Below are 56,561 nucleotides of genomic sequence, written 5' to 3'. Positions count from 1 at the left end.
GACGAGCTCGAGACCCAGGGTTCCTTGGCCCGTGATGACATCGGGGTGGTCGAACGGGTGGATGAGCACCGCACCGGTGCGTTCGGCGAACTCCGCCGCGAGCCTCAGCGGCGTCTCGACGGTCGCGCCTTCGAGCACGACGTCGGCGCCGTACCCGCGGGTGGCCAGGAGTTTGGGCACGGGCACACCCAACGGCATGAAGATCGTCGCCCGGATGCCGAGCTTCTGCGCCGCGAGCGCGACGCCCTGGGCGTGGTTGCCCGCCGAGGCCGCGACGACGCCGCGGGCGCGCTCCTCCTCGGTGAGGCGCGAGAGGCGGTAGGTCGCGCCGCGGATCTTGAACGACCCGGTGCGCTGCAGGTTCTCGAGCTTCAGATACACCGGCACGCCGAGAAGATCCGAGAGGTGCTCGGAATACTCCATGGGGGTGCGGGTGACGACGCCGTCGAGCACCGCCGCGGCTGCGTCGAGATCGGCCGGAGTGGGTCCGGTCATGCGTTCTTCCTCCGGTCTCGGGGCACGGTGCTCCAGATCATCTCATCGGGCCGCGGCGCGACCCCTGTCTCCCACGATCGTCGCGATATGTAGAGCACGACGACGTTGACGAAGGCGGCAAGGGGTACCGCGAACAACGCACCGGGGATGCCTGCGATCATTGCTCCGCCGGCGACGACGATGACGACGGCGAGCGGGTGGACCTTGACGGCGGAGCCCATGAGCAGTGGCTGCAGGATGTGCCCCTCGAGCTGCTGCACGCCGAGCACGATCACGAGCATCCACAGGGCGATCCAGGGGCCGTTGTAGACGAGTGCCAGGAAGACCGCGAGAGCACCGGTGACGACGGCTCCGACGAAGGGGATGAACGCACCGAGGAAGACCAGCACCGCGATGGGGGCGGCGAGGGGCACCCCCAGGAACAGCGCACCCAGGCCGATGCCGGTCGCGTCGATCGTCGCGACGAGGAGCTGGGTTCGGGCATAGGTCACGACGGTGCGCCAGCCCGTCCGGCCCGCACCGTCGACCGCGGGCCGGGCCTGACGCGGGAACAGACGCACCACCCAGCGCCAAATGCGGCCCCCGTCGGCGAGGATGCACAGCAGGATGAAGAGGACGAGCAGAGCGCCCGTCGCGACATGACCCACGGTCGATCCGATCGCCAGAGCCCCGGACCACAGCAGCGAGGCCTGCTGCTCGACGAACCCCCAGCCCTGCTGGAGCAGGTCATCGATCTGCGCTGATGTGAGGTGGAGCGGGCCGTCGATGAGGTACTGCCGCAGCTGGCCGACGGCGTCGACCGTCCGCCCCTGGACCGACGGCCACTGCCGGCTGATCTGCCAGATGGCGAGCCAGAGCAGGCCCGAGATGACGGCGATCGTCGCGAGCACGCTCAGCACGATCGCCGCCCAGCGCGGCACGCGGTGCTCGAGCATCCAGAGGAGGCCCGGCCAGAGCAGCGCAGCCAGCAGGATCGCGATGAGCAGCGGGATGACCAGGAGTTTCAGCTGGATGATGATCCAGATCGCCACGCCCGCCGCCGCCGCGACCACGAGCAGCCGCCACGAGTATGCCGTGGCCAGGCGCAGGCCGCGCGGAACGCTCGGCGACGTCTCGGTGGCAACGGTCCGGGTGCGCAGGGCGTCGAAGAACGATCGCCCGACCTTGTCGTCGCTCATCCCGTCAGTCTAGGACTCCGACGCGTATCCGCCCGACCGTCGGCGGCGGTCTCAGAGCGGGTGCTCAGAACTGCACGCGCGGCGGCTCGGCGATCGCCGCGCCGTTCTCGACCTCGAAAAACTCGCGCTCGGTGAACCCGAGGCTGCGAGCGAACAGGTTGTTGGGGAACACCTTGATCTTCGTGTTCAGTTCACGCACGCCGCCGTTGTAGAAGCGGCGCGACGCCTGGATCTTGTCTTCGGTGTCGACGAGCGCCTGCTGCAGCTGCAGGAAGTTCTGGCTCGCCTGCAGTTGGGGATATGCCTCCGCCACGGCGAAGAGCGACTTCAGTGCCTGCTGGACGTGTCCCTCGGCCACACCCGCTTCTGCGGGACCGCTCGCAGAGAGGATCTCGGCGCGGGCGCGGGTGACGTTCTCGAAGACCGCCTTCTCGTGTGCGGCATATCCGCGAACCGTGTCGATGAGGTTGGGAAGAAGGTCGGCCCGACGCTTCAGCTGCACCGTGATGTCGCTCCACGCCTCGTCGACGCGGATGTTGAGCGCTACGAGCGAGTTGTACGTCGCCCACAGGTAGATGCCGACGACAGCGAGCAACGCGACGACGACGATGACCGGGATCAGCCACTCCATTGCATGTCCCCTCTCTCCGGGTCCAGTCTAACCAGCACGCGTCCGGCGCCATCGGCCGCGCCCGCGAACTCGCAGGTCTTACCCACCCCCGACGAGCCGGGAGAGCATCTCGGCCAGCTGAGCCTGTTCCCGGGATGAGAGCGGATCGAGCACCGCCCGCTCGGTGTCGAGGTGGTCCGGGAGCACGCGGTCGACGATACGCCGGCCCTCCTCGGTCAGCCGCACGATCTTTCCCCGCCCGTCAGCCGGATCGGGGTGGCGGCTGACGTACCCCAGCGCCTCGAGGCGGTTGAGTCGCTGGGCGACGGCGCTCGAGGTGATCATCGCATCGGCCGCGAGCCCGGCCGGCGTCAGCTCGTAGGGCTCCCCCTGTCGGGTGAGTGTGGCGAGGACGTCGAAGGTGGCCGCGTCGATGCCGTGGCTCGCGAAGGTCGCGGCGAGGCGGGCATCAACGGATGCCGCTGCCCGTCCGAGCCGTCCGATCACAGCCATCGGGGTGACGTCGAGCCCGGGCTTCTCTCTCGCCCACTGCTCCAAGATCCGGTCGACATGGTCCATGCCCGCGATCCTAGTCGCTAAGCGCTGAGCTATTATGCCTAAGTGCTTAGCAATCGGACCGCGCTCCTCGTCATGACCGCCCTCGCGCCCGTCGTCTGGGGCACCACCTACCTCACCACCACGACGTTCCTCCCGCCCGGGCATCCGCTGCTGATCGCGACGGTGCGCGCGCTGCCGGCAGGATTCATCCTGCTCCTCGTGGCACGGCGACTCCCGACCGGATCGTGGTGGTGGCGCTCGTGGGTCCTGGGCGCTCTGAACTTCACGGTGTTCTTCGGCTGCCTCTTCATCGCCGCCGATCGACTCCCGGGCGGGGTCGCCGCGGTGGTCGGCGGCATCCAGCCCCTCATCGTCGCCGTGCTCGGTTGGCGGATCCTGTCCGAGCGGCTCACCGTCGTCACGATCATCGCCGGAACGGCCGGGGTCATCGGGGTCGGACTCATCGTCGCGCCCGGCGACGCCGCGCTCGACCCCGTCGGCGTCGCCGCCGCCCTCAGCGGCGCCGTGTCGATGGCCGTCGGAACGGTGCTGACCAAGCGGTGGGGCGCCGGTCAGCCCCCGCTTGCGGTGACGGCGTGGCAGCTCCTCGCCGGCGGCATCCTTCTCGCCGCGCTCACGGCAGTCGTCGAGCCGCCGCCCGACGCGCTTCCCACGGCGCCGCAACTCGGCGCGTACGCATACCTGACGCTCGTCGGCACAGCGCTCGCGTATGTGCTCTGGTTCCGCGGCGTGCGGTCGCTCCCGACGCGCCTGCCCGCCTTCGTCGGGCTGCTGAGCCCCGTCGTGGCCGTGGCGCTGGGCCTGGTCGTCGCCGGTGAGACGCTGAGCGCTCTTCAAGCCGTCGGGCTGGTGACAGTGCTCGCGTCGGTGACCGCTGCGGTGGCGCAGCCGCGGACGAGAGCGTCGAACGTACCCCCGGTGGGACTCGAACCCACACTGAAGCGATTTTAAGTCGCCTGCCTCTGCCATTGGGCTACGGGGGCCCGGTCCCACGTTACCGGGCTTCCACCGGGCGGCTTGATTGGCAGTAACCGCCCACGCGCGACCCGTGAAGGGGCACAACCTGCCAACCCAACCCGCAGCAGCACCCACGCGACCCACTCACCTGGCAGTACCCGCCCACGCGCGACCCGTGAAGGGGCACAACCTGCCAACCCAACCCGCAGCAGCACCCACGCGACCCACTCACCTGGCAGTACCCGCCCACGCGCGACCCGTGAAGCGGCACAACCTGCCAACCCAACCCGCAGCAGCCCCCACGCGACCCACTCACCTGGCAGTAACCGCCCACGCGCGACCCGTGAAGGGGCGCGACCTGCCAACCCAACCCGCAGCAACACCCACGCAACCCACTCACCTGGCAGTAACCGCCCACGCGCGACCCGCGAAGCGGCGCAACCTGCCCACCCAACCCGCAGCAGCACCCACGCAACCCACTCACCTGGCAGTAACCGCCCACGCGCGACCCGTGAAGGGGCGCGACCTGCCAACCCAACCCGCAGCAGCACCCACGCAACCCACTCACCTGGCAGTAACCGCCCACGCGCGACCCGTGAAGGGGCGCGACCTGCCAACCCAACCCGCAGCAGCACCCACGCGACCCACTCAGCTGGCAGTACCCGCCCCCTCGCGACCCGTGAAGGGGCGCGACCTGCCAACCCAACCCGCAGCAGCACCCACGCGAGACCGGGGAACGACGAGGCCCCCGTCACCGAGCGGTGCGGGGGCCTCGGGGTGCACGAGCCTCAGCTCGCGTTGACCTTGTTGTCCTTCTCGGCGGGGGCGACCGCTGCGGCGCCCTCGTCCTTCGCGACGCTCTTCGGGTCGATCGGCGGCTGCGGGTTCTCCGCGGCGGGCTGCGCGGGACGCGGACGCGCGGCGAACTCCTCGAACGCAGCACGCGGCGTGAGCGTGCCCTGCAGAGCGACGTTGTCGCGGCCGAGCCAGAAGTTCATCCACCAGTCGCCGACGACGCGCCACTTGCGCTCCCACGACGGCATCGCGAGACCGTGGTAGCCGCGGTGCGCGACCCAGGCGAAGAAGCCCTTGATCGCGATCTTGCCGGACTGGAAGACACCGTTGCCGAGGCCGAGGCCGGCGACCGCACCGAGGTTCTTGTGGAAGTACTCGCGCGGCGTCTCGCCCCGGAGCACGGCGACGAGGTTCTTCGCCAGCAGCTTGGCCTGACGCACGGCGTGCTGCGCGTTGGGCACGCAGTAGCCGCCCACGCCGCCGCCGGTCAGGTCGGGAACGGCCGAGATGTCACCGGCAGCCCAGGCGCCCTCGACGATCTCCTCGGGCGTGCCGACACGCAGATCGGCGCGGGTGCGGATGCGGCCGCGCTCCTCGACGGGCAGGTCGCTGCCGCGAACGACCGTCGGGTTCGCCATGACGCCGGCGGTCCAGATGATGACGTCGGTGGGGATGAACTCACCCGTCGACAGTGCAACGTTGCCGCCCTCGGCGCCCTGCACCTGCGTGTCGAGGTGCACGTTGGCACCCTTCTTCGCGAGGTCCTTCAGCACCCACTGGCTCGTCTCGAGCGAGACCTCGGGCATGATGCGTCCCATGGCCTCGATGAGGTGGAAGTGCGTGTCCTCGAAGCGCAGCTGCGGGTAGCTCTTCAGGAGCGACGACGCCATCGCGCGCAGCTCTGCGAACACCTCGATGCCCGCGAAGCCGCCACCGACGACGACGACGGTCAGCAGACGGTCGCGCTCGGGGCCGGCAGGCAGGTTCGCCGCACGGTCGAAGTTGGTGAGGATGCGGTCGCGGATCGCCATCGCCTCTTCGACCGTCTTCAGACCGATCGCGTTGTCGGCGATGCCCGGGATCGGGAAGGTGCGCGAGACGGCACCGGCGGTCACGACGATCTGGTCGTAGCGGTGCTCCCACGGCTCGCCCTGCTCGGGCGTGATCGTCGCGACCTTGTTGGCGTGGTCGATCTTCGTGACCTTCGCGTTGACGACGTTCGTCCGCTTGAGGTGACGGCGAAGACCGACGACGACGTGGCGGCCTTCGATCTCACCGGCCGCGACCTCGGGGAGGAACGGCTGGTAGGTCATGTAGGGCAGCGGGTCGACGATGGTGACCTCGGCCTCACCCTTGCGGAGGTGCTTCTCGAGCTTCCACGCGGTGTAGAAGCCGGCGTAGCCGCCACCGACGACGAGGATCTGGGGCACAGATGTGGACACGTTCGGAAGAACTCCTTGATCGGGGGCTCGGCTAGCGCGACGCGCGGGCCGATCGGATGCGCCGGACAGCAGCAGTGACGCCGAGCGCCACCAGTATAGCGGCCATGGTCACACCCAAGAGCGGGACGGTCCCGTACAGGAGCGTGTTCATGCTCGGCAGAAGCGGCGACCCGGCCTCGGACGGAGGGTCCGCGGCCGGCAGCTCCGGCAGCGCGACGGGCGAGGTCGTGGGCTGAGGCGCGGGCGCCTGCTCCGCCCGGCGGTAGATGCGCACCCATTCCGCGAGATCGCCCATCGGGTTCTCCGACACCGCCGGAACGGCCGCACTCACCGCAGCCGCGGCATCCAGCAGTCCGTAGCCGTAAAGCGGATCGGGCTTCGCCGAGACGCCGGGGACCGCGCGCGCGGTCTTGATGATGCGGTTGATGACGTTGTTCGCGTCGAGCCCGGGATGTGCCGAGCGCACCAGCGCGGCCACGCCCGCGACGATCGGGGCCGCGCCGCTGGTGCCGTCCCACACCACGATGCGGCCGTCGGCCGAGACGCCGAGCAGGCCCTCGCTCGGCGCCGAGATGCCGATCGTGATGCCCTGCGTCGACGCCTCCTGGCTCGCGACTCCCCCACGATCGACGCCGCCGACGGTGAGGACGCCGGGGATCGTGGCCGGCGCGCCGACGCGATCGGTTCCCGTCCCCCGGTTCCCGGCGGCGACGACGACCACCACGTCATGGTCGTAGGCGTACTGGAAGGCCGTGTCCCACGACGGGTCCCACTCGAGGAGATTCGTCGTGAACGACAGGTTGATGACGTCGGCGCCCTGATCGACGGCCCACGTCATCGCGTCGGCGACCTGCGTCGCGAACGGGATGTCGGACGTGCCGCCGAAGCCGATGGACAGCGACAGCAGCCTCGCCTCCGGCGCGACGCCGATCATGCCGGTGTCGGGTCCGGTGCCGCGGGATGCTGCGAGCGAGGCGACCCAGCTGCCGTGATCGCGGTCATCGCCGCCGACGGGCGTACGTCCGTCGGCGCTTCCTGAGCCCGAGAAGTCTGCGCCCGCGCTGACCGCGCCCTCGAACTCGGCCGGACCGCGACCGATGCCCGTGTCGATCACCGCGATCGTCGTACCGGCCCCGCGCGTGGTCTGCCACGCCGTGCGGACCCCGTAGTCATCGAGCCAGTACTCCGCCTGGCGCGCGGGATCGGGCGGGGGCACCACTGCACCGGCCGTCGTCGCGCTGACGACGAGCACGCCGACGACGGCCGCGCGCAGGAGCCGCCCGACGCGCCGCGTCACGCGGCCACCCGCGGGGTGGCGCATGTGCATCGCTCGGGCGACCAGGTCGATCGCTCGAGCGCGAGATCGCCGATGGGGTTGACCCCGGGTCCGGCCGCGAGTGCGTGCGCCGCGACGGCGTGCAGGCACTTCACACGCGTGGGCATGCCTCCGGCCGAGATGCCCGCGATCTCCTCGACCTCTCCGTAGGCTGCCCGGTCGGCGAGGTAGCTCTCGTGGGCGCGCCGATACGCCTCTGCTACCTCGGCGTCCTCAGCCAGGAGGTCGGACAGGTCACGCATGACATGGGTCGCCTCGAGCGCCGACATGGCGGCGGTGGCACCCGGATGCGTGAGGTAATAGAAGGTCGGGAAAGGCGTGCCGTCGGGCAGCCGCGGTTCCGTCGAGACGACCGTCGGGTTGCCGCACACGCAGCGCGCCGCGATACCCACGACTCCCCGCATCGGACGCCCCAGCTGCTCGCGCATGACCTCGAGGTCGGCGTCGGTCGCGGGTGTCAGGGCCGTAGCAGTCACCCAGACAGGCTACCGTCCGCTGCTGGCCGACTCCTGGGGCCCGGGGGCGCGGCGGTCAGGGACCGGTCGCGGCCGTGCGCGCCGATCCGCTCGTCACGACGGATCGCACGAACTGCGACATCCAGTCGGTGCGCGTGCGCTCCACGTCGCTCGAAACAGCAGCCGGGTCGTCGGGCACCGCGGAGGCGGGGAGGTCGTCGTCGATGAGGTAGACGACCTCACCGGGACGGACGTAGTACAGGCGCTCACGCGCCTGGGTCATGATGAAAGCCGGGTCGCGCCACTGCTCGCGTTCGGCAGCGAGGGCGTCGACCTCGTCCTGGCCGACACGGACGGACTCTTCGAGTGCCGCGATCTGCGCGCGCTGGTCGAGATAGGTGCTCACGGAAGGCACGAGCACGCATGCGGCCAGCACGACGAGGCCGAGCATGATGAAGGCGAAGCCCGACACGCGGATGCCCCCCATCCACTCCCGGACGTCGACCCGCCGCCGGGCACGAGAAGAGGGAGCCGTCGTCTTGACCACGGCTCCCCCTCTCGTCACGTTTCAGCGCAGGTCAGCCCTGGAATCGCGGGAACGCAGCACGGCCGATGAACTCCGCGGCGTCACCCAGCTCCTCCTCGATGCGCAGAAGCTGATTGTACTTCGCCACGCGCTCCGAGCGCGCGGGCGCGCCGCTCTTGATCTGGCCGGCGTTGACAGCCACCGCCAGGTCGGCGATGGTCGTGTCCTCGGTCTCACCCGAGCGGTGCGAGAGCATCGTCGTGTATCCGGCGCGGTGTGCGACCGCGATCGCGTCGAGCGTCTCGGACAGCGTGCCGATCTGGTTGACCTTCACCAGCAGCGAGTTCGCGGCCTTGCGGCGGATGCCGTCGGCCAGGCGTGCCGGGTTGGTGACGAACAGGTCGTCGCCGACGAGCTGGACCTTGTCGCCCAGCTTCTCGGTGAGGGCGGTCCAGTTGTCCCAGTCGTCCTCGGCCAGCGCGTCCTCGATCGTGACGATCGGGAAGTCGTTGACGAGCTGCACGTAGTACTCGGTCAGCTGCTCGGCGTTCCAGTCCTTGTTGTCGAGGCGGTAGACGCCGTCCGTGAAGAACTCCGTCGCCGCGACATCGAGACCGAGGGCGATCTCGGAGCCGGGCTTGAAGCCGGCCTTCTCGATCGCCTTGACGAGGAACTCGAGCCCCTCGCGGTTGCTCGGCAGGTCGGGGGCGAAACCGCCCTCGTCGCCCAGTCCGGTCGCGTAGCCCGCGGCCTTCAGCTCGCCCTTGAGGACGTGGTAGACCTCGGTGCCCCAGCGCAGCGACTCACTGAAGCTCTCGGCGCCGATCGGCGCGAGGAAGAACTCCTGCATGTCGATGCCGTTGTCCGCGTGCTCGCCGCCGTTGATGACGTTGAACAGCGGAACGGGCAGGACGTGCGCGTTCGGTCCGCCGAGGTAGCGGAACAGCGGCAGGTCCGCCGAGTCGGCCGCGGCCTTGGCGACGGCGAGCGAGACGCCGAGGATGGCGTTCGCGCCCGTGCGCGACTTGTTCTCGGTGCCATCGGTCTCGATGAGGATCTCGTCGATGATGCGCTGCTCGCTCGCATCGACGCCTTCGATGGCCGGGCCGAGCTCGTCGATGACCGCGGTGACGGCCTTGAGCACGCCCTTGCCGCCGTAACGGCTCTTGTCGCCGTCGCGGAGCTCGTACGCTTCGAACGCGCCGGTGGACGCGCCGGAGGGGACGGCCGCGCGCTGGACGATGCCGTCGTCGAGGAGCACCTCCACTTCAACGGTCGGGTTGCCACGCGAATCCAGAATCTCGCGTGCGCCTACAGCCTCGATCAGTGCCACAGGGGTACTCCTTGCTTGTGGAGGGTGAGTCGTGGAGCGTCGTCGGTCCACTCTTGAGTCTAGTGATGACCGTGGCCGCCGCCACCGGGTCTGCCGGGACTATGACGCGGGATCCACCCGCAGGGCGAGAGCGAGCCCGTCCCAGCCCTTGAGGTCGAGCGTCTGCAGCGCGGTCGCGTCGAAGCGCCGATCACGCGCGAGCATCTCGAGTGCGCGGCGCGTGCCTGCCACCTGCTCGTCCTCCGTCGCGGGATCGCTCACCCGCCCCGCGCGCACGACGTTGTCGACCACGACGATCGCGCCGGGTCGGGTCAGCCTCGCCGCGTGGTCGAGGTAGATCGTGTTCGATTCCTTGTCGGCGTCGATGAAGACGAGGTCGAACTCCTCATCGACATCCGGGAGGACGTCGGCGCCACGACCGACCCGCACCTCGACGCGGTCGTCGACGCCGGCCCGCGCGATGCTGGCGCGTGCGACGTCAGCGTTGCGCGCCTCGGCCTCGATGCTGAGCAGCCGTCCGTCGGCGGGGAGCGCGCGCGCCATCGCGATGGTCGAGAAGCCGCCGAGCGTACCGATCTCGAGAACCCGGCGGACGCCCCCGATCCTGATCAGCAGCTGAAGCAGCTTGGCGCTGAGCGGAGAGACCTCGATCGCGGGCAGCCCCGCCGCACGCTGGTCGGCGAGGGCGGCCTCGAGTGCCGGATCCGGTGTCACGAGAGTCGCCGTGAGATACGCGTCGGTGCGCCTCCAGCTGTCGGGAGTGGGGTCGGTCGTCATGCCTTCAGCCAACCGCACGACGTCGGTGCGCGCCAGCATCCGCGCCGCTCTCGTCTCAGCGAACGCCGCAGACACGGCCGGAAGCAGAGCATCGGCGGTGCGCCGGTAACCCAGTGCGCTCGGGTGGAACCGATCGAGCGCGAACATCTCGTCGGGGTTGTCGACGAACACCGGGCCCACGGCGCGGCGGAGCGAGACGACACGCGCACCTGCGGCACCCGCGGCCCTCCCCTGCGCCTCCGCGAGCGCTCGCGATGCCCGCGAGGCGAAGCTCCGCAACGGCTGCGGGACGGGGCGCAGGGCGCCGAGGTCCGGACAGGTCCCGACCACGACGGCGCATCCGCGCGCTCGCAGCGCATCGACCGCGTCGGCGAGACTGCGTGCGGCCTCGCCGGGAGGAATCCGATGCGTGACATCGTTGCCGCCGACGACGATGACCGCGACGTCCGCAGCCGCGTCGTCTCCGAGCGCGGCGATCTGATCGCCGAGCGTCGACGACTCCGCTCCGACGACGGCGCCGGTCCGCAGCCGCACCGGGCGATGCGTCCGCTTCGCGAGACCGCGTGCGAGCCGCCCGCCGAGCGTGTCCTTGCGGCGGTCGGCCCCGAGCCCCGCCGCCAGCGAGTCGCCGAGCATGACGAGACGCACCGGCTCACCCGCATAGGAGCGCCGCCAGAGGCGATCGGCGTCGAGCGCGAGCTCACCGAGCGGTTTACCGATGCGTTCGCGGGCGAGTGCGGCCTGTCGGGTCAGCACGAGGCGCGAAGCGAGCACGACCGCCCCGGCCGAGATGACCGCGCCGCCGACGGCGGCCCCGATGCGCGCCGCTGGTGTGGTCATGACGCCAGCACAACACCATCGGGTGAACGGCCGCAGAAGACGATCCGACGAACAGCCCAACGGCGTCGGCGTGCGGTCAGTCCGGCTCAGGTGCGAGACCGAGATCGCGCACGAGGTAGATCCACGGGAACGCGCGGCAACCGACCTCCCAACCGTCCTGGAGCTCGCGCTCCAACGAGACCCGCCACAGGATGCGGCGATGCTCCCACTGGGTCTCGGTCCGGCGCATCCGGTGCGCGAGCATCCCCGCCCCGACGGTCCGCCAGCCCTGCCGACCCGCCGCCTCGAGTTCGGGCAGCTCGTCGAACGCGGTGACAGGTCCGAGCCACCGTTCCTCCGTCGATTCCTCCACCGCCGGCGGCTCCGCTCCGAAGCGTTGCTGCGCGGCCTGGCGGGACATCCCCAGCTCCGCGCCGATGCGAGACCAGCTCGCGCCCGCGGCGCGGGCGGCGACGACTGATCGGTGCAGAAGCGAGCGCGCCGCGCGCTCCGCTGCGGCGCTGGCGGCGATGACTCTCACGTGGCCCTCGGCGTCGATGCCGGCCGCTTCCTCGACCTGGGCGGCGTCGAGGACGACGCGACCGATGGCGTCGCCGATGATCTCGAGGGCGACGGGTGCGCCGCCGGTCGTGAGGGCGTCGTCACCCGTGGATCGATGCGTGGTCACACCGATCCGTTCGTCCGGGCGGGGAGCCACGTCGGCGTGTGACCGGCGCGGCTCATGCCCGTGACCAGACCCCAGAGGTATGCAGCGAGGACGATGGCGGCGATGCCCGCGCCGAGCGCGAACCCGCCCCAGAACCCCGACCAGTCGAACCCGATGGCGGCGAGAGAGAGCACGGCTCCGGCGACGGCGGATACGGCTGCCACCCACCGGATCCGGGTGACGTGATGACGCGGGTTTGGCTTGTCCATGCGTCAACCCTAGATTGACACGCGGCCTGTCGTCAACACAAAGTTGACAGCAGAGCGATGATCAGTCGATGGGTCGCGGATCCGCCGAGCGGATGTCCTCTCCTGTGCGCATCGTGACGAAACCGGCGTAGCCGTCGGCCGCGGCGCGCTCCAGAAGCGCCTTGAGGTTCTTCGGGCGCTGTTCGAGACGCACCCGCGCACCGCCGGCGACGAGGTGCGCCTTCGCGGCGAGCAGCTCGGGCAGCGGAACATCGCGATCGTGGACGAGCACGAGACCGTCTCGGTCGTCGCCCGCGCCCGCGCCCAGCAGATCGACGAGACGCTCGAACCCGAGCGAGAAGCCCACGGCGGGCACCTCCGCCCCCAGGAAGCGGCCGATCATGCCGTCGTAGCGACCGCCCCCGCCGAGCGAGTACGACACCGATGGGTGCGCGAGCTCGAAGATCGTGCCCGTGTAGTAGCCCATGCCGCGCACGAGGAACGGATCGAAGACGAGCGGAACGTCGTCCGTTCCACCGCGCGCCGCGCGCACGGCGTCTCCGATGCCCACGAGGTGCGCGATCACGTCGTCGCCCACGCCCTCCGGAAGGCGCGCTCGGATGCCGTCGGCGTCATACCCCGCGGCATCCGTCTGCGGGCGACGGAGGAACGCCTCGAAGGCGTCTGCGGCTGCCGGGGTCGCACCTCGCTCACGCAACTCCGCCACGACGCCGTCGGCACCGAGCTTGTCGAGCTTGTCGATCGTGATGAGCACGCCGGGACGCTCGGACTCGGCAAACCCGAACGTGGCGAGCATCGCGTCGAGCGCCCGCCGGTCGTTGATGCGTATCGCTGCTCCGGCCAGTCCGAGAGCCTCGAGCGCGTCGAGGCTCGCCGTCATCAGCTCGGCCTCCGCACGCGGGCTCGCGTCTCCGATGATGTCGATGTCGCACTGCACGAACTGCCGGTAGCGACCCTTCTGCGGCCGCTCGGCGCGCCATACCGGCGCGATCTGGATCGCGCGGAACACCGTGGGAAGTTCGGCGCGGTGCGAAGCGTAGAACCGGGCGAGCGGCACGGTGAGGTCGTAGCGGAGACCGAGGTCGGTCAGCGACGCGGGGTCGTCGGCTGCGGCGCGGATGCCGTCGGCGTCGAGCCCTCGCGCCAGGACGTTGTAGGCGAGCTTCTCGTTGTCGCCGCCGATGCCGGCGTGCAGGCGGCCGTACTCCTCCATGACGGGCGTTTCGATCTCGTCGAAGCCGTGGGCGCGGTAGCGCTGACGGACGACGGCGAGGACGCGCTCGCGGCGGGCTTTGTCGGCGGGGAGGAAGTCGCGCATGCCGCGCGGCGGATTCACGGTGGGCACCGGCCTATTCTTCCAGGTCGGCGGAGCCGCGACCGGCGCCCTCCGCGTCGCGGATCTCGCCATCGAGCGCGCGCAGTCGTTCGCGCAGAGCCCGCTCGGCGTCCCAGCCCTGGGCGCGGGCGTGCGAGACGAGTGCGAGGAGCGCGTCGCCGAGTTCGGCCTCGTCGGCGGGTGGTTCCGCGCGGAGCAGCGGTGCCGCCGACAGGATGGACGCCGACTTGCCGAGCATCTTCTGGGCCAGAGCGAGTGTCGGCATGTGGACGGACACTCCATCGAGGACGCTCCTGCGCGTGCGCTTCTCGGCCGCCTTCGCCGCGTTCCAGAGCACCAGCACCTGCTCGGGCGTCTCGGCCGTCTCGTCGCCGAAGACATGAGGATGCCGACGCACCATCTTCTCCGTGAGGCCGCGCGCGACGTCGTCGACGTCGAAGGGGTCGGATGCCGAGCGTGATGCGATCTCGGAGTGGAACAGCACCTGCCACAGGAGGTCGCCGAGCTCCTCGCGCAGATCGTCCGCGGTGCCGGCCTCGACGGCATCCACGACCTCCGCCGACTCCTCGATCAGATAGGGCACGAGGTCGCGGTGGGAGATTTGCGCCGTCCACACGCATCGGTCGCGCACAGCGCGCATCGTGTCGGCCGCATCGCGCAACGGATCGGACATCGGACTCCTTCGGACGGGAGTCCCAGGCTAGTCCGCCGTAACACAACGGGGTCGGGCGGCCCGTGTGTGACCTCCGTGTCAATCGCACCTCCCCGGTGCCAGTAATTTGGAGGCATGCGCGAGCTGACCCGAACCGAAGCGATCGATCTCGTCGGCCGATACGAGGCCGAGCAGGAGATTCCCGAGGCGATGCGCTCCGACGTGCGGATGCTCGGTTCGATGCTCGGGCAGGTGCTGCGCGAGAGCGGCTCCCCGGGGCTCTTCGACGACGTAGAGCGGCTGCGGGGCGCGACGATCCAGGCCTACACCGACGACTCCCCCGAGGCGTTCGAGCGAGCAGCTGCGATCGCCGAGTCGTTCAGCGTCTCCCGCGCAGACGAGGTCGCGCGGGCGTTCACCGTGTACTTCCACCTGGTGAACCTCGCCGAGGAACACCAGCGCGTGCGTCTGCTGCGCGAGCGCGCCGGCGTCTCCGACCAGGACAGCGCGGGCGACTCGATCCCCGCCGCGTACGCGCAGCTGTCGTCCGAGGTCGGCGAAGACGAGGCAGCCCGCCGCCTGCGAGAACTGCGCTTCCACCCCGTCTTCACCGCTCACCCGACCGAGGCGCGTCGCCGCGCGGTGTCGCAGAGCATCCGGCGCCTCGTCAGCCTCCTCGAGACGCTCGAGAACTCCGCCGCGGGCGGCGCCGAACACCGCCGCGCCCGCCGGCGCATGCTCGAGGAGATCGACACGCTCTGGCGAACCTCGCCGCTTCGTGCCGAGAAGCCGACGCCGACCGACGAGGTGCGCGCGGTCATGGCTGTGTTCGACGACACCCTCTACACCACCATCCCGCTGGTCTACCGCCGCCTCGACGACGCACTTCAGGGCGACGTCGCGGGAAGCCGTCCCCCCGTGGTGTCGCCGTTCGTGCGCCTGGGCACCTGGGTCGGCGGCGACCGTGACGGCAATCCCTTCGTCACAGCATCGGTCACGAAGAAAGCTGCGGGCATCGCGGCCGAACACGTGCTGCTCGGACTCGAACGGAGCACCGAGCGCGTCGGCCGCGGGCTGACGATGTCGGGCGAGACCACGCCGCCGAGCAGCGCGCTGCGCGCACTCTGGGACCGACTCGCCGCATCCGACGACGACGGCGCCGCCGACGCCGTCAAGCGCGCACCGGGCGAGCACCACAAGCGGGTCATGATGCTGCTCGCGCGCCGCATCCGGGCCACGCGGGCTCGCGACGCGGATCTCGCCTACAGCGACCCGGAGGAGTTCCTCGCAGATCTGCGCGTGGTGCAGAGCTCGCTCGACCAGGCAGGTGCCAAGCGCCAGGCCTTCGGCGCGCTCCAGCAGCTCATCTGGGCCGTCGAGACCTTCGGCTTCCACCTCGCCGAGCTCGAGGTCCGCCAGCACTCCGCCGTTCACGCGAAGGTGCTCGCCGAGTGTGAAGCGGGCGGCGAGCTGAGCGACCTCGCGGTCGAGGTGCTCGAGGTGTTCCGCACCATCTCGCAGGTGCAGAAGCGGTTCGGGCCGCGAGCCGCCGGACGCTACATCGTGTCGTTCACGCAGTCCGCAGACGATCTCGCGAACGTCCACGCGCTCGCCCGGCACGCCGTCGGCCCCGACGGGACCCCGCCGGTACTCGATGTCATCCCGCTGTTCGAGACGTTCGCCGACCTGCAGGCGGCCCCCGGCATCCTGGCGGAGATCGTCGATCACCCGGCATTCGCCGCGCGCCTCGAGGCGACGGGCCGTCGCCTCGAGGTCATGCTCGGCTACTCCGACTCGTCGAAGGACGTCGGACCGGTGGCGGCCAACCTCGCCCTCTACGAGGCACAGGCACGCATCGCCGCGTGGGCACAGGAGCAGCACATCGAGCTGACCCTGTTCCACGGGCGCGGCGGCGCGCTCGGCCGCGGCGGCGGGCCCGCCAACTCCGCGATCCTCGCGCAGCCGCCGCACTCGGTCGACGGCCGGTTCAAGCTCACCGAGCAGGGTGAAGTCATCTTCGCCCGCTACGGCGACCCCGACATCGCCCTCCGGCACATCGATCAGGTCGCGGCCGCAATCCTGCTCGCCTCGGCACCCTCCATCGAAGAGCGCAACAGCCGTGCCGCCGAACGCTACGCCGATGTGGCGGCGACAATGGACACCGCCTCGCGCGAACGCTTCTTCTCGCTCGTGAAGGCGCCCGGGTTCGCACCCTGGTTCGCCGCTGTGACGCCGATGGAGGAGATCGGACTGCTCGCCCTGGGCTCGCGCCCGGCGCGTCGCGGTCTGTCGGTCGAGTCGCTCGAGGACCTGCGCGCGATCCCGTGGGTGTTCGCCTGGACGCAAGCGCGTATCAACCTGGCCGGCTGGTTCGGGCTCGGAACCGCGCTCGAGGCCGTCGGCGACGAAGCGCTGCTGCGCGAGGCATACGAGCAGTGGCCGCTCCTGCGCACGGTCATCGACAACGTGGCGATGAGTCTCGCGAAGGCCGACCCCCGCATGGCGCGTCGCCACCTCGCGCTCGCCGACCGCGACGACCTCGCTCAGCTCGTCGTCGACGAGATGCTGCTCACCCGCGACTGGGTCGTACGCATCGCCGGTGGCGACGGTCTACTCGCCAACAAGCCCGTGCTCCAGCGTGCCGTGAAGATGCGCAGCCCGTACGTCGACGCCCTCTCGCTGCTCCAGCTGCGTGCTCTGCGCGTGCTGCGGTCGACGGAGCACGACGCCCCCACCCCGCCCGAATGGCAGCGGCTGCTGCTGCTCACCGTCAACGGCGTCGCAGCGGGTCTCCAGAACACCGGGTGACCACGCCGGCGGTGATCGCGATCGCCGCCCCGCACCGCCGCATCGTCCGATCGTCACATGGCCGAGGCGGCCCCGGCGCGCCCGCTAGCGTGGTTCGGGTCCCGCCCGCTCGGCCAGAAAGCTCCACCATGACCGAAGACCACGCTCCCCTGCCCTCCTCCGTTCAGCCGGTGTTCGACACCGTCCTCCAGCGCAATCCGCACGAGCCCGAGTTCCAGCAGGCCGTTCACGAGGTGCTCGAGGCGATCGCGCCGGTCGTGGACGCCCAGCCCGAGCTCGCGCGCGACGGCATCCTCGAGCGACTGGTCGAACCCGAGCGGCAGATCATGTTCCGCGTGCCGTGGCTCGACGACGCCGGCACCGTTCGTGTCAATCGCGGCTATCGCGTGCAGTTCTCCTCGGTGCTCGGACCGTACAAGGGCGGACTGCGCTTCCACCCGACCGTGAACCTGTCGATCGTGAAGTTCCTCGGCTTCGAGCAGATCTTCAAGAACGCCCTCACCGGTCAGGGCATCGGCGGCGCCAAGGGCGGGAGCGACTTCGACCCGCACGGCCGATCGGATGCCGAGATCATGCGCTTCTGTCAGTCCTTCATGAACGAGCTCTACCGGCACCTCGGCGAACACACGGACGTCCCCGCCGGCGACATCGGCGTCGGTGCGCGCGAGATCGGCTACCTCTTCGGTCAGTACCGCAAGATCACCAACCGCCACGAGTCGGGCATGTTCACCGGCAAGGGCGTGCAGTGGGGCGGCGCGGAGGTCCGCACGGAGGCGACCGGCTACGGCGCCGTCTTCTTCGCGCAGGAGATGCTCGCCGTCGAGGGCGACTCCCTCGACGGCAAGCGCGTCGCCGTCTCGGGCTCGGGCAACGTCGCGACCTATGCGATCGAGAAGGCGTACCAGCTCGGCGCAACCCCGATCACGGCGTCCGACTCCTCGGGCACGATCGTCGACGAGGACGGGATCGACCTCGCCGTGCTCAAGCAGGTCAAGGAGATCGACCGCCGGCGCATCTCGGCGTATCTGGATCACCGCCCCGGCGCGACCTTCGTCGACGGGGGCCGCCCGTGGGGCACCGCGGTCGATGTCGCGATCCCCTCCGCGACCCAGAACGAGCTCGACGGCCACGATGCGCGCTCGCTCATCGACGGGGGCGTCCGTGTCGTGGTCGAGGGCGCCAACATGCCCTCGACGCCCGAAGCGGTCGATGCGTTCCGTGCGGCCGGCGTGCTGTTCGGTCCCGGTAAGGCGGCGAACGCGGGCGGCGTGGCGACATCAGCCCTCGAGATGAGCCAGAACGCATCACGTCAGCGCTGGGGCTTCGCCGACAGCGAGAACAAGCTGCGCGAGATCATGAAGAACGTTCACGACGCCGCGTTCGCCGCTGCCGAGCGGTACGGCCACCCGGGCGATTACGTCGTCGGGGCGAACGCCGCCGGTTTCGAGCGCGTCGCACGTGCGATGCTCGCTCAGGGAGTCATCTGACGCCGCCGGGGGCCCGCGCGGCGTGCGAGCGGGGTTAGGCTTTCACCCCGTGCCTGCCGATCCCTCCTCCCCCACGGACCCCGCGCTCACGCGTACCGGAGCGCGCCCGGCAACCGTGTCGATGCTCACCCTGTCGACCTTCGTCATCGGCTCGATGGTGGGAGCGGGGGTGTTCTCGCTCCCCGCCGGGTTCGCGGCCGAGACCGGAGTCGCCGGGACGCTCGTCGCATGGGCGGTCGCGGGCGGGGGCATGCTCGCGCTCGCCTTCGCGTTCCAGCTGCTCGCCAATCGCAGGCCGGATCTCGACGCAGGCGTCTACAGCTACGCACGAGCAGGCTTCGGCCGTTATCTCGGATACTTCTCGGCCTTCGGATACTGGGCCAGTGCGTGCGCGGGCAACGTCTTCTACTGGGTGTTCATCACCTCGACCCTGGGCGCGGTCTTCCCCGCCCTCGGCGCGGGCGACACGATCGCCGCCGTGGCGGTGTCGTCGGCCGGGCTCTGGCTCTTCTTCATCCTGATCCGCCGGGGCGTCCGCTCCGCTGCCGCCGTGAACCGCGTCGTCAGCATCGCCAAGACGCTCCCGATCGTCGTGTTCGTCGTCCTCTGCGCGACAGTCTTCGATCCCGCGGTGTTCGCCGCGAACTGGGCGGGACCGGCGGGAGCCCCCCTGTGGGACCAGATCCGCGCCACGATGCTCGTCACCGTCTTCGTCTTCATCGGCCTCGAAGGGGCCAGCGTCAACTCTCGCCACGCCCGCTCGCGGCGCGACGTCGGACGCGCCACGCTCCTCGGCTTCCTCAGCGTGCTCGCGGTCTTCGCCTCAGTGACGATCGTCTCGTTCGGGGTGCTGCCGCGTGAGCAGATCGCGGCGCTCGCGGAGCCGTCTCTGGGCGGAGTCCTGGAGACGATCGTGGGACCGGCGGGGGCGGTGTTCATCGGCGCCTCGCTCATCGTCGCTGTGCTCGGCGCCTATCTCTCGTGGACGCTCATGGCGGCCGAGGTCCTCCTGGAGGCCTCGCGGTCCGGCGATCTGCCGGCGTTCCTCTCGCGCACCAACGCCGAGGACACCCCGGTCGGTGCGCTTATGCTGTCGACGACGCTGGTGCAGGTGCTGCTGGTGGTCGTCCTGTTCGCCGAGAACGCCTTCTCGGTGGCACTCGACCTGACGAGCGTGCTCGTGCTGATCCCGTTCGTCCTCTCCGCGGGCTACGCACTGAAGCTCACGCTCACGGGCGAGACGTACCGCCCGGGCGAGCGGGCGCGCGTGCGCGACCTGCTCGTCGCCGTCATCGCGACGGGTTACACGATCTTCCTTCTGATCGCGGCCGGCGCGCACTACCTGTTGCTGTCTCTGCTGATCATCGTGCCCGGGACCGCGTTGTTCGCTGCCGCCCGCCGACGCGCGGGGGCACGCGTGTTCACGCGGGCCGAATGGGTCGTTTTCGCGGCCGCGGTCGCCGGTGCTGTGGCTGCCGTCGTGCTGCTCGCGACGGGCCGGATCAGCATCTGACCCGGCCCGACGGTCAGGATGTCGCGGACGATGCGGCCGGCGCAGCGACGGGGAAAAGCTGCTCGAGCAGCTGCCCCGTCCACGCGATCAGGTCGGCGTCGCTGAGCGCAGCGCCACCCGCGGTCGGCAGCGGAACCACGAGGGCCTCGCCGCCGGCGAGCAGCTTGGCCTTGGGGTACAGGCGCTGCAGCCGGATGCGCATCGATTCGGGCAGGCGCGCCGGCGCGACCCGCAGATTGGGCCCCATCGCGACGACGTCGGTGAGGCCCGATTGGGCAGCCCGTCGGCGCAGACGGGCGACCGCCAGCAGGCCCTCCACTTCCGCGGGCGGACGGCCGTACCGGTCGGTGAGCTCCTCGACGACGAGATCGATCGCGTCGTGCTTGGCGCTGACGGCTGCCGCCGCCGACAGCTTCTGGTAGGCCTCCAGTCGCAGCCGCTCGCTGTCGATGTAGTCCTCGGGGATGCGCGCCGCCACGGGCAGCTCGAGCCGCAGCTCTGCCGGGCCGTCGACCTCCTCGCCGCGGAAGGCCGAGACGGCCTCGCCGATCATGCGCAGGTAGAGGTCGAATCCGACCCCGGCGATGTGCCCCGCCTGCTCGGCCCCCAGGAGGTTTCCGGCGCCGCGGAGCTCGAGGTCCTTCAACGCCACCTGCATACCCGAGCCGAGGTCGTTGTTGACGGCGATCGTCTCGAGACGATCCGCGGCGGTCTCGCTCAGCGGCTTGTTCTCGTCGTACAGGAAGTACGCGTACGCCCGCTCGCGCCCGCGTCCGACGCGGCCGCGCAGCTGGTGCAGCTGACTCAGACCGTACTTGTCGGCGCGGTCGATGATGATCGTGTTGGCGTTGGAGATGTCGAGCCCGGTCTCGACGATCGTCGTCGAGACGAGGACGTCGGCGCGACGCTCCCAGAAATCGTCGACGACTTGTTCGAGCTGGTGCTCGCCCATCTGGCCGTGCGCGACCGCGATACGCGCCTCCGGCACGAGCTCGCCGAGCTGCGCCGCGACGCGCTGAATCGACTGCACGCGGTTGTGCACGAAGAACACCTGGCCTTCGCGCAGGAGCTCGCGTCGGATGGCGGCGGCGATCTGCTTGTCGCTGCGAGGGCCGACATAGGTGAGGATCGGATGCCGCTCCTCCGGCGGTGTCGCGAGGGTCGACATCTCGCGGATGCCGGTGACGGCCATCTCGAGCGTGCGCGGAATCGGCGTCGCGCTCATCGCGAGGATGTCGACGCCCGTCTTCAGCTTCTTCAGCGAGTCCTTGTGCTCGACGCCGAACCGCTGCTCCTCGTCGATGATGAGCAGGCCGAGGTCTTTGAAGGCGACCTTCTCCGTCAGGATGCGGTGCGTGCCGATGACCATGTCGACGGTGCCGTCGGCGAGTCCCTCGACCGTCTCTCGTGCCTGCTTGGGCGTCTGGAACCTCGACAGCGGCCGCACCTTGACGGGGAAGCCCGCGAACCGCTCGGTGAACGTCTCGAGATGCTGCTTCGCGAGGAGCGTGGTCGGGACGAGCATCGCGACCTGCTTGCCCTCCTGGATCGCCTTGAACGCGGCGCGGACGGCGACCTCGGTCTTGCCGAACCCGACATCGCCCGAGAGCAGACGGTCCATCGGGATCGGCTTCTCCATGTCGGCCTTGATCTCGTCGATCGTCTGCAGCTGATCCGGCGTCTCTGCGAACGGGAAAGCCTCTTCGAGCTCGCGCTGCCAGGGCGTGTCGGGTCCGAACGCGTGACCCTTCGACGCCATGCGCGCCGAGTAGAGCTTGACGAGCTCGACGGCGATGTCGCGGACGGCCTTGCGCGCCTTGCCCTTCGCCGCGGCCCAGTCGCTGCCGCCCATCTTCGAGAGCACCGGTGCCTCGCCGCCGACGTAGCGTGAGAGCTGATCAAGCTGGTCGGTGGGCACGAAGAGCTTGTCGCCGGGGTAGCCGCGCTTCGCGGGCGCGTACTCGAGCACGAGGTACTCGCGCTGCGTCTTGACCGGGTTGCGCCCGCCGCTCGACACCTCACGCTGCACGAGCTCGACGAACTTGCCGATGCCGTGGGTGGAATGGACGACGACATCGCCGGGCTTGAGCTGGAGCGGGTCGACGACGTTGCGTCGCCGCGTCGCGAGCTTCTTCACGACGCGGCCGTCGCTGCCGATCGTGCGACCGTAGAACTCGCTCTCGGTCAGGACGGCGAGCTTCGCCTCGTCCGACTCGAAACCGCGCTCGAGCGAGGCCACGACGCAGACCGCGACGGCCTCCTCGTCGAGTTCGGCGACCCCGTCGCTCGTGCGCGCTGCGATACCCCGCTCCGCCAGCACGTCGCGGGCGCGATCGACGAGACCGGGACCGGAGGCGCACACCACGACGCGCCAGCCGCGCGCCAACAGGTCGCCGATGTGGGCGGTGGCGCCGTCGACGTTGCCCTGGAACGACGGCACCGCGCTGCCGACGATGCGCAGGTCGTCGCCGGTGTCGGTCAGCCCTTCGTCAGCGGCATCCGCGGCGCCCGAATCGAACGCGCTGAGCGTCCACCACACACCGGAGCGCTCACGCATCGCCTCACGCAGTGCGGGAAGGGTGAGGAAGTCGCCCGAGCCGAGGTCGACGGGGCTGTCGGCCCCGGCCGTCGCCGCGCTCCACGCGGCCTCGAGGAACTCGCGATTGGTCTCGCCGAGGGTGCGTGCGCGGGTACGCGATCGCTCGGGATCGACGAGAGCGATCGCGGAATCGCGGGGCAGATAGTCGACGATCGGCACGACGCCTTCCGCCAGCGCGGGCAGGAGAGACTCCATGCCCTCGACGGGGATGCCCTGCGACATCTTCTCGAGCATGCCCGTCAGACTCGGGAAGGTCGGCGCCATCGCCGCTGCCCGCTCCCGCACGGCGGGTGTCAGCAGCAGTTCGCGCGCCGGAAGCAGCTCGGCCTTCTCGACCTCGCCCGGAAGCGAGCGTTGATCGGCGATCGAGAAGGCGCGGATCTGATCGACCTCGTCGCCGAAGAAGTCGATGCGCAGCGGGTGATCGGCTTCGGCCGGGAAGACGTCGAGGATGCCGCCGCGCACCGCGAACTCGCCGCGTCGCGAGACCATGTCGACCCGATGATAGGCAAGTTCGACGAGCCGGCGGACGACCTGTTCGAGGTCGCTTCCGCGGGTGCCGACGGACAGCGTCACCGGCTCGGCGTCGGTCAGGCCAGCGGCGAGCGGTTGCAGCGCCGCGCGCACGGATGCCGTGATGATCAGCGGGGTGCGGCCGTCGTGCGCGGCCGCGCGGCGGAGCACGGCCAGGCGGCGGCCGACGGTCTCGGGGCTCGGGCTCAGACGCTCGTGCGGCAGGGTCTCCCACGCGGGGAAGTGGACGATCTCGGCCTCGGGCACGAGGCACTGCAACGCCGCACCGAGCGTCTCGGCCCGGCGGCCCGTGGGCGTGACGGCGAGGACGACGGCGGGACGTCCGTCGCGACGGCGCTGTTCGAGCAGCGCCGCGAGGAGCGGGGCGTCGAGGCCGTCGGCGAGCGAGTAGTCGACGCTGCCGAAGGCGCCTGATGTCACCGCCTCCCGGAAGGAGTCAGCCTGCGAAAGGGCGCGCACGATCCCGGGAACTGTCACCACAGAAGCCTACCGCCGGCCGCCGACACGGGCGCCTCGCCGTCCTCCGACAGCGCGGTCAGCGCGGTGCGTGGAAGCGCTGCTGAGCGGCGAGCAGGCCGTCGCCGACGACCGTCTCGACCGCGTCGGCCGCATCCGACACGAGGATGCCGAGCGTCTTGCGCTCGGTAGCGGAGAACGGGTCGAGGACCCAGTCGGCCGGATCCTGGACACCCGGGGGCCGGCCGATCCCGACGCGGACACGCGCGAACTCGGGGGTGCCGAGGGCCTTGGCGATATCACGCACGCCGTTGTGCCCGCCGTGCCCCCCGCCGGTCTTGAGCTTGATGGTGTCGAAGGGGATGTCGAGCTCGTCGTGGACGACGACGACGTGATCCGGATCGACGCCGTAGAACGACGCCAGGGCCGCCGCGGGGCCACCCGAGACGTTCATGAACGTCTTCGGCTTGGCCAGCACCATCTTGGCCGCGCCGGGACGGAGCCACGACTCCGCAGCCCAAGCGTTGGCCTTGTGCGCGCGCAGCGTCTCGCCCCGCCGGCTCGCGAGTTCGTCGATGACCATCTGACCGATGTTGTGCCGGGTCGCCTCGTAACGCGGCCCCGGGTTGCCGAGACCGATGATGAGCCAGGTGTCCGCCATGGCGCGCCTTTCGAACGACGGAGCCCGTCCTCACGAGGTGAGAACGGGCTCCGCACGGATGAGTCTTACTCGGACTTCGCGTCGCCCTCGGCCTCGTCCGACTGCTCGGTCGCGGTCGCCTCATCGGCGGCCTCGATCGCGTCGGCGGCGGCGTTCGTCGAAGCAGGAACCGACACGGCGACGACGAGCGTCTCGGGGTCGGTGATCAGCGCGGCGCCGCGGGGCAGGTTCAGGTCGGCAGCGGTGATGCGCGCGCCGTCCTCGAGGCCTTCGACGTCCACCTCGACGGTCTGCGGGATGTGAGTCGCCTCGACCTCGAGCGTGATCGACGACGCATCCTGCGTCGCGATGGTGCCCGAGAAGGGCTCGCCCGTGACGACGACAGGAACGTCGACCTGGACCTTCTCGCCCTTGTTCACGACGAGGAGGTCGATGTGCTCGATGATCTGGCGCACGGGGTCGCGCTGGACGTCCTTGACGAGGACCAGCTGCTCCTTGCCGTCGATCGTCAGCTCGATCACCGCGTTGGCGCGGCGGACCAGCAGCAGCATCTGGTGGCCCGGCAGGGCGACGTGCACGGGGTCGGTGCCGTGGCCGTAGATGACGGCGGGGATCTGGCCAGCGGCACGCAGACGGCGGGCGAAGCCCTTGCCGAAGTTGGTGCGCGTCTCTGCAACGACCTTGGTGTCGGTCTCGGTGGACATGCGTTTCTCCTTGTGGGCCCGAGGGCCGGCTCAGCGGTATGCGGGTTCGACGCGAACGCGAGCGCGTGGAGAGGAAACGTCCTGCACACACCCTCGTCGATCACGGATCCCGGTTCCCGCACAGCGGGCACGCGGCATCCCTCGCCGAAGTACACCCCCACTCTACCAGCGCTGGGTAGGGTGGATGAGACGTCGCCTACGCCCGGAGGAAAAATGGATTACGGCTGGTTCTCACACGTGCTTCTGTGGGTCATCGGTGCGATGACGCTCGGCTCGATCGTCTCCGTCAGCCTCGCGCTGTTCTCGATGGGCCGGCAGGGCTACCGCAAGGGATGACCCGTCTGCCCCGCGGGCCAGACCGCGACGACGACCTTCCCGGATGCCTCCGAGTCCTTCGCCGTCGCGAACGCCTCGACGATGTCGTCGGCGTCCACGACGTGGGTGATCACCTGTTCGATCTCGGGGCGCTCATCGAGCAGCCGGACGGCCTCGTCGATCTCATCCTTGAATCGGAATGTGCCGACGTAGACCACTTCCTTGGAGATGAACGGCGCCAAGTTGACCGGTCGCGGTTCGTTGGGAACCATGCCCACCTGCACGACGCGCCCGGCCGGGCGCACCGCGCGCAGCGCCGCGGACACCGACGCCGCGACTCCCGAGCACTCCAGCACGACGTCGTAGGCGTCGGCCGGCGGCTGCTCGCTCGTCACGTCGAACGTCGTCGTCGCACCGAGTCGTCGTGCCCGCTCGAGGGGCCCGGCTAGCACGTCGGTGGCGTGCACCTCCCCCGCGCCGGCGGCGATCGCTGCGGCCACCGCAAGCAGTCCGATCGGACCGGCTCCGGTCACGAGCACACGCGCCCCCGCGACATCGCCCGCTTTGCCGAGCCCGTGCAGAGCCACCGCGAGCGGTTCCGCCAGCACGGCGCGACGGATCGGCAGGGACGTCGGCAGCGGTCGCACCATGGCGCGATCGGCGACGATCAGCTCGGCGAGCGCGCCCTGCGTGTGCGGCGTCGTCGAGGCGCTGCCGAGGTAGGCGCCGCCCGGCCAGAGGTGGGGATCGTCCGCGATCGCCTCGGCCTTTCGGCCGAAGGTGGCGGGGTGAAGTGTCACCGGCGTGCCGGACTCCCACTCACCCGAGGGGTCGAGGTCGATCCGGCCGCTGAGCTCGTGACCCGGGATGAGCGGCTCCCGCACGACGAACGCGCCGTTGGCGCCCTCGTAGTAATAGTGGAGGTCCGACCCGCAGATTCCGATGTAGTCGACACGGATACGAACCTCCCCCGGGCCGGGGACGGGCTCGGCGACATCGGAGATCTCGATGTGCTGCTTGCCGTGGATGTGTGCTGCGCGCATGGTGGTCCTTCCGGTCAGACGACGGCGGTCATGCCGCCGTCGACGAAGATGTTCTGTCCCGACACGAAGCTCGAAGCGTTCGAGCAGAGGAAGAGCAGGGCTCCGTCGAGCTCCCTGAAGTCGCCCCAGCGCTGTGCCGGCGTGCGCTGCGTGAGCCACGCGCTGAAGTCGGCGTCGTCGACGAGCGCGCGATTCATCTCGGTCGCGAAGTAGCCGGGCGACAGCGCGTTGACCTGCACGTTGTGACGGGCGAGGTCGGCCGCCATCCCCTTCGTGAGCTGCGCGACCGCCCCCTTGGTCGCGGAGTACGGTGCGATCGTCTGTCGCGCCAGCGCCGACTGCACCGAGGCGATGTTGACGATCTTGCCCGACCCGCGCTCGACCATCCCCGGCGCCACGAAACGCGCGACGTAGAACACGCCGCTGAGGTTGGCGGCGACGATCTCGTCCCAGTCGGACACAGCGAACTCCGCGAACGGAGCGCGCCGCTGGATCCCGGCGTTGTTCACGAGGATGTCGGGCACCCCGACCTCGGCGACGATCGCCGCGACGCCCGCCTCGACGGCCGCGGCATCCGTGACATCGAAGACCGCTGACACCGGTGCGGGCGATCCCGCCTCGGCGGCTTCGCGCCGCGTGCGCTCGACCGCCTCGGCGTCACGCCCGTGCACGACGACTCGGGCGCCTTCACGGGCCAGGGCGAGCGCGAGGGAACGCCCCAGCCCTCGCGACGAGCCCGTCACGAGGGCGACGCGCCCGGTCACATCGAACAGAGAGGACATCGGAACTCCTTGTCGTCCGGAAGGGAAGCAGTCGTCGGCGAAGTCAGATGAGCGACGCGAGCCCGAACAGACCGAGCACCAGGACGAACGCGGTCACGGATTCGATGGCCTGCTGCACGGTCCACGTCTTCAGGGTGGTCTTCACGTCCATGCCCATGAGGCGACCGACGAGCCAGAAGCCCGAGTCGTTGACGTGCCCGGCGAACACCGAGCCGGCCGCGGTGGCCAGCACGATCGCGGCCACCTGGAGCGGGTTGAAGTCGCCTGCGACGACAGCCGGCGCGGCGAGGCCCGCGGCAGTGACGAGCGCGACGGTGGCGGAGCCCTGCGCGAGACGGATGATGACCGCGATGACGTAGGCCGCGACGATGATCGGCAGGCCCAGGTCGGACAGCGTGTCGGCGAGCGCGTCACCGATTCCGGAGGCACGAAGGACTCCGCCGAACATTCCGCCGGCACCCGTGATGAGGATGACCGAGGCGACGGGGCCGAGGGCCGAGTCGACGACCTTCTCGAGCGCGGTGCCGTTCTCGCCGCGACGCGTGCCCAGGACGAAGGTGGCCACGATCACCGTGATGAGCAGAGCCACGAAGGAGTTGCCGAGGAGCACCAGGACCTGGACCCAGAGGTCGTCGGTCGAGACGATGCCCTCGGTCGCGAGCGTGGTCAGTCCGGTGTTCATGAAGATCAGGAGCATCGGAAGCAGCAGGAGCAGGATCACGGTGAGCGGACGCGGCGGGTTCGCGGGCTGATCGTCGTCCCTCTCTCCGAACAGCGCGGGCACGGGCAGCGGGATCCGAGCGGCGATGAACTTGCCCCAGAGGTAGCCCGAGACGTACCAGACGGGGAAGACGATGACGAGGCCGAGAAGCAGGACGAGACCGAGGTTCGCACCGTAGGCCTCGGTCGCGGTGACCGGTCCGGGGTGCGGCGGCAGGAAGACGTGCATGACCGAGAACGCCGCGGCGGCGGGGATGCCGAACAGCAGGACGTTCGCCTTCGAGACGCGACGCGCGATCGCGAAGATGATCGGGAGCATCATGACGAGCCCCGCGTCGAAGAACATCGGGAAGCCGAGGATGAGCGAGGCGATGCCGAGCGCGAACGGAGCGCGCTTCTCACCGAAGACCTCGACGAACTTGTCGGCGAGCGATTTCGCGCCGCCGGAGTGCTCGATGAGCCGGCCGAGCATGGCGCCGAGGGCGACGAGCAGGGCGACCCCGGCGAGTGTCCCGCCGAAGCCGTCGGTGAGCGTCTTCGCGATCGCCGAGACCGGCACCTGCGCGACGAACGCGGTGAGCAGCGAGACGATGATCAGCGTCAGGAAGGCGTGCACCTTGCAGACGATGATCAGGAACAGGATCAGGGCGATCGCGCCGACTGCGATGAGCAGCAGCGGTCCGGCACCCAGCGTCTGGGTCCAGTCTTCCATCGGTATCTCCGTTGATGTCGGGAAGCGGACGCCCCGGGGCTGAACCCCGCGGATCGTCCCGCGTTAGTATTCGAGCTGCCCCGTGCCACGGCAGCGGAGCAGAGCGATCCTCGCACAATGATCGTATCTTTTACAACCACTGATCGTATTTTTCGGAGGCGTCATGGCGCAGGCATCCCACGGGTCCGTGCTCGACGCGCTCGGCCTCCGCATCGCATCGGGCGAGCTCGCGCCCGGATCGGTGTGCACCCTGGCCGACCTCGAGGCCGAGTTCGGTGTCTCTCGCACGGTCATCCGCGAAGCGGTTCGCGTGCTCGAAGCGATGGGAATGCTCTCCTCGCGCCGCCGGGTCGGTCTCACCGTGACGCCGACGAACGAATGGAGCGCGCTCGACACCCGCCTCATCGGCTGGCAGCTCGCCTCGCCCCGACGCGATCACCAGATCGTCGTGGTCAACGAGCTGCGCTCCGCGGTCGAGCCGATCGCCGCACGACTGGCCGCCCAGCGCGGCACCGACGTGCAGCGGTCCGAACTCCTGCGCCTCGCTGCGCGGCTGGAGGAGCTGGGTCGGAGCGGCGAGGGCGCATCGCCCGAGTACCTCGAGGTCGACATCCAGTTCCACGACCTCATCCTCGACATGAGCGGCAACCTCATGCTCGCCGCGAACAAGGCGGCGATCGCCGCGGTGATCGCGGGGCGATCAGACGTGGGACTCACTCCTGCCGTCCCGTACGAAGAGGCTCTCAACAACCACGTGCAGACAGCCGCGGCGATCGCGCGCGGCGACGCCGACGGCGCGGAACGCCACACCCGCGGCTACGTCGACGCCGTCCTCAGCGAGGTGCGGGCGCTGGTGTGACCAGCCCGTCGGGCCGACCGCCGCGAAGCGCCGTCAGAAGCGCATCGATCGACTGATCCGTCATCCGTTGCACCGCACCGCTCGTGTGTCCTCCCGCGTGCGGCGTCGCCACCACGCCCGGGTGCCCCACGAGTGGCGAGCTGGAGGGCGGCTCCGTCTCGTAGACGTCGATCGCGACGCCGTGGAGACGACCGTCGTCGAGCGCGCGGCGTGCCGCAGTCTCGTCGAGAAGTCCGCCCCGAGCGGTGTTGACGACGATCGCGCCGGCGGGCAGCAGCGCCAGCCTCCGCTCGTCGAGCAGATGCCGGGTCTCGGGCAGCAGCGGCACATGGAGGCTGACCACGTCGCTGCGCCTGCACAGCTCGTCGATGTCGACCCGCTCGACCCCGGCCTGCGCGAACGCCTCATCGGGAAGCATCGGGTCGAACACGATCACCCTCATCCCGAGGGCCCGGGCGCGTTCGGCGACGAGCCGGCCGATCGCGCCGAAACCGACGACCCCGGCGGTCGCGCCCGTGAGCTCCTTGCCTTCGAAGCGCGGCCACTCCCCCGCGCGCACGGCTTCGTCGAGTCTCGAGATGCGCCGCGCGGCGGCCAGAATGAGACCGACCGCGAGCTCGGCGACCGCGATCGCGTTCGCACCCGGGGTCCGCGTCACGACGACACCTCGCGAGGCCGCGGCGTCCAAGTCGACCCGGTCCACCCCGACGCCGTAGCGGGCGAGCACGCGCAAGCGGGGCGCGGCCGCGAAGACGGTCTCGTCGTAGTCGTCGAGCCCGGCGATGATGCCGTCGACGTCGGCGACGAGCGGCACGAGCTCGGCCGGAGTCAGCGGCCGCCCGTGCGGGTTGAGGATCACCTCGTCGACCACCTCACGGAGACGGCCCAGCGATGCGCCGTGCGGGTCACGGCACAGCGAGGTCGGCGTCACCAGCACCTTCATCGTGCCGCCCCCTGCGAGCCGGGCACGGTGCGCTGGTACTGATCGAGATAGCGGGCGAACCCCTCGTCGTAGCGATCGCGGTGCTGCTCGCGGGGAGTGATCGTGCGGACCTCGACGTCGTCGAAGGCAGGATGCCGCAGGTCGAGCCCGCTTGCGAGCATGCCCATGCGCACCGCACCGACGATCGAGGTGTGCTGCTGCGCCGACACCTCCATCTCGACCCCGAAGACGTCGGCGGTCAGCTGCGTCCAGAACGGCGACGACAGGACTCCACCGGAGAGGATGATCCGACGCGGCGTGCCGCCGAGCGCGGTGAGCTCCTTGTAGCAGTGGTAGAGCGAGTAGACGATGCCCTCGAGGACCGACTGGTACATGTCCACCCGCGAGTGCGCCGGCGCGAGGTCGACGAATCCGCCGCGGCGCTGATCCTGCCAGCCCGGGCTCCGCTCGCCGAACAGGAAGGGCAGGAAGACCGGGAGGTCGACGCGGTCGGTCGACAGCGACGGCTCGATGTCGAGGTAATCCGTCGACGCCCCGAAGAGTCGATCACGCGCCCAGTCGACGCAGTTGCCGCATCCTGAGGTCGCGGCACCGCTCAGGGCCCCGAGCGGCGAACGGTACGACCAGGTGCTGAGGGTGGGCGAGAACGCCGGGTGGCGCGACGCGACGCGGAGAGCACCGCTCGTCCCCATCGAGAAGGTCATCTCGCCGGGCTCGGTCGCGAGGTCGCCGATCTGATTCAAGCCGCCGTCCGGGCCGGGCGTCAGCACCGGGGTGCCTGCGGCGAGCCCGAGGAGAACCGCGGCCTCTGTCGACAGCGGGGCCGTCGCGGTCGTCGAGTGCAGCTCGGGCAGCCGCACGCGGCCGAGGTCGAACCGGTCGATGACCTCGCGGTCCCACGTCGCGTCCGTGGCCGAGAGCAGGCCGCTGCCGGAGGCCAGCGAGTCGTTCGTCCAGATCTCACCCGTCATCCGGGCGAAGATGAGGCTGGCCTGGTCGAGGGCGAGGAGGCCGTCGATGTCGAGTCCCTGCGCCCGCAGGTGCTGGAGCTTGAACACGGGGTAGATCGCGTTCACCATGCAGCCGGTGCGCTCGTAGAACCACCACGTGAAATCGTCGTCGGCACGCAGGGCGGCGCTGAGATCCTGCGCTCCGGTGTACGGCCACTCCATCACCGGCGTGACTGCGGAGAGGTCGCCGGAGCGCAGCGTCAGGCCGTGCCACGTGCCGCTGAGCACGATGAGGTCGATCCGTTGCCCCGCCGCGGCTTCGCGGCCGAGGGCCATGAGCTGGATGTAGATCGCGTCCCCGTCGCGGACCGCGGAATCGGGTCCGTCGACTTCGAACCGGCGACTGCGGACGGCGACGGCACCGGTGTCCGTGTCGAAGAGCATGGTCTTCGCCGAGGTGGTGCTGGCTTCGAGAGCGAGGATCTTCATAGGGGCCCATCTTCGGGTGTCCGGCGGGCGGCAGCGTCGCCGAGTCCCAATGATATGATCATTCGGCCGACGATGGACACCCCGAGGAGAAACATCATGGTCGCTGTTCTCGATCAGATCGCCCGCCACCGCCTCGTTCCGGTCGTCGTCGCCGATTCCGTCGACCAGGGCGTCTTCATCGCCGATGCCCTCGCCGAGGGCGGACTGCCCGTGGCCGAGATCACCTTCCGCACCCCCGCAGCGCCGGCGGCCATCGAGGCCATCGCCGAACGGGGCGACATGATCGTCGGAGCGGGCACGATCGTCTCGCCCGCGCAGGTCGACGTGGCGGTCGCCGCGGGAGCCCGCTTCCTCGTCTCGCCCGGGTTCCACCCGGCCGTCGCCGACCGAGCCGCCGCGCTCGGGGTGCCGCTCGTTCCGGGGGCCGTGAGCGCGAGCGAGATCATGGCGGCGCTCGCCGCCGGCATCAGCACCGTGAAGTTCTTCCCCGCCGAGACATCGGGCGGTCTGCCCGCACTCCGCGCGCTCGCAGGCCCCTTCGGAGATCTGCGATTCGTGCCGACCGGCGGAATCGACGCGACGAACCTCGACGCCTACCTCGCGCACCCGCAGGTCACCGCCGTCGGCGGCTCGTGGATGCTGCCGCGGTCGGCCGTCGAAGCTCGCGATGCCGCCACCATCATCCGAGCGACATCCGACGCCGTCACACGTGTCGCGGCCTTCTCGCAAGCCGCTCCGGCCGGCCTGCCGAACGGATAAAGTGGCGAGAGAGCCGGGCTCTCTCGCAGTCTGGCCATTCCACCCGCACGCGAACCTGGAGCTACGCATGGCGTCGACCCCCTCACCGACAGGACCCTCGACCGATCAGGATCAGGCGCCGCACGAAGCGGCCACGGTCCACGAGGGCGCCCCGCGTCCCGAGGAAGTCGACCGACCGACCCCCGACGAGAGCAGCGCTCCCGCCGAGGCAGGCTCCGGCTCCGCGAACATCGGTGTCGTCGGGCTGGCGGTCATGGGCTCGAACCTCGCCCGCAACCTCGCGAGCCGCGAAGGCAACACGGTCGCCGTGTTCAACCGGTCGCGCTCGAAGACCGACGAGCTCGTCGAGACCCACCCCGAGGCGGGCTTCATCCCCGCGTTCTCGTACGAGGAGTTCGCAGCGAACCTGCAGAAGCCCCGCACCGCGATCATCATGGTCAAGGCCGGTCGGCCCACCGACGCCGTGATCGACGAGCTCATGCGGGTGTTCGAGCCGGGCGACATCATCGTCGACGGCGGCAACTCGCTGTTCACCGACACCATCCGTCGCGAGAAGGCCGTCCGCGAGGCCGGCTTCAACTTCGTCGGCATGGGCGTCTCCGGCGGCGAGGAGGGCGCTCTGCTCGGTCCCTCTCTCATGCCCGGCGGCCCCGACGAGTCGTGGGTGACCCTCGGCCCGATCCTGAAGTCGATCGCCGCCGTCGCCGAGGGCGAGCCCTGCGTGACGCACGTCGGCCACGACGGCGCGGGCCACTTCGTGAAGATGGTGCACAACGGCATCGAGTACGCCGACATGCAGCTCATCGCCGAGGCCTACGATCTCATCCGCCGCGGCACGGGCAAGTCGCCCGCCGAGATCGCCGACATCTTCGCCGAGTGGAACCGCGGCGAGCTCGAGTCGTACCTCATCGAGATCACCGCCGAGGTGCTGCGTCAGACGGATGCCGCGACGGGTCGGCCGCTCGTCGACGTGATCGTCGACCAGGCGGGCGCCAAGGGCACCGGAGCGTGGACCGTGCAGACCGCGCTCGATCTGGGCGTTCCCGTCTCGGGAATCGCGGAGGCCGTCTTCGCGCGGTCGCTGTCGAGCCACCGTGAGCAGCGCGACGTCTCGGGCTCGCTGCCCGGCCCCGACGACGCCTCCTTCACGGTCGACGACGCGGACGCCTTCATCGAGCAGGTGCGCCTGGCGCTCTACGCCTCGAAGATCGTCGCGTACTCGCAGGGCTTCGACGAGATCCGGGCTGGAGCGGCCCAGTACGGCTGGAACATCGACCTCGGCGCCGTGTCGAAGATCTGGCGCGGCGGCTGCATCATCCGCGCGCAGTTCCTCAACCGCATCGCCGACGCATACGCGACCGGTGACGAGCTCCCCGTCCTGCTGACCGCGCCGTACTTCGTCGAGGCCCTCGGCCGCGCCCAGGAGGCCTGGCGCCACGTCGTGCAGGCCGCGGCCGGCGCCGGCATCCCGGCCCCCGCCTTCAGCTCGTCGCTGTCGTACTACGACGGCCTGCGTGCGGAGCGCCTGCCGGCCGCTCTCATCCAGGGCCAGCGCGACTTCTTCGGTGCGCACACCTACAAGCGCATCGACAAGGACGGCACCTTCCACACCCTGTGGTCGGGCGACCGCTCCGAGGTCGAGGCCGAAGACACGCACTGACCTCAGCGCACCGATGATCGGGCCCCGGCGAGCATCGCTCCGCCGGGGCCTTCGTCGTCGGAACGCGCGCGACCGGGATCAGAGCCAGTCGTTGTGCTTGAAGATCCCGTAGAGGCCGGCGCTCAGAAGCACCATCAGCCCGAGCGCCATCGGGTAGCCCCACGGCTGCGCGAGCTCGGGCATGAACGTGAAGTTCATGCCGTAGACGCTCGCGACGAAAGTGGGGGCGAACCCGATGGCCGCCCACGATGAGATCTTCTTGACCTGCTCGTTCTGACGTACCTGGACGACGGTGAGGTCTGCCATCTTCTCGTCGAGACGCTGGTTGACGAGCGTCGCGTGGATCGTCAGGGCATCGTCGAGCGTGTGCCGCATCGACTGCACGCGCTCCGCGACGTACTGGGCGCGCCCGCGCACGTCATCCCATCCCGCTGGCTCCGCCCCCGCCGCCGCGTCGGTGAGCGTCGTGCCCAGTCGGGTCAGCACGTCGGGCAGCGGCGACGTGGCGTGGGCCAGGTCGATCACCTCTCGCTGCAGGTCGAAGATGCGCCGCGAGACGTCCGGGCCGTCGCCGAAGAGCTGGTCCTCGATCTCGTCGATGTCGTTCTCGACGCCGTCGAGCACCGCGCGATATCCGGTCGTCACGAGTTCGGCGAGCACCCACATGACCGATCCCGGTCCGCGGCGCAGGAGCTGCGGATGCGATTGGAGCCGGCCGCGGAGCTCGTCGAGGTCGATCCGATCCGACCGCGTGACCGTCACGATGAGATGGGGCGCGAGGAAGACGTCGATCTCGTCGCAGCGGACCGTCTCGGAGGCGTCGTCGTAATGCGCGGGCTGCAGGACGACGAACGCATGATCGCCGTACCGTTCGAAGATCGACCGCTGGTGCGGCCGCAGTGCCTCCTTCACCGCTATGGGGGACATCCCCAGCTCGGCCGCGCGGGTCTGGATCTCGGCGTCGTCGACGTCGATCAGCGCGATCCAGGCGAAGCCCGCGCGCTCGCGCGCGAGTGCGGCCGCCTCATCGGGCGGGAGGTCGTCGCGCACGACGGAGCCGTCGACGTAAACCGCCGTCTCAACGTTCGTCATGACGTCACCGTATGCCACCGCGCATGCTCACAGCGCAGACATAGCATCGTCCATAGCTTCTCCATAGAGAACACCTGACAATGGCATCATGACCACCCCAACACCCGCCACACTGCAGCGTCCCGACGGCTCCCCGCTGCGCGTCCTCGTCGTCGACGACGAACAGATGCTCACCGACCTGCTCTCGATGGCGCTCAAGATGGAAGGCTGGGAGGTCCGCTCCGCGGCATCCGGATTCGAAGCGCTCTCGCTCGCACGCGAGTTCGAGCCCGACGCGATGGTGCTCGACATCATGATGCCCGACCTCGACGGGATGTCGGTGCTGCAACGGCTCCGCCAGTCCGGTGACGACGTTCCCGTGCTGTTCCTCACCGCGAAAGACTCCGTGGGCGACCGGGTCGCCGGGCTGACGGCAGGCGGCGACGACTACGTCACCAAGCCGTTCAGCCTCGAAGAGGTCGTGGCACGGCTGCGCGGCCTCATGCGGCGCGCGGGCACGGCGACCGCGGGCGGTGTCGACCCGGTGCTCCGCGTCGGCGACCTCACCCTCAACGAGGATTCGCACGAGATCGAGCGGGCCGGGACCAGCATCGAGCTCACCGCGACCGAGTTCGAGCTGCTGCGCTACCTCATGCGCAACCAGCGCCGCGTCGTCTCGAAGGCGCAGATCCTCGACCGCGTGTGGAACTACGACTTCGGCGGCCGTTCCTCCGTGGTCGAGTTGTACATCTCGTACCTGCGCAAGAAGATCGATGCCGGTCGCGAGCCGCTCATCCACACCGTCCGAGGCGTGGGCTACATGATCAAAGCGCCGCAGTGACCTCCGCCCCCGACCGCAACGCGGTGCGCGAGCGTACGGACCGTCGGCCGCGCAAGCGGTGGACGCTGCAGACCCGGTTGATGCTGACCGTGGTCGGCGTCGTCGCGCTGACGCTGATCTCGAGCGCGGTCGGTCTCGCCACGACGATCGGGACGGTGCTGGTCTCAACCGTCACCACCAACGCCGAATCGCTCACGCGCGGACTCAAACTCTTCGACAGCAGCGGGTACGTCGTGCGTGTGCGTTCCGCAGAGGAGACGATCGCCGGCACGACGGGTCTCCCTTACGGATACACACTGCTGGTGCAGGACCCGCGCGGTCCGATCACTGGTGCGACCTTCGACGGCGACGAGGGAGTGCGCGACCTCACCGCCGCGGAGCTGAACGATCTCGCTTCGACAGACCTCAGCGCCCTTCCGGCGACGATCGAGATCGGCGACCTCGGCGCGTTCCGCGTCGTGTCATTCACAGCCGGCGACATCACCGGGCTGGGCGCTCTTCCGCTCGCTCAGGTCGACGGGACTGTCGCAACCGTCGTCACCACGATCACGATCGTGACCGTCGGTGGCCTTCTCCTCCTCAGCGCGGCGATCGCGGTTGTCATTCAGCGCTCGCTCCGGCCGTTGCGCGTCGTCGCTGACACCGCGACCCGGGTCGCGTCGCTCCCCCTTGCGCAGGGAGCCGTCTCCATCAGCGAGCGCGTACCCGAGGAGGAGACCGACGACCACGATGAGATCGGCCGCGTCGGAGCAGCACTGAACACCCTCCTCGATCATGTCGATGCGTCCCTCGTCGCCCGCCAGCGCAACGAAGAGCGCATGCGATCGTTCGTCGCCGACGCGAGTCATGAGCTTCGCACGCCCCTCGCCTCGATCCGTGGATACTCCGAGCTCTCGCTCCGCGCGATGCGTCAAGGTGTGCCGGGCGTCGAAGAGACCACGACCGCCGCGCTCGAACGCATCCAGGCGCAGTCGCTGCGCATGACGAGCCTCGTCGAGGATCTGCTCCTTCTCGCTCGGCTCGACGAAGGACAGGAGCTCGTCTACGGAACGGTCGACCTCACGGCCCTCGCCATCGACGCGGTGGCCGACGCCCGAGCGGCAGGCCAGGATCACGAGTGGCGCCTGGATGTCGGCGATGAACCGGTCGTCGTCGCGGCGGACGCCACCCGCATCACGCAGGTCGTCGCGAATCTCCTCGCCAATGCGCGCGTCCACACCCCAGCCGGCACCACCGTCACCACGGCAGTGCGCGTCACCGACGGTACGGCGGTCCTCTCGGTGCACGACGACGGCCCCGGCATCGACCCCGCCGTCGCCGATCACATCTTCGAGCGTTTCTCGCGCGGCGACAGCTCGCGGGCACGCCAAACCGGCGGCACAGGCCTCGGCCTCTCGATCGCCCGCGCCATCGTGGCGGCACACGGCGGATCACTCACGGTGCAGAGCGAGCCCGGCTCGACCACGTTCGAGCTCCGGCTGACCGCGCGACCGTCTGATCCTGGGACGGGCGCGGGGGCAGGCGCGGACGGTGAGGCGGGGGCGGGCGCCGCTCCTGCCGGTGATCCCGATGGCGAGGGGTCGCGATGACGCATACCGAAACGCGGGTCGTGGCGATCCGGCACGGTCGCGTTCAACCGTCCGGCTCGTGGGTGTACGTGTGGCTCGACATCGAGACGGGCGACATCGCGTACGTCGGGGCCACCGCGTACGAGCCGGCGCTGCGTGCGCACCTGCACCTCGAGAACGACGATCCGCAGCTCGGGCGCGTGCGCGCCACGGTGGACAGGTACGCCGAGCGCGACTTCGACGTTCTGGTGTTCGAGGTGCCCGCCGATGTCGATCGAGGCGTCGCGAAGCGGCACCTGGAGGCGCGCCTGCGCTCGGGGGTGGCCGCGGGGCGACCTGCGGGGGCGGATGTGACGCCGACGGATGGTCTCGAGGCTGAGGTGCGGTCCGTGTGCAACTTCAGCGATGACGTCGTTCGCATCATCGCGCAGCGGCGGGCTGCCCACCGCCCGTAGCGTCGGGGGCGGGAGACGCGGTCTCAACTCGTGAGGGCGCTCGTTCTCAGGGCTGTGCCGATGAGCTGGCCCGGCGGTTCCTCCCCACACGGTGGCCTGGGCGAGTTTCATGCTTCGCATCTTTGTTCGATGTGGATGTCGGACCCGGCTGGCACAATGGGAACATGGCAGCGAATGCAGGTGGTGGGCCGGGTGGGGGCGTCGTCTCGCCGCACGCCCGAGCGATCGCGGCGTACACCGAGACGTTGGCGCTGGTGCATCACGCGGATGTCGCGTCGGTGCGGGCTCTCGCCGAGCTGGGGCGGTCGGCGCTTCGCGAGGCGCGCCGTGACGGGGTGCGCGGGATGGCGTCGGACATGGAGCTGCGGTCGGTCGCGGCCGAAGCCGCGGGGTTGGCGCGGCGCAGCGACCGGCGACTGCAGGCCGACATCGACCACGCGTTGACGATCGTCGATGACTACCCGGCCGTGTTCGCGGCATGGGAGCAACGGCGAATCACCCGCGACCACGTCAACGTGGTCGTGAAAGCGGGAACCGGGCTGCCGGGCGAGGTGCGGGGCGAGTTCGAGGCCGCCGCGATCGCCGTCTGCGAGCAGGACATCGCCACCCGGGTCACACCCGCCCTGCGAGCCCTGGCAGAACGGCTCCACGACCGCACATTCACCGACCGGCACCGAGAAGCCGCCGCGGGGCGGTGCGTAAGGGTCCTGCACGGGGCCGACGGAATGTCCGATGTCATCGCAACCGTACCGACCGTGATCGCGGTGGGGATGCTCGACCGGCTCACCCAGATGGGACAAGCCGTCAAAGACGCCCGGGACGTGGGTGGTCGCGGTGATGCGGTGGAGGCCGATGCTGCCGCGGCCGGTGCTGCGGGCGTGGATGCCGCAGGCGTCGCGCGATCGGGCGCGGGGGCTGATGCTGCACCTGACGCCCGGACGATGGATCAGCTGCGTGCTGACATCCTCAGCGACCTCGTCCTCGGCGGCGCGCCCGTGGTCGACCCGACCTACGGGGCCGACCGGACCGGCGGGCTCGGCGCGATCCGCGCACGCGTGCAGGTCACCCTCACCGCGGAGACCCTGGTGGGCCGTGACGAGCACCCCGCCGACGCGGTCGGTGCCGGACCGATCGACGCCGACACGGCGCGTGAGCTCGCCGGACAGGTCTCCGAGTGGGACCGGCTCTTCATCGACCCGGTCACCCGCACCCCGGTCGAGATCGACACCTACCGACCCACCCTGGCGATGAAGAAACTCCTCACCGCCCGCGACCAGCACTGCCGGTTCCCCGGATGCCGCAGGGCCGCGATCAGGTGCGAACTCGACCACACCATCGACTACGCCCTCGGCGGCCACACCCACCTCCACAACCTCGCCCACCTCTGCCAGAGACACCACTCCATGAAGCAATTCACCCGGTGGGAAGTGCGGCAGCTCGGCGGCGGAGTCCTGGAATGGACCTCACCCCTCGGACGGATCTACCGCGAAGACATACCCGTGCCCGCCGTCTGCTTCACCACCGACACGACCGACACGACCGACACGGCCGACCCGCCACCGGGCGAACCGCCACCCTTCTGATTCCCGCCCGCCCCGCGCTCGGCGTGGGCTGGTGCTCGCTCGCTCGCTCGCCCGCGCGCTCGCCCGCACGCCCGCACGCATGAAGACGAGATGCGCGGGATGAAATCGATCACGCAACGCCTATCAGCCCGAGCCGCTTTCGCACGGGAAGCCGGAGTGTTACGCAACGAGAACTGCCCGTGCCAACCCGAGCGTCGGCACTGACACAGCACCTCACCACCGCACGTCGACGCCGCGCCTCGGCCGTCAGTCGACGACCCGCAGCGAGGGACCGTCTCAGTATCCGGCGAAGGCGTCGGTCGTGAGCGATCGGGCCTTCGACAGCGCGGGAGCCAGTTCGGCGATGAGCCGAGGCGGGCCGGAGATGAAGGCATGCCGATCGCCGAGATCCGGGACGAGACCGGCCAGCGAGGCGGCGCTCAGCCGCTCTCCCCCGGTCCAGCGCCAATGATCCGGAAGGTTCCGAGGCTCATCACGCGTCACCACCATCACCGGGATGCCCGCAGCAATGATGTCGTCGCGGAATGCCAGCTCCTCGGCATCCGATGCGACGTAGATCATGACGACGTCGCGACGCTCTCCAGCCAGGCGCATCTCACGCAGCTGCGACACGAAGGGCGTCACGCCGATCCCCGCGGCCACCAGCACGACCTTCGCGTCCGTCCGCGCCGGCAGCACGAAGTCGCCCCAGACACCCGTGACAGGAAGATCCCGGCCGGGCTCCACGACCGCGAGGGCCTTCTTGTAGCTCGACTGAGAACCCTCACGGATCGCGATCCGAACCTCCGGCAGCTCCGCAGGCGCCGAGACGATCGAGAACTCTCGCCGTGTGCCCCGCGCATCTGGTCGGCGGTGCGGGACCTCGAGCTCGAGGTACTGTCCCGGGCGGAATCGGAAGCCGCGATGAGCCCGGAACGTGAGCTCGCGAACCGACGGCGTCAGCGCCCTGCGCTCCACGAAGGTCAACCGCACCGCGGCGCGGTAGGCGAAGAAGAAGGCGAGCAGGTTGCCGATCAGCAGCGCGCGCTCCTGCCCGAGACTCACGTCGCCGATCAGGATGGGCCACCCGGCAAGAGCCCCCACGAGCGCGGCGACCGCGTACTGCTGCCGCCGACGGGGCGGGAGCGTCAACGGCTCCGACAGCATGAACGCGCCGAGGAAGAGGAACGGCGACGACCACAGCACCTGCCCGATGACCGTCGCATCGACCGGGAGCGAGACCTGCGCATACTGCACGATCGTGCGCACGAACGCGACAGCGACCGCGACGACGAGGAAGACGGCCACGACCCGCACCTTCTCGGTCCGCACCACCACGAGGCCGCCGAGCACGACGACCGGCACCGCCAGAACGGGCGTGCCGACCCACCAGGCCGAGGCTCCCAGGTCGGGGAACGGGATACTCAGCACGGTGAGCACCGTCGCACCGGCGGCGGCCGGGTTGAAGATGTGACGACCGCGCCACGCGAGCAGGTACTTCGATGCCGAGGCGACCGCTCCGGCGATCGCGAGCCCGGCCAGTCCCGCCGGCTCGAGCGTCGGTCGCAGAACGAAGAGCAGGATCAGAGCGGTGATGACCGCCGACTCGATGCGCCATGTACGGCCGAGCAGGCGCTGCGCCACGGCATCCACGACGGTGATCGCGGCGGCCAGCACAACGAGCGAGACCGGCAGGGCGAGCGGATCACCCGCGATCTGCCCCGCCAGTGTCAACACGAACGCGATGACCGCGAGCACCGAGAGCGCGACGAGCACGAACCGGTACATCGACACGCGGCCGAGTGCACCGACAGCTCGGTTCCGAAGGGCCGTCAGGGATGTCATACGAACAACTCCGCTTCGCAGTGAGGTGACCATTCGACGGCCCCGTCGGTGCGCATCCGCACCCACGACGCTCTGCTGCGCTCCGCGAATCGCGGACCGCCGTCGAAGAAGAGGGCTGTGGCGACGGCATCCGCCGTCATCGCGTCGGCGGCGACCGCCCACGTCGCCGCATACGCCCGCACCGGCTCACCCGTGCGGGCGTCGAGCACGTGGTGCAGACCGTCGCCCCACGCACGGCGGTTGGTCGCCGACGCGCACAGCGCCCCGGCATCCAGAGCCCACACCCCCACCGCCCGAGAATCGTCGTAGGGGTGCTCGAGGGCGACGCGCTGACGCACCCCGTCGACCGCCAGGTCGCCGCTCGCATCGACGACGAGCCAGCCGGCCGTCCGCTGTCGCAGCTCCGCCAGCACGAGATCGACGAGGCGGCCTTTGCCCACCGCGCCCACATCGACCGTCGCCGGGCGATGAAGCGTGAGTCGGTCATCGGAGAGCTCGACGACATCGCGCCACTGCGCCACCGCGGCGGAGGCACCGCCGTCGCGCATCGAGTACGACGCGTCGTAGCCGCGCCGCGCGAGCACGTCACCGACGAGGGGGTTCACCGCACCGTCCGTGGCATCGGCCAACGCGCCGTAGAGCGCGAGCATGTCCACCGCGTCGGGCGGCGCGACCACCGACCCGCCCGCGGCCAGTCGGCTCACGGTCGAGTCGTCGCGGAACCGCGACCAGTCACGGTCGAACGCATCGACCACCGACATGACCGCCGCGCGCTCGGCATCGCCCAGGGGCGCTTCGCTCTCGATGCACCACACGGTCCCGATGGCGTCGAACTCCCACCGTCCGGAGCCGGCAGCCGCGGCCATCATGCTGCCGCGTCGGTGCGGATCTCCTCGACCGCCGCGTTGAAGCCACCGCTTGTGAGGGACGAGCCCGCGACCCGGTCGACCTTCACCTCGTCGAGGCTCTTGCCGACGACGGCATCCGAGATGCCGCCGATGAACTGCGACTGGTACTGCTTGCTCTCACGGCGGGTCGGCTCACCTGTGACCTCCACCGCGGTCACGGCGTCGGACGCGATCGTCAGCTGTACGGTGATCGTCTCGGGGCCCTCCGGGGTCTGGTATGTGCCCTCGGCGGTGTATGTGCCGTCGGTGTAGGTTCCGCCGGTCGAGCCCGCCGAACCGGTCGAGCCCGCCGCGGGCGTCGCGTCGGACGAGGGCGCTCCACCCGAACCGGGCTGTTCGGCATCGGCCTGACCCGCGCACCCGGCGAGAAGGGCGAGGCCGGCGACGGATGCCGCGGCGGCGGTCACACGGAGCGAACGGGGTACGGCAGTGGCTCGGATCATGGGGGGTCCTCCTGTGTCGTGCCCCTCCGGGGGGAGGCGGGCTGATCTCACGCTAGCGGCACGCCGCCATGGGTCCCCTCTGTTATTCCTATGCGTTTGCATCGAGTCGTGCAGGCTCGCGCCAGAGCGCCTTCAGGCCCTCCACCGCGAAGAAGATCGCCACGGCGAAACCGAGCGGCAGCAGCCATGCCTGCACAGACAAGGGACGGGAGTCGAACAGCGTGTTCATGAACGGCACGTACGTGTATACGAGCTGCAACCCGATGAGCGCGGCAGCCGACCACCAGATCACCCGGTTGCCCCGCAGGACATCGCGGTTCACACTCGACCTGGTCAGGAAGCGACAGTTGAGCAGGAACGCCAGCTGCCCCAGGGCGAGGACGGACACCGACACCGTTCGGGCGACGTCGAGATCGGCGCCCGTGGCACGGACGATCGCGAACGCCGCGAGCGTCGCGCCGCCGATCAGCACCGACACCACCAGGACGAACATGAGCTCGCGCAGTGAGATGATCGACCCCCCGCTCGATCGTGGCGGTCGCGACATGATTCCCGGCTCCGCCGGCTCGTACGCGAGCGCGAGCGAGAGGGTCACCGCGGTGACCATGTTGACCCACAGCACCTGCACCGGAGACAGGGGCAGCGCCAATCCGAAGACGACGGCGACGAGGATCACGAGCGACTGCGCACCGTTCGTGGGCAGCAGGAACACGATCGACTTCCGCAGGTTGTCATAGATCCGACGCCCCTCGCGGATAGCCGAACGGATCGTGGCGAAGTTGTCGTCGGCGAGGACGATCTCGGCCGCTTCCTTCGTCGCCTCCGTGCCCTTGATGCCCATCGCGACCCCGACGTCGGCACGGGTGAGGGCGGGAGCGTCGTTGACGCCGTCGCCCGTCATCGCCACGACCTCGCCGTGCGACTGCAGTGCCCGAACGATACGGATCTTGTGCTCCGGGCTCGTCCGCGCGTAGACATCGACGTCGCGGACGACATCCTTCAGCTTCTCCTGGCTGAGCGACTCCAGCTCGCCGCCCGTGAGGACGCGCGGTTCGTCATCCGACACCAGCCCCATCTCACGGCTGATCGCGATGGCGGTTCCCGCGTGGTCACCCGTGATCATCTTCACGCGGATGCCGGCGCGGCGGCAGTCGGCGATCGCCTCGACCGCTTCCGGGCGCGGCGGATCGAGGATGCCCCAGAGACCGAGGAACTCCAACGCCTCGACGTCGTCGAGCCCGATCTCATCGAGGCTCGAGGGCTTACGCGCGGCGGCCAGGACCCGAAGGCCCTCACCGCTCAGCTCGGCGACCGCTGCCTCCCAGAAGTCGCGGTCGAGGTCTTCCGACCCGGCGGCCCCGCGCTGGCGCGTCGAACGGTCGAGCAGCCGGTCGGGGGCGCCCTTGACGAGCAGCGCGCGCGACCCGTCTGCACCCTCGTTCAGGGTCGCCATGAACTTGTTCTCCGAGTCGAACGGCAGGACGTCGACGCGTCGGACGCCGTCGGCCTCGCCGTCGTGTCCGCCCTTCATCGCGACGACACGCAGCGCCCCTTCGGTCGGTTCTCCGACGAGCTTCCAGCCGTCGTCATCCGACACGACGTCGGCGTCATTGCAGAGGTCGGCTACAGCGAGGACGGCCAAAAGATCGCCGCCGGCGCGTCCACCACCGTCGGCGCGCTCGATCTCGCCCTCCGGCGCGTATCCGAGCCCGGAGACGTCGTAGCGGGCGACCGGGGTGACGATCCGCCGCACCGTCATCTCGTTCTTGGTGAGCGTGCCCGTCTTGTCGGAGCACACCGTCGTCACCGATCCCAGCGTCTCGACGGCCGGGAGCTTGCGCGTGATCGCGCGACGCCGCGCCATCTGCTGGACACCGATCGCCAGCGTGATCGTCACAAGCGCCGGAAGCCCCTCCGGAATCGCCGCGACGGCGAAGCCGATCGTCGCCGAGACGAGCTCACCGAACGGCATCCCGTGCACGAACCGGCCGATGAGCATCATCAGGGCGGCCATCCCGAGGATGACGAGCGTCAGGACCCGCCCGAACGCGTCCAGCTGTTTCGTGAGCGGCGTCGTCAAGCTGCCCGCGCCGCCGACCAGTTCCTGGATCTTGCCGATCTCGGTGCGGGCGCCGGTTCCCGTGACGATCCCCCGCCCCTGCCCCGCCGAGACGATCGTGCCCGAAAAGGCCATCGAAGCGCGGTCGCCGACGCCGGCATCCGCGTCGACGGGGTCGGTCTGCTTGGATGACGGCACCGACTCACCGGTCAGCGCCGCCTCGTCGATGCGCAGCTGACTCGCCTGGACGAGGCGGAGGTCTGCCGGAACCTTGTCGCCGGGAGACAGGCGTACGACGTCACCGGGCACGAGATCCGCGGCGGGCAACCGCCGCCACGAGCCGTCGCGACGCACGCTCGCGTCGGACGACAGCATCCCTCGGATGCCCGCCAGGGCCTTCTCGGCCCGCCCCTCCTGCGCGAAGCCGATCACGGCGTTGATGATGGCGACGGCGAGGATGACCCAGACGTCGAGCCAGTCGGCCATCACCGCCTTGATCGCGGCAGCGGCCAGCAGGATGTAGATCAGGGTGTCGTTGAAATGCGAGAGGAACCGCAGCCATGCGGGAGTGCGCTTCGCCTCGGGCAGGACGTTCGGCCCCATCGCGGCGAGGCGCCTCGCCGCGTCGTCCGAACTCAGCCCCTCGGCGCTGGTTCCGAGCGCCGATGCGACCTCGTCGACGGGGCGAGCGTAGGAGCGAGGCGACTCGAGGTCCGCCTCGGAGGTGGGGGCAGCCATGCCGCCGATCCTACGGCGTCGAGCCTCCCGCCACAGTGGCTGTCGCCGTGGAAGACGCGGTGCGTCGGGACCCTGCCGGGGCGCTGCTGCTGTGCCGCCGACAGGCTCGATCAGGCGTGGCCGCTGCTCCCACTGCCCGTGGACGCGATCAGCCTGTGGACGGCACGGCACGGGGTGCCGACGAACGACCGCACGCAGCCCCGGCAGCAACAGCGGGGCGCGGCAGCCGAGCGGATGCGTCCCGGGTCAGGCGGCGCCGTCGAACATGCTGGTGACGGAACCGTCCTCGAAGACCTCCTTGATCGCGCGCGCCAAGAGCGGTGCGATCGGAAGGATGGTGAGGCCGGGGAAGCGCTTGTCGTCGCCGAGCGGGATCGTGTCGGTGACGACCACTTCGTCGATCGCGGCGTCTTGCAGACGGTCGACCGCCGGGTGGCTGAAGATCGCGTGCGTCGCCGCGACGATGACGCGCTCGGCACCATTGTTCTTCAGCGCCTGCGCAGCCTTGACGATGGTGCCGCCGGTGTCGATCATGTCGTCGACAAGCAGGCAGACACGTCCGCGCACGTCACCGACGATCTCGTTGACGGTGACCTGGTTGGCGACGTTCGGGTCGCGACGCTTGTGGATGATCGCGAGCGGTGCGCCCAGGCTGTCCGACCAGGTATCGGCGACCCGGACACGGCCGGTGTCGGGCGAGACCACGGTCAGCTTCGCCCGGTCCTCTGGGCTGAGCGTGCGCTCGAAGTGCTCCAGCAGCACCGGCTTGGCGAAGAGGTGGTCGACGGGACCGTCGAAGAACCCTTGGATCTGCGCGGCGTGCAGGTCGACGCTCATCACACGGTCGGCACCGGCCGTCTTGAACAGGTCTGCGACGAGGCGTGCACTGATCGGCTCGCGACCGCGGCCCTTCTTGTCCTGGCGCGAATACGGGTAATACGGCGCGACGACGGTGATGCGCTTCGCGGATGCGCGCTTGGCGGCGTCCAGCATGATCAGCGTCTCCATGAGCCACTCGTTGACCGGCGGGCCGAACGACTGCACGAGGAAGAAGTCGCACCCGCGGATCGAGACCTCGAAGCGCGTGAGGATCTCACCCGACGCGAAGGTGCGGTGCTCGGTGGGCACGAGCTCGGTGCCGAGCTGCGTCGCCACATCGGCAGACAGCGCGGGGTGCGAGCCACCGGATGCCACGACGAGACGCTTCTTGGTCTTGGCGACCAGTCCCGGGGCGATACCCCGCGAGACGTCGAGGTCAACCGTGTTCTTCTTGCGAGCCATCGTCCGCTTCCTGTGAAGACCGCACGCGTGCCGCTGCTGCGGCGGCTGCAGTACCGGGTCTGTTCTTCTCGACCCACCCTGTGACATTGCGCTGGGGGGCGACGCTGAGCGCGAGAGCACCGGCCGGGACGTCCTTGCGGATGACCGCTCCGGCGCCCGTCTTGGCGCCCTCACCGATCTTAACCGGCGCGACGAAGACGTTGTGCGAGCCGGCGTGGACCTCGTCGCCGATGACGGTGCGGTGCTTGGCGAGGTCGTCGTAGTTCGCGGTGATGGCGCCCGCGCCCAGATTCACGCCGCGGCCGATCTCGGCGTCACCGACGTACGACAGGTGCGGCACCTTGCTGCCTGCACCGATGACGGCGTTCTTCGTCTCGACGAAGGTGCCGATCTTGCCGCGCTCCCCCAGCTGCGTGCCGGGCCGGATGTACGAGAACGGCCCCACGGTCGCACCGGCGCCGATGACGGCGAGGGTCGCATCGCTCCGCGTCACCGAGGCGCCCGCGCCGACCTCGCAGTCGGTCAACGACGTGTCGGGGCCGATCGTGGCCCCTTCCGCGACCACCGTCGCGCGGAGGATGTGGGTGTTCGGAAGCACGGTCACGTCGGGGGCGAGCGTGGCGGTGACGTCGATCCACGTGGTCGCGGGGTCCTGAACCGTCACCCCCTCGAGCTGCCAGCGACGCACCGTGCGCGCGTTCAGCAGGCGTCCGGCCTCGGCGAGCTGCACACGGTCGTTGACGCCGACGATCAGGGTCGGGTCGGCCACGGGCTGCGCCGCGACGGCGAGGGCGTCGGCGCGCAGCATCCCCACGACGTCGGTGAGGTACTTCTCGGCCTGGACGTTGGCCGTGCTGATCCGGCCCAGCCGCTCGCGCAGAGGGCCCGCCTGGAAGGCGTAGACGCCGGCGTTGACCTCGTCGACGGCACGCTCTGCGTCGGTTGCGTCCTTGTGCTCGACGATGCGGTCGACACCGCCCGCGGTGTCACGGACGACGCGGCCGTAGCCCGTGGGATCGGTCAGGCGAGCGCTCAGCATCGTGGCCGCCGCACCCGACGAGCGGTGCGTGCGCAGCAGTTCGCCGAGCGTGGCGTCGTCGAGGAGAGGAACATCGGCACTCAGCACCAGCACGTCGCCCGTGAACTCCGGCAGCTGATCGAGCGCGACCTCGACGGCCCGGCCCGTTCCGGGGATCTCGTCCTGGTCGACGACGACCACCTCGGGCGAGACGCCGAGCACCGCTTCGGCGACGCGATCACGTTCGTGACGGACGACGACGAGCACATGGGCGGGGGCGAGGTCGCGCGCGGTGTCGAGCACGTGGCCGACGAGCGGTCGTCCGCCGATGCGATGCAGCACCTTCGGCAGCGACGACTTCATCCGCGTCCCCTGCCCCGCGGCGAGGATCACGACAGCGAGACGGGGGTCGAGTTGGGTGTCGCTCATGCTCCGCCGCCAGGACTCGAACCTAGACCTCACAGCTCCAAAGGCTGTCGTGCTGCCATTACACCACGGCGGACCGCCGCACCGAGGTGCGGCCCGACAAGTCTGCCAGAGCGCGCGGGGCCGCGCCGCCGCGAACGCCGGTGTCGAGCGCCCCGGTTCGGGATAATGGGGCCATGGCACACGAGACCGACGAGGTGGACCGCATCGTCGGGGCGTGGTCGCTGCAACGTCCCGACCTGGATTTCTCGCCGCTCGAAGTGCTCTCCCGAGTCGACCGACTGTCGCGCCACCTCGACCGCGCGCGCCGCGAGGCTTTCCGCCGCAGCGATCTCGAGCCGTGGGAGTGGGACGTGCTCTCGGCGCTGCGTCGCGCCGGCGAGCCGTACCAGTTGAGCCCCAAGCAGCTGCTCCAGCAGACGTTGGTCTCGAGCGGCACGATGACCAATCGCATCGATCGGCTCGTCGCGCGCCGGCTCGTGCGCCGTGAGTCCGATCCCGGCGACGGTCGCAGCGTCCTCGTGACCCTGACCGATGACGGACGGATCCGTGTGGATGCCGCCATCACGCGCCTCGTCGACGCGGAGGCGGTCCTCCTGGCCGGTCTGTCCAAGAGCGACCGGGATCGACTGGCCTCGCTGCTGCGCAAGCTCTCGCTGGGGTTCGACGGGTCTCCCCCGGCACCGTCCGCCTGATCCTGCCGGGCTCGGCTGACAGCATCCGCCCCGTGGGGGTGGCCTAGCCTGGAAGCAATATGGCGCATCTTCTGGGAGCCGAGGGCCTTCGCCTCGAGTATCCGACCAAAGTGGTGTTCGACGGGGTCTCCCTCGGTGTCGACGAGGGCGACCGCATCGGTATCGTCGGCCGGAACGGCGACGGCAAGTCGAGCCTGCTGCGCATGCTCGCGGGGCTGATCGAGCCCGACTCCGGCCGGGTGACCGTCCGCGGCGGCATCCGGGTCGGCGTGCTGGCGCAGGCCGACGACCTCGACGACGACCTGCGGGTGCGTGACGCCGTGGTCGGCGACCAGGCCGACCACGAGTGGGCGGGCGACGCGCGGGTGCGCGACGTCATCGCGGGCCTGCTCGGCGACCTCGACTGGGAAGGTCCGATCCGCGGGCTCTCGGGCGGTCAGCGCCGCCGCGTCTCGCTGGCGGCGCTCCTCGCGGGCGACCACGACGTCATCTTCCTCGACGAGCCGACGAACCACCTCGACGTCGAGGGAATCTCGTGGCTCGCGGAGCACCTCAAGCGGCGCTGGTCGGCCGGATCGGGTGCACTCCTCGTCGTGACGCACGACCGGTGGTTCCTCGACGAGATCTGCACCGCGACGTGGGAGGTCCACGACCGCATCGTCGAGCCGTTCGACGGCGGGTACGCCGCGTACATCCTGCAGCGCGTCGAGCGCGACCGGCAAGCCGCGACCATCGAGGCCCGGCGGCAGAACCTGGCCCGCAAAGAACTCGCGTGGCTGCGCCGCGGCGCCCCCGCCCGCACCTCGAAGCCCAAGTTCCGCATCGACGCTGCGAACGAACTGATCGCCGACGTCCCCGAGATCCGTGACCGGGTCGCCCTGCAGTCGCTCGCGGTCTCGCGACTGGGCAAGGATGTCGTCGACGTCCTCGACGCGGGCGTCAGTTACGGCGACCGCGTCGTACTGGAGAAGGTCGAATGGCGTGTCGCGCCGGGCGAGCGGACCGGCATCCTCGGCGTGAACGGCGCCGGCAAGTCGACGCTCCTCGGGCTGATCTCCGGCACGGTCGAACCGACGACGGGGCGTGTGAAGCACGGCAAGACAGTGAAGGTCGCGACCCTCTCGCAGCGCATGGGCGAGCTGGACGAGCACCTCGACCAGCCTGTACGCGTCGTCATCTCGAACCTGCGGACCAGCTACACCGTCGGGTCGGGCTCGAAAGCCCAGGATCTGACGCCGGGACAGCTGCTCGAGCGGATGGGGTTCAGCTCAGCGCAGCTGTCGACGCCCGTCAAAGACCTCTCGGGCGGACAGAAGCGGCGGCTTCAGCTGCTGCTCATCCTGCTCGACCAGCCGAACGTGCTGATCCTCGACGAGCCGACGAACGACCTCGACACCGACATGCTCGCGGCCATCGAAGACCTCCTGGACTCGTGGGCCGGAACCCTCATCGTCGTCTCTCACGACCGGTACTTCCTCGAGCGCGTGACCGACCAGCAGTACGCGATCCTCGGTGGCCGGCTGCGACATCTCCCCGGCGGTGTCGACGAGTACCTGCGGCTGCGACGCGAACAGCCCGAGCGCACGGGGGCGAGCTCCGCGGCATCCGTCCCGGCATCGAGCAGCGGACCAGTGAGCCCGTCGACTCCGACGCTCAGCGGCGCAGAGCGGCGAGCTGCCGAGAAGGAGGTCTCGGCTATCGACCGCCGGCTCGAGAAGATCCAGGGCGAGATCGCAGCCGTCGACGCGCAGCTCGCGGAGGCACACGACGACTTCGAACGGATCATGGGCCTGCAGCGCCGGCGCGACGAGCTCGTCGCCGAGACGACGACGCTCGAGGAACGCTGGCTCGAGCTCGGCGAGGCCATCGACGGCTGACCGCCGTCCGCACGACGAAGCCCCCGGCGCTCTCGGCACCGGGGGCTCGATCGTGAGGGATCAGACGAGACCGTTGTCCTCGAGGAACTTCTTGGCGATCGCAGCCGGCTCGAGCTTGTCGACCGTGCTCTGGACGTTGAGCGCGACCAGGGCCTCGGGGGTGAGCTTCGCGCTGACGGCGTTGATGGTGTCCTCGACCTCGCCCGCGAGGTCCTTGTTCACGACCGGGACGACGTTGGAGGCGAGGAAGAGACCCTCGGGGTCTTCGAGCACGACGAGGTCGTCGGTCTGGATGCGGGGGTCGGCCGTGAAGACGTTGGCGACGTTCACGGTGCCGGCGACGAGGTCGTCGACGGTGGTCTCACCGGTGGCCTGGAAGCCGACCTGGATGCCGTAGGTGTCAGCCAGGCCCGTCGGGCCGTAGGGACGCTGCTCGAGCTCGGCGGGACCGCCGAGCGTGAGCGGCTCGGTCACGTTGGCGAGATCGGCGATCGTGGTCAGGTTCCACTGCTCGGCGAATGCCGCGGTCACCGTGTACGAGTCCTGGTCGCTTGCGGTCGCCTGGTCGAGCACCGTGAGGTTCTCGGGCAGAGCGTCGGTGAGGGCGGCGTAGACGTCGTCGGAGGTGCGAGCCGTGGTGTCCTCATCGAAGTACTGCAGCAGGTTGCCGGTGTACTCGGGGAACAGCGTCAGCGAGCCGCTCTCGAGCTCGGGCAGGTACGCCTCGCGCTGGCCGGTCGTGAACTGCCGGTCGACGGTCTTACCGGCGCCCTCGAGAGCCTGAGCGTAGATCTCGGCGATGATCTCGTTGGAGTAATAGTCCTGCGATCCGATGACGATGGTGCCGTCGGCGGGGGCCGCCGACTCTCCGCCGCCGTCCGCGAGCGGGTCGGAGCTGGCGCATCCGGCGAACAGGGTGGTGGCGGCGAGCACGCCGACACCGGCCGTCAACAGGCGGCGGGTGGTGAAGCGAGACATGGGTTCCTCTTTCTGGTGGTGCGACGGTGGGGTGCTGTGGGTCGGGATGGTCGGTCAGGCGGTCGCGGCGACAGGCCGGCGGGTGCGCTGCGGGGCGTCGGCGGCGCGGATGCCCCGCGGCACGCTGAGGCGTTGGAGGAGGGCGAAGACGGCGTCGAGCAGGAGGGCGAGCACCGCGAGCACGAGGGCTGCGCCGAGCACCTGGTCGATGGCACGGAGGTCGATGCCCTGGATGATGCGGAAGCCGAGGCCGCCGAGGTCGGTGTAACCCGCGATCGTCACCGTCGCCACCACCTGGAGCACCGCCGAGCGCAGTCCGCCGATGAGCAGCGACAGGCCGAGCGGCACCTCGACGCGCCAGAGGATCTGCCACTCCGTCATGCCGACGGCCCGTGCCGCGTCGATCGTCCGGCGATCGATCGCCTGCAGCCCGCTGTAGGCGCCCGCGAGCAGCGGCGGGATGGCCAGCACGACGAAGGTGATGAACGCGGCCTCGGTCTTCTGGGTCACCCCGAGCAGCAGGATCAGCAGGATCAGCAGTCCGAACGACGGGATCGCGCGGGCTGCTCCCGACACGGCCACCGCGAACTCGCGCCCCTTGCCGGTGTGCCCGATGGCCCAGCCGATCGGCACCGCGATGACCGCGGCGATCAGCACCGAGACGAAGGTGTAGAACAGCTGCTGGCCGATCAGGAACGGCACCGAGTTGCTGCCGGTGTACTGGGCGGGGTCGAGGACCCAGGCGATGGCGTCGACGAAGACGTTCATGCGGTGGCCTCCCGTCGGCGCCGCGCGCGACGGTCTCGGCGCACCGAGCCCGCGTGGGCCCACGGCATGACGACGCGGCCGATCACCACGAGCAGCGCATCGATGACGAGGGCGATGATCGCGACGGCGACGATGCCCGCGAACACCTCTTCGAGGAGGCGCCGCTGGATGCCGTTGGTGAACAGATAGCCGAGGTTCGTGACGCCGACGAGGATGCCGACCGTGGCAAGCGACACGGTCGAGACGGCCATCACCCGCAGGCCCGCGAGCAGCACGGGGCCGGACAGGGGCAGATCGACGGCCCAGAATCGCCGGAACCCGCCGTATCCCATCGCCGTGGCTGCCTGCCGGACGCCCGGATCCACCGAGTCGAAGCCATCGGCCACCGAGCGGGTCTGGATCGCGATCGCGTAGATCGTCAGCCCGACGATGAGGTTCGTCTCGGTACGGATGCCGTACCCGAGCGCGCTCGGCAGCAGGACGAGCAACGCGAGTGAGGGGATGGTGTACAGCAGGCCGGTCAGGGTGATCACCCACCCGCGCAGCAGACGGTACCGCCACGCCACCCACCCGAGCGGCACGGAGAGCACCAGCCCCAGCACGATGGCGATGACGCTCTGCCGGATGTGGTCGAGGGCGAGCGAGAAGATGAGGTCGAGGTTCGACCAGATCCACGACACGTCAGACGTCACCTTCGACCAGGGCGCCCTGCGTGCGCCCCTCGGAATCGACGAGCACCGCTCCGTTCGCCGTCCGCTCGACATGCAGAGCACGCTTGCCCCGCTCGACTCCGATGAAGCTGGCGACGAACTCGTCGGCAGGGTCGCGAATGATCTCGCTGGGAGAGCCGACCTGCAGCTTGTGCGCGCCGGCGGCGAGGATCACGACCTGGTCGCCGAGGAGGAACGCCTCGTCGATGTCGTGGGTGACGAAGACGACGGTCTTGCCGAGCTCGCGCTGCAGACGCAGCAGCTCCTGCTGCAGCTCGTCTCGCACGATGGGGTCGACGGCGCCGAAGGGCTCGTCCATCAGGAGGATGTTCGGGTCGTTGGCGAGGCCCCGGGCCACGCCCACTCGCTGCTGCTGGCCGCCCGACAGCTGGCTCGGGTAACGATCCGCCATGCGCGTGTCGAGTCCGACCGTCTCCATGAGCTCGAGCGCCCGGCGCCGCGCGTCGCGCCGGCTCGTGCCGGTGAGGACGGGCACGGTGGCGATGTTGTCGGCGACGGTGAAGTGCGGCAGCAGGCCGGAGTTCTGCATGACGTAGCCGATGCGGCGGCGCAGCTGCACCGGGGAGCCGGTCGCGACGCTCTCGCCGTCGATCTCGATGGCGCCGGAGGTCGGCTCGACCATCCGATTGATCATGCGCAGAAGAGTCGTCTTGCCGCATCCGGAAGACCCCACGAAGACGGTCGTCTGATGAGACGGGATGACGAGAGAGAAGTCCTGCACCGCGCGGGTGCCGTCGGGGAACTCTTTGACGACGTCGCGGAACTCGATCACGCGTTCAGCTCTCGATCACGACCGAGCGGTCGAACGCGACGTAGCCCGAGAAGTCGGTGCCGACGCGCTCGATCGCGGTGGGATACGGCGTCGGGTACGACCATGCCTTGTCGGCCGACCCGGCGACGTCGAAGTACTGGGCGTCGCCCTTCCAAGCGCAGGTGTAGGCCGTGTCGCTTTCGGTCAGGACGCCCGGAGCGATGCTCCGAGGCGGGAAGTACCAGTTTCCCTCGATCCGCACGAGATCGCTCTCGTCGGCTTCAGCGACGATCGTGTCGCCCAGTCGTGCACGCATGGCGCCGCCCTCCGTTGTGGTCTCTCACGCTAGCGTTCGGAACCGACACCCGGGCCGTGTTGCGTCATGTCGTGAAATGGACTAAAAAGACGCATCCCGACTCGCGAGAGGGCTCTCCGCGGACGTTCAGTACCAGAGGCCGACGCGGGGAACGACCGTCGACGCGAACATCCGCGAGGCGGCGGCGAGGTCGGTGCCTCGCACCCGCCCGGCCCGCCCGAGCGTCTCGGGCGACACGCCACCGAGATACACGGCCGCGAGCTCGACGACCGACAGTTCGAGCGTCTCGGCCCCGGCGGTGCCTCCGGCGTCGTCGGCATCCGTCGCCGCGGACACCGTGGCGGCGCCGTGGTCATCGACCGTCAGCAGGTAGTCCCCCGCCGCGATCTCGAGCGGATCGCTCACCCGCAGCACCACGCGTCCCGCGGCGCCGTACGTGCGTGCCCGGAGAGCCGCGGGCACGTCCACGATGCGCAGGTACTGGTGGTCGAAGACCGTGACCGACGCGGCACGCCGATCGCCGATCATCCACAGGACCGGCTCGTCCACCGAGCACAGCTCAGCATGGACATGCGCCACGAGATCGAGTTCGAGGAGGAACCGCCACAGCGCGGCGTAGGCGTCGTCGGTCTCGGCGATCAGGATCGTCACCTTCGCCGTGCCCTTGACGATGTCGCGCTCGTGAGGCGCGAGCGTGTAGGTGAGGATGCCGCGTACCTCTCCCGCCGCGTCGCGGTACTGCACGCACCGGATGTCGCCGCCGTCCTTCGCATCGGGGTCGGTGCCGGTGAAGCGGTCGCCGTGCCCCGGCGGCAGGGCGATGTCGCCGGGGGTGCGGCGGCGTGTGCGCTCGTGGAGCGTCGCGACCACGTCGCGCGCGACGGTGCGTTCGACGAAGTCGAGGCGCCCCTCCGGCGTCGGTCCGCTCCAGCGCACGCGGCGCGTGTCGATGTCGAGGATCGCGGCGGATGCCGCCGAAGCGAAGCCGTAGCGGCCGTACAGCGTCGACTCGGTCACCGTGAGCATCGCGACGGGGAGCCCCGCTGCGGCGACCGTGCGGACCTCGCCCTCGAGGAGCGCTCGTGCGATGCCGCGACGCCGGTGCGTCTGCGCGACGGTGACGGCGCTGATCGCACCGGCGGGGATCGTCCCACCCGGCACGGTGAGTTCGGACGCCCACGACGCGACCGTACCGACCGCCACCTCCGGCATCGGTCCGCTCTCGTCGAACACACCGGTCAGCCGCCGATCACTGTTCCTGCCGCGCGCGCCGGCGATCTGCTCGGCCGAGCGCTCGCCGTCCTGGAAGCCGCGCGCGACGGCCTGGATCCAGCCGTCGAACGCCGGCTCGGCGGCCGGCACCGTTCGATAGGTCAGTCCGCGCTGGGCAAGAGCACGGCGGGACGCCTCGTCGACGTCGCGATGCATCAGGGGGTTCGGGGTCTCGGTCATCGGGTCACCACTTTCGCGCCCGTCACCGGGCCGGAGACATGACGGGCACGGTGGCCCATCGCGGACAGGTTCTGCTCGAGAGCGCGCGCAGCCGTGGCATCGGCGGCGAGAAAGGCGAGAGTCGGGCCGGACCCCGACGCGATCCCCGCCAACGCGCCGAGTTCCACGGCGCCATCGAGCAGGTCGCACAGGTCCGGCCGCAGCGCGCACGCCGCTTCCTGCAGATCGTTGCGCAGAGCGCTCGCGAGGAGGTCGGGAGACCCCGAGCGCAGCGCCTGGAGGACGACCGGGTCGACCTCGGGCGGCTCGGGGCGCGGGGCGATGTCGGGCCGCCGGTCGGCTCGCAGCCGGTCGAGCGCTGCGTACACCTCCGGGGTCGAGAGGCCGCCGCCGTCGGCGACCACGACCCAGTCGAAGCGGGCTCGCCCGAGCGCCGGGCTCAAGCGATCGCCGCGCCCCGTGCCCACCGCGCTGCCACCCATGAGCGAGAACGGGACGTCGGCCCCCAGGCGCGCAGCCAGCTCCTGCAGCGCCGGAGACGTGAGCCCGGCGCCCCAC

General features: G+C 70.0%; 50 protein-coding genes, 2 tRNA genes and 1 pseudogene (2 of these 53 cut by a window edge). 14 read left to right on the top strand and 39 right to left on the bottom strand.

Translation table 11 applies throughout. The annotated features are described in order from the left end of the window. The 4 genes from ilvA to ACU6RU_RS04705 all read right to left on the bottom strand — a co-directional run. Positions 1–495, bottom strand: the start of a protein-coding gene (ilvA, locus tag ACU6RU_RS04720) for a threonine ammonia-lyase (RefSeq protein ID WP_446726033.1). 732 nt of this gene lie to the left of the window's left edge; only the first 495 of its 1,227 coding nucleotides appear in the window; its start codon is at positions 493–495; the stop codon falls past the left edge of the window. Continuing rightward, positions 492–1,673, bottom strand: a complete 1,182-nt coding sequence (locus ACU6RU_RS04715) for an AI-2E family transporter (RefSeq protein WP_446726032.1) — start codon at positions 1,671–1,673, stop codon at positions 492–494. Before ACU6RU_RS04715 ends, ilvA begins: the two co-directional genes overlap by 4 nt. Positions 1,674–1,737: 64 nt before the next feature. Continuing rightward, complete coding sequence (locus ACU6RU_RS04710) at positions 1,738–2,304, bottom strand: LemA family protein (protein ID WP_446726031.1); 567 nt, start codon at positions 2,302–2,304, stop codon at positions 1,738–1,740. Positions 2,305–2,382: 78 nt separating this feature from the next. Further along, on the bottom strand, positions 2,383–2,862 hold the full coding sequence (locus tag ACU6RU_RS04705) for a MarR family winged helix-turn-helix transcriptional regulator (RefSeq protein WP_120262438.1): 480 nt from the start codon (positions 2,860–2,862) through the stop codon (positions 2,383–2,385). 72 nt (positions 2,863–2,934) lie between these two features. Between ACU6RU_RS04705 and ACU6RU_RS04700 the strand changes: the two genes are divergently transcribed. Further along, positions 2,935–3,813 carry an EamA family transporter gene (locus tag ACU6RU_RS04700; protein ID WP_446726309.1) on the top strand — a complete coding sequence of 293 codons (879 nt, stop codon included), beginning with the start codon at positions 2,935–2,937 and terminating at the stop codon, positions 3,811–3,813. Here ACU6RU_RS04700 and ACU6RU_RS04695 read toward each other — a convergent pair. From ACU6RU_RS04695 to ACU6RU_RS04640, 12 genes and pseudogenes are all read right to left on the bottom strand, one after another. After that, positions 3,773–3,845: transfer RNA gene (locus ACU6RU_RS04695), tRNA-Leu, on the bottom strand. The two genes, ACU6RU_RS04700 and ACU6RU_RS04695, sit on opposite strands and share 41 nt — an antisense overlap. 762 nt (positions 3,846–4,607) lie before the next feature. Beyond that, entirely contained in the window at positions 4,608–6,044 is a 1,437-nt protein-coding gene (locus ACU6RU_RS04690; protein WP_446726308.1) for an NAD(P)/FAD-dependent oxidoreductase, read from the bottom strand. A gap of 43 nt (positions 6,045–6,087) precedes the next feature. Beyond that, positions 6,088–7,377: a S8 family serine peptidase gene (locus ACU6RU_RS04685; protein ID WP_289329663.1), complete on the bottom strand. Its 1,290-nt coding sequence runs from the start codon at positions 7,375–7,377 to the stop codon at positions 6,088–6,090. Continuing rightward, positions 7,350–7,820, bottom strand: a complete 471-nt coding sequence (locus ACU6RU_RS04680; protein WP_120264278.1) for a DUF501 domain-containing protein — start codon at positions 7,818–7,820, stop codon at positions 7,350–7,352. Before ACU6RU_RS04680 ends, ACU6RU_RS04685 begins: the two co-directional genes overlap by 28 nt. A gap of 103 nt (positions 7,821–7,923) precedes the next feature. Then, entirely contained in the window at positions 7,924–8,394 is a 471-nt protein-coding gene (locus ACU6RU_RS04675) for an FtsB family cell division protein (protein WP_259455157.1), read from the bottom strand. A gap of 31 nt (positions 8,395–8,425) precedes the next feature. Beyond that, positions 8,426–9,706 carry a phosphopyruvate hydratase gene (gene eno, locus ACU6RU_RS04670; protein ID WP_120262435.1) on the bottom strand — a complete coding sequence of 427 codons (1,281 nt, stop codon included), beginning with the start codon at positions 9,704–9,706 and terminating at the stop codon, positions 8,426–8,428. Positions 9,707–9,805: 99 nt separating this feature from the next. Beyond that, the gene (locus tag ACU6RU_RS04665; protein ID WP_120264276.1) at positions 9,806–10,483 is read right to left on the bottom strand and encodes an O-methyltransferase; all 678 of its coding nucleotides are present in this window, start codon (positions 10,481–10,483) and stop codon (positions 9,806–9,808) included. A 96-nt stretch (positions 10,484–10,579) separates the two neighbouring features. After that, a pseudogene (locus ACU6RU_RS04660) lies at positions 10,580–11,119 on the bottom strand (SGNH/GDSL hydrolase family protein); the annotation flags it as partial. 280 nt (positions 11,120–11,399) lie between these two features. Then, complete coding sequence (locus tag ACU6RU_RS04655) at positions 11,400–11,990, bottom strand: hypothetical protein (RefSeq protein ID WP_446726030.1); 591 nt, start codon at positions 11,988–11,990, stop codon at positions 11,400–11,402. Next, the gene (locus ACU6RU_RS04650; protein ID WP_147374344.1) at positions 11,987–12,238 is read right to left on the bottom strand and encodes a hypothetical protein; all 252 of its coding nucleotides are present in this window, start codon (positions 12,236–12,238) and stop codon (positions 11,987–11,989) included. The genes ACU6RU_RS04655 and ACU6RU_RS04650 overlap by 4 nt, the downstream gene beginning before the upstream one ends. A gap of 61 nt (positions 12,239–12,299) precedes the next feature. Next, positions 12,300–13,556, bottom strand: coding sequence for a histidine--tRNA ligase (locus tag ACU6RU_RS04645; RefSeq protein ID WP_446726307.1), 1,257 nt, complete (start codon positions 13,554–13,556; stop codon positions 12,300–12,302). A 31-nt stretch (positions 13,557–13,587) separates the two neighbouring features. Then, a complete protein-coding gene (locus ACU6RU_RS04640) occupies positions 13,588–14,247 on the bottom strand; it encodes a MazG family protein (RefSeq protein ID WP_446726029.1) in 660 nt (219 codons plus the stop codon). A gap of 114 nt (positions 14,248–14,361) precedes the next feature. Here ACU6RU_RS04640 and ACU6RU_RS04635 point away from each other — a divergent pair, with 114 nt between their 5' ends. From ACU6RU_RS04635 to ACU6RU_RS04625, 3 genes are all read left to right on the top strand, one after another. Continuing rightward, complete coding sequence (locus tag ACU6RU_RS04635) at positions 14,362–17,034, top strand: phosphoenolpyruvate carboxylase (RefSeq protein WP_289329666.1); 2,673 nt, start codon at positions 14,362–14,364, stop codon at positions 17,032–17,034. A gap of 128 nt (positions 17,035–17,162) precedes the next feature. Beyond that, positions 17,163–18,521, top strand: coding sequence for an NADP-specific glutamate dehydrogenase (gene gdhA, locus ACU6RU_RS04630; RefSeq protein WP_289329667.1), 1,359 nt, complete (start codon positions 17,163–17,165; stop codon positions 18,519–18,521). A gap of 49 nt (positions 18,522–18,570) precedes the next feature. Continuing rightward, complete coding sequence (locus tag ACU6RU_RS04625) at positions 18,571–20,034, top strand: basic amino acid/polyamine antiporter (protein WP_446726028.1); 1,464 nt, start codon at positions 18,571–18,573, stop codon at positions 20,032–20,034. Between the two features lie 13 nt (positions 20,035–20,047). On the opposite strand, the gene mfd is transcribed toward ACU6RU_RS04625, so the two are convergent. The 3 genes from mfd to ACU6RU_RS04610 all read right to left on the bottom strand — a co-directional run bounded on the left by mfd (position 20,048) and on the right by ACU6RU_RS04610 (position 24,988). Further along, complete coding sequence (gene mfd / locus ACU6RU_RS04620; protein ID WP_446726027.1) at positions 20,048–23,644, bottom strand: transcription-repair coupling factor; 3,597 nt, start codon at positions 23,642–23,644, stop codon at positions 20,048–20,050. Positions 23,645–23,702: 58 nt separating this feature from the next. Then, positions 23,703–24,284, bottom strand: coding sequence for an aminoacyl-tRNA hydrolase (pth, locus tag ACU6RU_RS04615; RefSeq protein WP_120262429.1), 582 nt, complete (start codon positions 24,282–24,284; stop codon positions 23,703–23,705). 65 nt (positions 24,285–24,349) lie between these two features. Then, positions 24,350–24,988 (bottom strand): 50S ribosomal protein L25/general stress protein Ctc, encoded by a 639-nt coding sequence (locus tag ACU6RU_RS04610; protein WP_120262428.1) that lies wholly within the window; start codon positions 24,986–24,988, stop codon positions 24,350–24,352. 213 nt (positions 24,989–25,201) lie between these two features. Between ACU6RU_RS04610 and ACU6RU_RS04605 the strand changes: the two genes are divergently transcribed. Further along, positions 25,202–25,324 carry a hypothetical protein gene (locus ACU6RU_RS04605; RefSeq protein ID WP_259455154.1) on the top strand — a complete coding sequence of 41 codons (123 nt, stop codon included), beginning with the start codon at positions 25,202–25,204 and terminating at the stop codon, positions 25,322–25,324. On the opposite strand, the gene ACU6RU_RS04600 is transcribed toward ACU6RU_RS04605, so the two are convergent. Genes ACU6RU_RS04600 through ACU6RU_RS04590 form a run of 3 tightly spaced genes read right to left on the bottom strand, consistent with a single transcriptional unit; the run spans position 25,309 to position 28,560 of the window. Continuing rightward, positions 25,309–26,346, bottom strand: coding sequence for a zinc-binding dehydrogenase (locus ACU6RU_RS04600; RefSeq protein ID WP_446726026.1), 1,038 nt, complete (start codon positions 26,344–26,346; stop codon positions 25,309–25,311). The two genes, ACU6RU_RS04605 and ACU6RU_RS04600, sit on opposite strands and share 16 nt — an antisense overlap. Positions 26,347–26,360: 14 nt before the next feature. Then, complete coding sequence (locus tag ACU6RU_RS04595; RefSeq protein WP_120262426.1) at positions 26,361–27,128, bottom strand: SDR family oxidoreductase; 768 nt, start codon at positions 27,126–27,128, stop codon at positions 26,361–26,363. A 43-nt stretch (positions 27,129–27,171) separates the two neighbouring features. Continuing rightward, positions 27,172–28,560 carry a GntP family permease gene (locus ACU6RU_RS04590; RefSeq protein ID WP_120262425.1) on the bottom strand — a complete coding sequence of 463 codons (1,389 nt, stop codon included), beginning with the start codon at positions 28,558–28,560 and terminating at the stop codon, positions 27,172–27,174. A gap of 163 nt (positions 28,561–28,723) precedes the next feature. Between ACU6RU_RS04590 and ACU6RU_RS04585 the strand changes: the two genes are divergently transcribed. Then, on the top strand, positions 28,724–29,419 hold the full coding sequence (locus ACU6RU_RS04585; RefSeq protein WP_120262424.1) for a FadR/GntR family transcriptional regulator: 696 nt from the start codon (positions 28,724–28,726) through the stop codon (positions 29,417–29,419). Here the strand turns inward: ACU6RU_RS04585 and ACU6RU_RS04580 are convergent. Together ACU6RU_RS04580 and ACU6RU_RS04575 are read right to left on the bottom strand one after the other, a co-directional pair. Next, complete coding sequence (locus ACU6RU_RS04580; protein ID WP_446726025.1) at positions 29,394–30,362, bottom strand: phosphoglycerate dehydrogenase; 969 nt, start codon at positions 30,360–30,362, stop codon at positions 29,394–29,396. The genes ACU6RU_RS04585 and ACU6RU_RS04580 overlap by 26 nt on opposite strands. Further along, entirely contained in the window at positions 30,359–31,801 is a 1,443-nt protein-coding gene (locus ACU6RU_RS04575) for a gluconokinase (RefSeq protein ID WP_446726024.1), read from the bottom strand. Before ACU6RU_RS04575 ends, ACU6RU_RS04580 begins: the two co-directional genes overlap by 4 nt. Positions 31,802–31,897: 96 nt before the next feature. Between ACU6RU_RS04575 and eda the strand changes: the two genes are divergently transcribed. Next, positions 31,898–32,560, top strand: coding sequence for a bifunctional 4-hydroxy-2-oxoglutarate aldolase/2-dehydro-3-deoxy-phosphogluconate aldolase (eda, locus tag ACU6RU_RS04570; protein ID WP_120262421.1), 663 nt, complete (start codon positions 31,898–31,900; stop codon positions 32,558–32,560). A 67-nt stretch (positions 32,561–32,627) separates the two neighbouring features. Beyond that, positions 32,628–34,220, top strand: a complete 1,593-nt coding sequence (gndA, locus tag ACU6RU_RS04565) for an NADP-dependent phosphogluconate dehydrogenase (RefSeq protein WP_289329675.1) — start codon at positions 32,628–32,630, stop codon at positions 34,218–34,220. A gap of 78 nt (positions 34,221–34,298) precedes the next feature. Here the strand turns inward: gndA and ACU6RU_RS04560 are convergent, their stop codons facing one another. Continuing rightward, positions 34,299–35,312: a magnesium and cobalt transport protein CorA gene (locus tag ACU6RU_RS04560; protein WP_446726023.1), complete on the bottom strand. Its 1,014-nt coding sequence runs from the start codon at positions 35,310–35,312 to the stop codon at positions 34,299–34,301. Positions 35,313–35,400: 88 nt separating this feature from the next. On the opposite strand from ACU6RU_RS04560, the gene ACU6RU_RS04555 reads away from it, so the two are divergent. From ACU6RU_RS04555 to ACU6RU_RS04540, 4 genes are all read left to right on the top strand, one after another. Continuing rightward, the gene (locus ACU6RU_RS04555; protein ID WP_446726022.1) at positions 35,401–36,132 is read left to right on the top strand and encodes a response regulator transcription factor; all 732 of its coding nucleotides are present in this window, start codon (positions 35,401–35,403) and stop codon (positions 36,130–36,132) included. Next, a complete protein-coding gene (locus ACU6RU_RS04550) occupies positions 36,129–37,721 on the top strand; it encodes a sensor histidine kinase (protein WP_353105703.1) in 1,593 nt (530 codons plus the stop codon). Before ACU6RU_RS04555 ends, ACU6RU_RS04550 begins: the two co-directional genes overlap by 4 nt. Then, positions 37,718–38,155 carry a hypothetical protein gene (locus ACU6RU_RS04545; RefSeq protein ID WP_289329678.1) on the top strand — a complete coding sequence of 146 codons (438 nt, stop codon included), beginning with the start codon at positions 37,718–37,720 and terminating at the stop codon, positions 38,153–38,155. The genes ACU6RU_RS04550 and ACU6RU_RS04545 overlap by 4 nt, the downstream gene beginning before the upstream one ends. A gap of 164 nt (positions 38,156–38,319) precedes the next feature. Then, positions 38,320–39,738 carry an HNH endonuclease gene (locus ACU6RU_RS04540; protein WP_446726021.1) on the top strand — a complete coding sequence of 473 codons (1,419 nt, stop codon included), beginning with the start codon at positions 38,320–38,322 and terminating at the stop codon, positions 39,736–39,738. A gap of 276 nt (positions 39,739–40,014) precedes the next feature. Here the strand turns inward: ACU6RU_RS04540 and ACU6RU_RS04535 are convergent, their stop codons facing one another. The 7 genes from ACU6RU_RS04535 to ACU6RU_RS04505 form a co-directional block, all read right to left on the bottom strand. After that, a complete protein-coding gene (locus ACU6RU_RS04535; RefSeq protein ID WP_446726020.1) occupies positions 40,015–41,562 on the bottom strand; it encodes an FAD-dependent oxidoreductase in 1,548 nt (515 codons plus the stop codon). Beyond that, positions 41,559–42,431: an FAD:protein FMN transferase gene (locus ACU6RU_RS04530; RefSeq protein ID WP_446726019.1), complete on the bottom strand. Its 873-nt coding sequence runs from the start codon at positions 42,429–42,431 to the stop codon at positions 41,559–41,561. Before ACU6RU_RS04530 ends, ACU6RU_RS04535 begins: the two co-directional genes overlap by 4 nt. Then, positions 42,428–42,913, bottom strand: coding sequence for an FMN-binding protein (locus ACU6RU_RS04525; protein WP_120262415.1), 486 nt, complete (start codon positions 42,911–42,913; stop codon positions 42,428–42,430). Before ACU6RU_RS04525 ends, ACU6RU_RS04530 begins: the two co-directional genes overlap by 4 nt. 88 nt (positions 42,914–43,001) lie before the next feature. Then, entirely contained in the window at positions 43,002–45,710 is a 2,709-nt protein-coding gene (locus ACU6RU_RS04520) for an HAD-IC family P-type ATPase (protein WP_446726018.1), read from the bottom strand. 246 nt (positions 45,711–45,956) lie between these two features. After that, positions 45,957–46,991: a ribose-phosphate diphosphokinase gene (locus ACU6RU_RS04515; RefSeq protein ID WP_120262413.1), complete on the bottom strand. Its 1,035-nt coding sequence runs from the start codon at positions 46,989–46,991 to the stop codon at positions 45,957–45,959. Continuing rightward, entirely contained in the window at positions 46,966–48,438 is a 1,473-nt protein-coding gene (glmU, locus tag ACU6RU_RS04510; RefSeq protein WP_289329685.1) for a bifunctional UDP-N-acetylglucosamine diphosphorylase/glucosamine-1-phosphate N-acetyltransferase GlmU, read from the bottom strand. Before glmU ends, ACU6RU_RS04515 begins: the two co-directional genes overlap by 26 nt. Before the next feature lies 1 nt (position 48,439). Further along, a tRNA-Gln gene (locus tag ACU6RU_RS04505) sits at positions 48,440–48,511 on the bottom strand. A gap of 100 nt (positions 48,512–48,611) precedes the next feature. Here ACU6RU_RS04505 and ACU6RU_RS04500 point away from each other — a divergent pair. Both ACU6RU_RS04500 and ACU6RU_RS04495 read left to right on the top strand, forming a co-directional pair. Next, the gene (locus ACU6RU_RS04500; protein ID WP_289329686.1) at positions 48,612–49,130 is read left to right on the top strand and encodes a MarR family winged helix-turn-helix transcriptional regulator; all 519 of its coding nucleotides are present in this window, start codon (positions 48,612–48,614) and stop codon (positions 49,128–49,130) included. Positions 49,131–49,189: 59 nt separating this feature from the next. Then, on the top strand, positions 49,190–51,007 hold the full coding sequence (locus tag ACU6RU_RS04495; protein ID WP_289329687.1) for an ABC-F family ATP-binding cassette domain-containing protein: 1,818 nt from the start codon (positions 49,190–49,192) through the stop codon (positions 51,005–51,007). A 60-nt stretch (positions 51,008–51,067) separates the two neighbouring features. Here ACU6RU_RS04495 and ACU6RU_RS04490 read toward each other — a convergent pair whose 3' ends face one another. The 7 genes from ACU6RU_RS04490 to ACU6RU_RS04460 form a co-directional block, all read right to left on the bottom strand. Next, a complete protein-coding gene (locus ACU6RU_RS04490) occupies positions 51,068–51,985 on the bottom strand; it encodes an ABC transporter substrate-binding protein (RefSeq protein ID WP_289329688.1) in 918 nt (305 codons plus the stop codon). Between the two features lie 54 nt (positions 51,986–52,039). Then, on the bottom strand, positions 52,040–52,753 hold the full coding sequence (locus ACU6RU_RS04485) for an ABC transporter permease (RefSeq protein WP_289329689.1): 714 nt from the start codon (positions 52,751–52,753) through the stop codon (positions 52,040–52,042). Further along, a complete protein-coding gene (locus ACU6RU_RS04480) occupies positions 52,750–53,433 on the bottom strand; it encodes an ABC transporter permease (RefSeq protein WP_289329690.1) in 684 nt (227 codons plus the stop codon). The genes ACU6RU_RS04485 and ACU6RU_RS04480 overlap by 4 nt, the downstream gene beginning before the upstream one ends. Before the next feature lies 1 nt (position 53,434). Then, positions 53,435–54,256 (bottom strand): ABC transporter ATP-binding protein, encoded by an 822-nt coding sequence (locus ACU6RU_RS04475; RefSeq protein WP_120262406.1) that lies wholly within the window; start codon positions 54,254–54,256, stop codon positions 53,435–53,437. 4 nt (positions 54,257–54,260) lie between these two features. Further along, entirely contained in the window at positions 54,261–54,551 is a 291-nt protein-coding gene (locus ACU6RU_RS04470) for a DUF427 domain-containing protein (protein ID WP_120262405.1), read from the bottom strand. Positions 54,552–54,677: 126 nt separating this feature from the next. Next, positions 54,678–56,003: a GNAT family N-acetyltransferase gene (locus ACU6RU_RS04465; protein ID WP_446726017.1), complete on the bottom strand. Its 1,326-nt coding sequence runs from the start codon at positions 56,001–56,003 to the stop codon at positions 54,678–54,680. Beyond that, on the bottom strand, positions 56,000–56,561 hold the 3' portion of the coding sequence (locus ACU6RU_RS04460; RefSeq protein WP_446726016.1) for a 4-(cytidine 5'-diphospho)-2-C-methyl-D-erythritol kinase. Its footprint extends 380 nt past the window's final position; only the last 562 of its 942 coding nucleotides appear in the window; its start codon lies beyond the right edge, outside the window — the gene reads right to left on this strand; it ends in the stop codon at positions 56,000–56,002. Before ACU6RU_RS04460 ends, ACU6RU_RS04465 begins: the two co-directional genes overlap by 4 nt.

Source organism: Microbacterium sp. F1-18 (genome assembly GCF_052921305.1).
This window is presented reverse-complemented; position numbering and strand designations above follow the sequence as displayed.

What these genes read in the sequence shown, in the direction of transcription:
- ACU6RU_RS04575 (WP_446726024.1), bottom strand. Translation starts at nt 31,801, where the DNA reads ATGAAGATCCTCGCTCTCGAAGCCAGCACCACCTCGGCGAAGACCATG.
- gdhA (WP_289329667.1), top strand. Translation starts at nt 17,163, where the DNA reads ATGACCGAAGACCACGCTCCCCTGCCCTCCTCCGTTCAGCCGGTGTTC.
- ACU6RU_RS04465 (WP_446726017.1), bottom strand. Translation starts at nt 56,003, where the DNA reads ATGACCGAGACCCCGAACCCCCTGATGCATCGCGACGTCGACGAGGCG.
- ACU6RU_RS04700 (WP_446726309.1), top strand. Translation starts at nt 2,935, where the DNA reads ATGACCGCCCTCGCGCCCGTCGTCTGGGGCACCACCTACCTCACCACC.
- ACU6RU_RS04500 (WP_289329686.1), top strand. Translation starts at nt 48,612, where the DNA reads ATGGCACACGAGACCGACGAGGTGGACCGCATCGTCGGGGCGTGGTCG.
- pth (WP_120262429.1), bottom strand. Translation starts at nt 24,284, where the DNA reads ATGGCGGACACCTGGCTCATCATCGGTCTCGGCAACCCGGGGCCGCGT.
- glmU (WP_289329685.1), bottom strand. Translation starts at nt 48,438, where the DNA reads ATGAGCGACACCCAACTCGACCCCCGTCTCGCTGTCGTGATCCTCGCC.
- ACU6RU_RS04705 (WP_120262438.1), bottom strand. Translation starts at nt 2,862, where the DNA reads ATGGACCATGTCGACCGGATCTTGGAGCAGTGGGCGAGAGAGAAGCCC.
- ACU6RU_RS04540 (WP_446726021.1), top strand. Translation starts at nt 38,320, where the DNA reads ATGGCAGCGAATGCAGGTGGTGGGCCGGGTGGGGGCGTCGTCTCGCCG.
- ACU6RU_RS04665 (WP_120264276.1), bottom strand. Translation starts at nt 10,483, where the DNA reads ATGACGACCGACCCCACTCCCGACAGCTGGAGGCGCACCGACGCGTAT.
- ACU6RU_RS04685 (WP_289329663.1), bottom strand. Translation starts at nt 7,377, where the DNA reads ATGCGCCACCCCGCGGGTGGCCGCGTGACGCGGCGCGTCGGGCGGCTC.
- ACU6RU_RS04645 (WP_446726307.1), bottom strand. Translation starts at nt 13,556, where the DNA reads ATGCGCGACTTCCTCCCCGCCGACAAAGCCCGCCGCGAGCGCGTCCTC.
- ACU6RU_RS04485 (WP_289329689.1), bottom strand. Translation starts at nt 52,753, where the DNA reads ATGAACGTCTTCGTCGACGCCATCGCCTGGGTCCTCGACCCCGCCCAG.
- ACU6RU_RS04710 (WP_446726031.1), bottom strand. Translation starts at nt 2,304, where the DNA reads ATGGAGTGGCTGATCCCGGTCATCGTCGTCGTCGCGTTGCTCGCTGTC.
- ACU6RU_RS04515 (WP_120262413.1), bottom strand. Translation starts at nt 46,991, where the DNA reads ATGGCTCGCAAGAAGAACACGGTTGACCTCGACGTCTCGCGGGGTATC.
- ACU6RU_RS04520 (WP_446726018.1), bottom strand. Translation starts at nt 45,710, where the DNA reads ATGGCTGCCCCCACCTCCGAGGCGGACCTCGAGTCGCCTCGCTCCTAC.
- eda (WP_120262421.1), top strand. Translation starts at nt 31,898, where the DNA reads ATGGTCGCTGTTCTCGATCAGATCGCCCGCCACCGCCTCGTTCCGGTC.
- gndA (WP_289329675.1), top strand. Translation starts at nt 32,628, where the DNA reads ATGGCGTCGACCCCCTCACCGACAGGACCCTCGACCGATCAGGATCAG.
- ACU6RU_RS04545 (WP_289329678.1), top strand. Translation starts at nt 37,718, where the DNA reads ATGACGCATACCGAAACGCGGGTCGTGGCGATCCGGCACGGTCGCGTT.
- ACU6RU_RS04530 (WP_446726019.1), bottom strand. Translation starts at nt 42,431, where the DNA reads ATGATGGCCGCGGCTGCCGGCTCCGGACGGTGGGAGTTCGACGCCATC.
- ACU6RU_RS04610 (WP_120262428.1), bottom strand. Translation starts at nt 24,988, where the DNA reads ATGTCCACCGAGACCGACACCAAGGTCGTTGCAGAGACGCGCACCAAC.
- ACU6RU_RS04560 (WP_446726023.1), bottom strand. Translation starts at nt 35,312, where the DNA reads ATGACGAACGTTGAGACGGCGGTTTACGTCGACGGCTCCGTCGTGCGC.
- ACU6RU_RS04680 (WP_120264278.1), bottom strand. Translation starts at nt 7,820, where the DNA reads ATGCGCGAGCAGCTGGGGCGTCCGATGCGGGGAGTCGTGGGTATCGCG.
- ACU6RU_RS04585 (WP_120262424.1), top strand. Translation starts at nt 28,724, where the DNA reads ATGGCGCAGGCATCCCACGGGTCCGTGCTCGACGCGCTCGGCCTCCGC.
- ACU6RU_RS04715 (WP_446726032.1), bottom strand. Translation starts at nt 1,673, where the DNA reads ATGAGCGACGACAAGGTCGGGCGATCGTTCTTCGACGCCCTGCGCACC.
- ACU6RU_RS04525 (WP_120262415.1), bottom strand. Translation starts at nt 42,913, where the DNA reads ATGATCCGAGCCACTGCCGTACCCCGTTCGCTCCGTGTGACCGCCGCC.
- ACU6RU_RS04495 (WP_289329687.1), top strand. Translation starts at nt 49,190, where the DNA reads ATGGCGCATCTTCTGGGAGCCGAGGGCCTTCGCCTCGAGTATCCGACC.
- ACU6RU_RS04600 (WP_446726026.1), bottom strand. Translation starts at nt 26,346, where the DNA reads ATGCGCGCAGCACACATCCACGGCAAGCAGCACATCGAGATCTCCGAT.
- ACU6RU_RS04650 (WP_147374344.1), bottom strand. Translation starts at nt 12,238, where the DNA reads ATGGACAAGCCAAACCCGCGTCATCACGTCACCCGGATCCGGTGGGTG.
- ACU6RU_RS04470 (WP_120262405.1), bottom strand. Translation starts at nt 54,551, where the DNA reads ATGCGTGCACGACTGGGCGACACGATCGTCGCTGAAGCCGACGAGAGC.
- ACU6RU_RS04640 (WP_446726029.1), bottom strand. Translation starts at nt 14,247, where the DNA reads ATGTCCGATCCGTTGCGCGATGCGGCCGACACGATGCGCGCTGTGCGC.
- ACU6RU_RS04555 (WP_446726022.1), top strand. Translation starts at nt 35,401, where the DNA reads ATGACCACCCCAACACCCGCCACACTGCAGCGTCCCGACGGCTCCCCG.
- ACU6RU_RS04595 (WP_120262426.1), bottom strand. Translation starts at nt 27,128, where the DNA reads ATGTCCTCTCTGTTCGATGTGACCGGGCGCGTCGCCCTCGTGACGGGC.
- ACU6RU_RS04490 (WP_289329688.1), bottom strand. Translation starts at nt 51,985, where the DNA reads ATGTCTCGCTTCACCACCCGCCGCCTGTTGACGGCCGGTGTCGGCGTG.
- ACU6RU_RS04635 (WP_289329666.1), top strand. Translation starts at nt 14,362, where the DNA reads ATGCGCGAGCTGACCCGAACCGAAGCGATCGATCTCGTCGGCCGATAC.
- ACU6RU_RS04590 (WP_120262425.1), bottom strand. Translation starts at nt 28,560, where the DNA reads ATGGAAGACTGGACCCAGACGCTGGGTGCCGGACCGCTGCTGCTCATC.
- ACU6RU_RS04605 (WP_259455154.1), top strand. Translation starts at nt 25,202, where the DNA reads ATGGATTACGGCTGGTTCTCACACGTGCTTCTGTGGGTCATCGGTGCG.
- ACU6RU_RS04580 (WP_446726025.1), bottom strand. Translation starts at nt 30,362, where the DNA reads ATGAAGGTGCTGGTGACGCCGACCTCGCTGTGCCGTGACCCGCACGGC.
- ACU6RU_RS04535 (WP_446726020.1), bottom strand. Translation starts at nt 41,562, where the DNA reads ATGACATCCCTGACGGCCCTTCGGAACCGAGCTGTCGGTGCACTCGGC.